The organism is Streptomyces sp. NPDC049813 (genome assembly GCF_044465085.1).
Lineage (GTDB): Bacteria > Actinomycetota > Actinomycetes > Streptomycetales > Streptomycetaceae > Streptomyces.
In genome coordinates this window covers 696,409-751,455 of the sequence record NZ_JBITLI010000002.1, presented here as the reverse complement: position 1 = coordinate 751,455, position 55,047 = coordinate 696,409, and the positions used below count along the sequence as shown (strand labels likewise).

Sequence of the window (55,047 nt, the reverse complement as noted above, 5' to 3'; positions counted from 1 at the left end):
ACCGGCACGGTCCGGGAGACGTAGGTCTGCCCGGCTGCGGCGTCGCCGTGCTCGTCGAGGCCGACCTTGGCCAGGAAGTCCTTCGAGTACGCCTGGTCGAACTGTTCCTGAAGGCCGCTGACTTTGTCGGCGACGAACAGCTGCCGCAGGATGTCGGGCCGGCGGTCGGGCTTGAGGATGTCAGCGGAGACCAGCTGGACCGCGTAATTGGCGGCAGCCGACTGCGCTCCCTGTTCGTCGTGGGCGAAGCCCGAACTCACCGGCTTCGTGCCGGTCGGGGCCGTCGGGGAGGAGCGCGGGCCCGCGTCGGGCCGGTCACCCCCGCCGGAGGCGCTGTCGTCGCCGCGGTTGGCGAAGGCGATCGCAGCGATCAGCAGGACCACGACGCCGACCACCGTGACCAGGGACCGGGACGGGGACCGTCCCGGTCTGCGGGCGCCGCCGTACCCGTACCCGTCGCCGCCCTCACCCTCGGGGAGCCGCGTGCGGGTCTGGCCGGTGCCTCCGTAGCCGTCGTCGTGCCCGTTGTCGAGACTCATCGCGTGCACGTCCCCTCAACCTCGTGCTGAATCGCCGGATCCGCCGCATACGACGGTAGCCGTGCGCAATGCCGCGCGGGCGCGGAGTGGTGACTCGACATCAGGGAGACGCAACCTCAGCCGGTGGGCACGACGGGACAGGTGGTGTAGGGGACTGTTCGGAGTAACCGGAGGGGAACCGGAGGGGACCGCAAGGGAGCTGACGGGGTGTGGGCCGCGGGACGGCGGCGTGGGGCCCCGGGCGCGGGCTAGACGGCCATGCCGTACACGATCGTGAAGAGGGTGCCGAGGGAGCCGATGATGAAGACCCCGGTCAGGCCCGCGATGATCAGGCCCTTGCCCTGCTCGGCGCTGAAGGTGTCGCGCAGGGCCGTGGCCCCGATCCGTTGCTTGGCGGCGCCCCAGATCGCGATGCCGAGACAGAGCAGGATGGCGACCGCCATCACCACCTCGATCATCACGCGTGCCTCGTTGCCCAGGGTCCCGAACGGGCCCCAGTCGGGGGCGATCCCGCCGATGATGGTCGTGATGTCGCCTTTTTCGGCTGCCAGCAGCATGTGTAACTCACCGCCCCAAGTGGGTAGTTCTGTCGCCCCCGCCGCAGCGCAGAGGTCAGGCCCATTCTGGCCCAGATCGGCGCCGATGCCTGCACACTTGGCGCCATTCCTTGGCCGAGTTCCTACGCTCCGGAGGCGTCGGGGCCGCCTCGCGGGGCGGTTCCGTATGCGAAGGAACGTATGGTCACTCTGTGTATCACGCCTGGTCACGCCGGGCAATGAGGGTCTGTGGTGTCCGCCGTCGGCGTTCCGCCGGTGAACTGCCGGTCAGCGGGCCGGGGCGGCCCTAGACTGAAGGGTCGGTGGACTCCCGTGCGGCGAGAGGCGGTTGACGGTGCGTAAGGCGTGGATCGTCGCGGGGTCGGCCGTCGCCGGGGGCACGGGCTTCGTGACCCTGCTCGTCCTCGGCACGTACATGGCGGCCGGGAGCCTGACGAACGGGGTGGGGCAGGGCGCCGTCGGGCTCGCCAAGGGCGCCGTGCCCGTCGCCTACCAGCCGCTGGTGCAGAAGTGGGGCAATCTCTGCCCGGCCATCAATCCGGCGCTGCTCGCCGCGCAGCTCTACCAGGAGAGCGGGTTCAACCCGAAGGCCACGTCGCCGGCGAAGGCGTACGGGATCGCGCAGTTCATCAGCGGGACCTGGGCGGCGCACGGCGTGGACGGGGACGGGGACGGGGACCGCGACATCTGGGACCCGAACGACGCGATCCCCTCGGCCGCCTCGTACGACTGCAAGCTCGCCTCGTACGTGAAGGACGCGCCCGGCGACGCGACGAAGAACATGCTGGCCGCGTACAACGCGGGGGCGTACGCCGTCATCAAGTACCACGGCGTGCCGCCGTACCGCGAGACGCAGAACTACGTGAAGACCATCACGACCCTGGAGAAGAGCTTCGCGCGGCCCGTCGGGCGGGTGCAGCCCTCGCAGCAGGCCGCGGCGGCCATCTACTACGCGCAGAAGAAGCTGGGCACCCCGTACCTGTGGGGCGGGAACGGGACCGCGGACCAAGGCGGCCGCTTCGACTGCTCCGGGCTGACCAAGGCCGCGTACGAGACGGTGGGGGTGCAGCTGCCGCGCGTCGCCAACGACCAGTACAACGCTGGGCCGCATCCCAAGCGGGACGAGCTGCTCCCGGGTGACCTGGTGTTCTTCTCGGACGATCTGAGCAACAGCCGGGCCATCCGGCACGTGGGGATCTACGTCGGCGGCGGCTACATGATCGACGCGCCGCGGCCCGGCGCGGTCATCCGCTTCGACCCGGTGGACACGCCGGACTACTTCGGGGCGACCCGGGTCACCGAGGACGGCGCCGAGGCGCTGCCCAGCAAGTCGCCCGAAGTGTGACGTGGCTGGAACTCTCCGTTAACGCCTGGCCCTGAGCTGCGGGTTTCCATCTCTCTTCGGTAACGTCTGCGTGATCGTTCGGTGGAGTGTGGAACGTAGGGAGTGGGAGCATGCGTTCCTTTTCCTGGAGCGGTAAAAGACCACGGGGGTGGCTGAAGACGAAGGGGCCGTTGAACCATGGCTGGACTCGAGGCACTCGAGAGTTCCGGGTCGAACCCCGACGTCTCCCTGCTCTACGACATCAACGGGCTGACGGACGCCACTCCGGGCTGGCTCGACCGGGCCCTGGAGTTCGTCGGTGAGTACGGGATCCTGCTGGGCCTCGTGCTCGTGGTGGTGTGGTCCTGGTGGGGAGCGCGGAAGCGGGGCGCCCTGGACGACGCCGCCTCGTCCGTCGCCGCCGTGGTGTGGGCGCCGCTCGCCGCCGCGGTCGCGGTCCTGGTGAACGTGCCGATCAGGTCGTTCGTGGAGCGGCCGCGGCCGTTCAAGGACCATGACGGGCTGACCGTCCTGGTGGACGGCAAGAACGACTTCTCCTTCGTCAGCGACCACGCCACGCTGGCGATGGCCATGGGCGCGGCGCTCTTCGTCGCCAACCGCAGGCTCGGTCTCGCCGGGCTCGCCCTCGCCGTGGTCGAGGGGTTCTGCCGGGTCTTCATGGGCGTGCACTACCCGACCGACGTCATCGGCGGGTTCGCGCTGGGCACGGCCGTGGCGCTGCTGCTCTCGCCGCTCGCGTCGGCGCTGCTCACGCCGGTGGCCAGGGCAGTCGGCCGGTCCCGGGTGGGGTGGCTGGTCTGGGCGCCTAGGACTGTGGTGCCGGCTCCGGGCGCGGTGGAGCTTCCTGAGGCCCGGGGGTCGGCCGGCTCCGCCGAGGAGCGGGACCTGGCGGCGTAGCGCTGCCGGCGCCGCCGCGGAGCAGCGAGAGACCGCCGGCGCCCGCCGCCACGGCGACCGAGGCGGAGAGCACCGCGAGGGGGCCCGCCGCGGGGTGGGCCGAGCCGTCGTCGAGGACGGCGGCCGTGGTGGCGCCCAGGGCCAGGGCGGCGGCGGTGGCGGCCGAGGCCGCGGCTATGCGCGAAGTGTTCATGACCTCAGCGCACCCCCGCGCGGTGGAGCGGGCCACCTGGGGGCGTGTCGTGTGCTCCATTCGGGGCGGCGCGGCCCGCAGGGGGCTTACAGCGCTTGCGGGAAGCTGAAGAGGCCAAAGGGGTCGTACTGGCGCTTCACCTTCGTCAGGCGGCCGGCCGCGGCGCCGTAGTAGGCCTGCTTCCAGTCCGGCAGGGTCGCGTCGGTGTAGTTCTGGTACGCGGCCCCCGAGGCGTGGGGGCGCATCGCCGCGTGGGCCTTTTTCAGCCAGTCGCGGGCCGTCGTCCCGGCGGTGCCCGCCTGCCAGGACACGATGTACTGCGCGAGCATCCGCGAGCGGCGGTGGACGAACGCCGTGGCGGTCGGGTCGACCCGGTTGACCGCGCCGCCGAGCGCGGTGAGCGCGACGGAGCCGGCGCCCGCCGCCACCGTCTCCAGCTGCCGCAGCAGGGTCCGCACCCCGGTGTCCGAGAGCGAGCGGTCGAAGAAGTCCGAGTGCGCCGCGTACGTCTCGCGCCGCAGGGCGCCCCGGGGGGAGCGGCCGGGGGTGGCGCCGGGCAGGTGGCACTGGGCGTCGGCGGAGAACGCGGAGCAGCCCGCGTAGACCTCCATCGACTCCTCGTACGAGCGGCGCTTGAGCGAGACCGAGGTGGCCGGGCCGGGGCCGCCGGGGCCGTCGGCGAGGCGGTCGACCGCGTCCTGCAGCTCGGTGTAGGTGCCGAGCGAGAAGACCGAGACGGAGACGGTGGGCCGGCCGCCCGCGGCGTTGGCGAGGTGCAGCGAGGACCAGATCTCGTCGGGCTGGCCGGGGCCCCACTTCTGCCAGGCCCTGAGCACCGTCGCCGCCTTCGACCAGGGCCACGTCAGGTACGCGGAGACGCCCTGCGGCGCGGGGTGGGTCTTGAAGCGCAGCTCGGTCACCACGCCGAACTGTCCGTTCCCCGCGCCCCGCAGGGCCCAGAACAGCTCCTTGTTCGTCGTGGCGTCGGCGGTCAGCTCCCTGCCGTCGGCGGTGATCAGCGTCGCCCCCGTGAGGCTGTCGCAGGTCAGGCCGTAGGCGCGGGAGACCACGCCGTGGCCGCCGCCGAGGGTGAGGCCGGATATGCCGACGGTGGGGCAGGAGCCCGCGGGGATCGTGACGCCCTTGGCGGCCAGCGCGCGGTAGACGTCGATGAGTTTGGCGCCCGCGCCGACCACGGCCTCGCCGCCGGAGGCGCGGACCGTCTTCATGCGGGACACGTCGAGGATCAGGCGTCCGTCGCCGGAGGACCAGCCCGCGTACGAGTGGCCGCCGTTGCGGACGGCGACCGGGACCTTGCGGGCGTGGGCGAAGGCGAGGGCCGTGCGCAGGTCGTCGGGGCCCGCGACGTAGGCGACCGCGCTCGGTTTCAGGCTGTCGTAGCGGGTGTTGTAGAGCTGGTGGGCCGCGGGCCACGCGGACTGGCCGGGGCGGACCAGGGAGCCGTCCAGGTCCTGGGCGAGGGCGGTGAGGTTCGCCGCGGCGCGGACCGTCGAGGTGGCGCTCGCGCTCGTGGAGCGGACCGGGGCGGAGGAGGCGGGCGGGGCCGGGGATGCGGCCTTCTCGCCCGTGGTGCAGGCGGAGAGAGTGCCGGCGGTGAGTGCGGCCGCCGATGCCGATATGAACGTGCGCCGCTGCATGTCTCGTCTCCCCTGGATCGCCGGATGTCTCCCGGGTCGCGTCGCTGCCTACGGAGACTCGCTCCCCGCACAGACGAGACGTGATCCGGGAGCGGCGGGTTCCCGGGGCCGGGTGTTGTGACCCGCCGGGCCGTCGACGCGGCCGATCGGTGGGTGGCCGCCGAGCGCGGTGTGGCGGTTCTCGGTCCACATGAACCCCGCAACGAGCCTGGCCGACGGTCACAGTAGACGCCGCTGCCGTACTACGGAGTGGGCTGAACGCTGTCGTCAACGATGTCGTCGCTCGGTGAGGCCACGTCCGGCGGGCCCTGGCGCTCGTTGGTGACGGCCTGACTCCAGTGCTCATCCACGGACTCCTGCTCCGTGGCGGAGGCGCCGGTGTGCTTCGCAGTGGCCTGGAGCCCTGCCTCCGGCCGGACACCGGTCGCGCCGCCGTACGGCTCGTACCGCTGACTCTCGGCGTCGTAGTGGCCCGCGAACACGTACCGCTTGTCCGGCACCATCAACACCCCGCCCTCACCGGGCCACGTCGTCCCGTCGGCGCGCTTGTATGCCACGGTGTTGACGACGACCGTTCCCGAGGCCGCGCCCTTGAACGCCTTCTGGACGGACACCTCCCACTGCTGTTCCAGCTCGCCGGACTGATCGCCCGTGTTCTCGCCGACCTTCTTCACGACCTGGCCGTAGAAGATGTCGCTGGAGGCGTAAGAGACGTATTCATCCTTGGACATGTCCGTGGCCATCAGGTTCTCCTGCTCCGACGTGCTGTCGGAGTCATCGCGCACCGTCTGGAACACGGTGAAAGTCGCTGCCCCGACGACAGCTATGGCGGAGACCGAAAGAGCGACGACGCGTACCGTCTTTTTCACACTGATCATCCCCAGAGCTTGTGGTAATCGCCGCGGTCACGTGAGGTCGGCTTGATGGATGGGATGTCGCCGGCGCTTTTCACCATGATCGACGACCCATAGGCGGCGCTCTTGTGGCACAAGCCGAGTGCGTGGCCCAGCTCATGAGCGGCCGCGGCTCGCCTATAGAACGGTGTGTCCCACGTGCCGGGCCGTCCCTGGTGGAGGTAGTAGTCGTTCATCTCGATGGTGTCAGTCGCACCGCTACCACCATGGCGAGTCCACGTGGCCAGCGCACCATCCTTCTTGTTCTTTTCCTTCCAGTCCAGGTCATTGCTCGTATTCCAGGCATCACCCTTGAGCTTGATCTGGCTGAGACCGCTACTTGTCCAACCCGCATGGGCGTGGCTCTGGGCGTCGTCGTACTTGGTCGAATTGGTGAACCGGATCTCCCGCCCGTCGACAGACGATCTGCCGGTGTCGTCGCGGAGTCCGTCCAGGCAGGACGAGCCCGTCTTCATGGGTTGCACGATGCCGTCGTCCGTGGCCGCGTTGGCCTGCGCAGGAGCCAATGCGGCAGCGGCAGCCAGGGCGGTGACGAAGGCGAGCTGGGGTATCCAGCCGGTACGTCTGTGCTTGATGGTGTCGATCATGCAACGCATCGTCAGCGAATCCGACCCGCGGAGGAAAACACTCCTCCGGGACGCATTGGCCTGAATTGTTTGGCGGAACAGCTTGTTTCGGCATTCGCCTACGACGACGCGGGCCCATACGTGGTCGTCTGCAGTGCGCGGACGATGTGGCGTCCACCGGGATAGCCCGGCGCGAGGCCGCCGCACATCCCGGCGCGGGGCGGACGGGAACGGTACGACAGGCCCTAGGCGGCGCGGGCGTGCTCGTCGGCGTCCGAGCGGGCCTTGCTGCGGGCCCGCCGCGCCGGGCCGCGCCAGCCGCACGTGCACCGGGCCAGGCAGAACCGGCCCGCTTCCATGACCGTCGTCGCGTGCTCATGCTGCTGTGCCACCGGGCCACGGTAACGGGTGGAGGTGAACCCCCCGTTCGCGTGACGGTCGACCCTACTTGTCGTTAACCGGGCAGAGCGGGGCCGCATACGCACGGACGGGCTTGGGGGTAGACAAGCGATGGTGGTGCACCACAGGCGCCCGGCAGGACGAGCGGCGGGACGGGCGGCGGTAGCCGTGGCCGTGGCGGGCATCGTGGCCTGTTGCGCCGGCTGCGGCGGCGGGGCCGAGGCGGGCGGCCGGGACGCCGACGCGGCCCGCGTCGTGCGCGAGGCCGCCGACCGGCTGGTCCGCGAGGGCAGTTCACAGGCGAGCACGTCGATGGAGATGGCCAGCGGCGGCACCCGGGTCACCATCCGGGGCACCGGCGTCTACGACTACCGCAAGGGCGTCGGACGCCTGAAGGTGCGGCTGCCGCAGGACGCGGCCGGCGCGCAGGAGCACCGCCCCATCACCGAACTCCTCGCCCCCGGCGCCCTCTTCATGAAGAACCGGGGCGCGGGCGTGCCCGCCGACAAGTGGGTGCGGGTGGAGACCGCCTCGCTCACGGACGGCAACCTCGTCACCGGCGGCGCCACCGACCCGCTCGCCGCGGCCGAGCTGCTGCGCGGGGCCCGCGGGGTGTCGTACGCGGGCGAGAGCGACCTCGCCGGGGTGCGGACCCGGCACTTCACCGGGACGGTCGACGTCGCCGCCGCGGCGAAGGCGGCCTCCGCGGGGAACCGGAAGGCGCTCACCGCGGCGGCGAAAGGGTTCGCCAGCGCGCCGGTGCCGTTCGACGTGTACCTCGACGACGAGGGGCTGATCCGCAAGATCCGCCACCGGTTCAGCTTCGCCAACGCGCAGGAGAAGAAGGACATCGCGGTGGCGTCGACCACACTGCTGTACGGGTTCGGGGAGCCGGCCGGGGTCCGGCTGCCGCGCGAGAAGGACATCTTCGCGGGCGAGGTCGCCGAGGAGGGACTGCCGCAGGGGTCCTGACGGAGCCGGAAATGGTTCTTCCGTGCCATGCGCGGTCCGTAGGGCGCTCCCTACCCTGGGAAGTCGACCGACGATGGCTGGAAGAGGTGATGAGCGTGGCGCCCGTAGGTACGGCGGTCCAGGACCACGTCGCCCTCGCCGAGATCGAGTTGTGCGGTGAATTGATCATCGCGGCGTCCGCCGTCCCCGAGGGACGGCTCAGCGCGGACCGGATCGACGAGGTACTGCGCGTCGCCGAGACGCTCCCCGGCGGCTCGAACGGCGAGGACCGGAGCTAGGGCCTGGCGGAAGGACCCCGGGCCCGGCCCCCGCCCGAGGAGCCTTCAGGTGCGCAGCAGCCGTGCGATCGCCTTCGTGGCCTCTTCGACCTTCGCGTCGATCTCGTCGCCGCCCTTGAGCGCGGCATCGGCCACGCAGTGCCGCAGGTGCTCCTCCAGGAGCTGGAGCGCGAAGGACTGCAGGGCCTTCGTGGAGGCCGACACCTGCGTCAGTATGTCGATGCAGTAGACGTCCTCCTCGACCATCCGCTGCAGACCGCGGATCTGGCCCTCGATCCGGCGCAGCCGCTTGAGGTGCTCGTCCTTCTGGTGGTGGTAGCCGTGGATGCCGCGGTCGTGGTCGGTCACGATCCCGGGGTCCTCGGGCAGGGGCGTCGGTGCGGCGCCGGCGGCCGCCGGCGTCCGGCTCGCGTCCGTGGTCATCGTCTCCGACCTCCCGTAGAGGATCCCGTGGTGTCCTTGCCCCGGTTCTGTATACCCCCGGTGGGTATAGAATACCGGACTTCGCGGGGGTCCGGCCGGTTCGCGGGACCCCGTGCTGATCACTGTGCCTGATGGGCGACACTGGGGGAACGCCGGTTAGCCGTGGCCGGATGATGCGCCTAGCATCAGCCTGACCCATATCCAGAGCACCCCGAGGACCCCACGTGCGTTTTCGTCTGACCCCCAGGGAGACGAGCTTCTACGACATGTTCGCCGCGTCCGCGGACAACATCGTCACGGGCTCGAAGCTCCTGATGGAACTGCTCGGGGCGGATTCCTCCGCCCGGGCCGAGATCGCGGAGCGGATGCGGGCAGCCGAACACGCCGGTGACGACGCCACCCACGCGATCTTCCACCAGCTGAACTCCTCGTTCATCACGCCGTTCGACCGCGAGGACATCTACAACCTCGCCTCGTCCCTCGACGACATCATGGACTTCATGGAGGAGGCCGTCGACCTGGTCGTCCTCTACCAGGTCGAGGAGCTCCCGAAGGGCGTGGAGCAGCAGATCGAGGTGCTCGCGCGGGCCGCCGAGCTGACCGCCGAGGCCATGCCGAACCTGCGCACGATGGCCAACCTCACCGAGTACTGGATCGAGGTCAACCGGCTGGAGAACCAGGCCGACCAGATCCACCGCAAGCTGCTCGCCCAGCTCTTCAACGGCAAGTACGACGCCATGGAAGTCCTGAAGCTGAAGCAGATCGTCGATGTGCTGGAAGAGGCGGCCGACGCCTTCGAGCACGTGGCCAACACGGTGGAGACCATCGCCGTGAAGGAGTCCTGAGGCCGGCTCATGGACACCTTCACCCTGATCGTGACGATCGGCGTCGCGCTCGGATTCACGTACACCAACGGCTTCCACGACTCCGCGAACGCCATCGCCACCTCCGTCTCCACCCGCGCGCTGACGCCGCGCGCGGCGCTCGCCATGGCCGCGGTGATGAACCTCGCCGGCGCCTTCCTCGGCAGCGGCGTCGCCAAGACGGTCAGTGAGGGCATCATCGCGACGCCCGAGGGACAGAAGGGGATGGGCATCCTCTTCGCGGCGCTGGCCGGCGCGATCGTGTGGAACCTCATCACCTGGTACTTCGGGCTGCCCTCGTCCTCCTCGCACGCCCTGTTCGGCGGCATGGTCGGCGCGGCGCTCGCCGGGGGCACGACCGTGTACTGGTCCGGCGTGCTCGACAAGATCGTCATCCCGATGTTCACGTCGCCGGTGATCGGTCTCGTCGTCGGCTACCTGGTGATGACGCTCATCATGTGGCTGTTCCGGCGCTCCAACCCGCACAAGGCCAAGCGCGGCTTCCGGATCGCGCAGACCGTCTCGGCGGCCGGCATGGCGCTCGGCCACGGCCTCCAGGACGCGCAGAAGACCATGGGCATCGTGGTCATGGCCCTCGTCATCGGCGGCCACGAGAGCTACCAGGACCCGATCCCGGTCTGGGTCAAGATCGTCTGCGCCGTGATGCTGTCGCTGGGCACGTACGCGGGCGGCTGGCGCATCATGCGGACCCTGGGCCGCAAGATCATCGAGCTGGACCCGCCGCAGGGGTTCGCCGCGGAGACGACCGGCGCCTCGATCATGTTCGGCTCGGCGTTCCTGTTCCACGCGCCGATCTCGACGACGCACGTCATCACCTCCGCGATCATGGGTGTCGGCGCGACCAAGCGGGTCAACGCCGTCCGCTGGGGGGTCGCCAAGAACATCGTGGTCGGATGGTTCATCACGATGCCGGCCGCGGCGCTCGTCGCTGCCGCTAGTTACGGGATTGTGTGGCTGGCGTTCGGATAGGTGCCGCCAGGGGCGCGGGGAACTGCGCGCTCGGCCAGTCAAAGCCGCGGACGCGTCTGCTCGTGACATGAGCAGACGCGTCCGCGGCTTTCGTCGTGGCTGGTCGCGCAGTTCCCCGCGCCCCTGAGCGGCGTCCAGTCATCCCGGCGCTTCAAAGATGAGAGCCCGCCCCCCTACCGGGGGCGGGCTCTCGGGCCTCGTGGCGGCACCGCCATGCAGCGCCACGAGGAGTCCGGGCCGGGGGCGGTCAGCCCCTAGCCGAAGCGGCCGGAGATGTAGTCCTCCGTGGCCTGGACCGACGGGTTGGAGAAGATGCGCTCCGTCTCGTCGATCTCGATGAGCTTGCCGGGCTGGCCGACCGCCGCGAGGTTGAAGAAGGCGGTGCGGTCCGAGACGCGGGCCGCCTGCTGCATGTTGTGCGTCACGATGACGATCGTGAAGCGCTCCTTCAGCTCGCCGATCAGGTCCTCGATGGCGAGGGTCGAGATCGGGTCGAGGGCCGAGCAGGGCTCGTCCATCAGCAGCACGTCCGGCTCGACCGCGATGGCGCGGGCGATGCACAGCCGCTGCTGCTGACCGCCGGAGAGGCCCGAGCCCGGCTTGTTCAGGCGGTCCTTGACCTCGTTCCAGAGGTTGGCGCCCTTGAGCGACTTCTCCACGACGTCGCTCAGCTCGGACTTCTTGTACTGGCCGTTGAGCTTCAGGCCCGCCGCCACGTTGTCGAAGATCGACATCGTGGGGAAGGGGTTGGGGCGCTGGAAGACCATGCCGACCGTGCGCCGCACGGCGACCGGGTCGATGTGGCTGCCGTACAGGTCCTCGTCGTCCAGGAGCACCTTGCCCTCGACGCGGCCGCCGGGGGTCACCTCGTGCATGCGGTTGAGCGTGCGCAGGAAGGTCGACTTGCCGCAGCCGGAGGGGCCGATGAAGGCCGTCACCGAACGGGGCTCGACGGTCATCGAGATGTCGTCGATCGCCTTGTGGGAGCCGTAGTACGCGGTGAGACCGCTGACGTCGATTCGCTTGGCCATAACTAGTTCACTTCCGGATTCGAGTCGCTGATAGCCGCGTCAGCGGCTCGTCTTCGGGGCCTTCCAGCGGGCTACGCCGCGGGCCACGAGGTTGAGGATCATGATGAAGGCGATGAGGACCAGGGCCGCGGCCCAGGCACGGTCGTACGCCGCCTCGCTGCCGCCGCTGCTCGCGTACTGCTGGTAGATGTACAGCGGCAGCGAGGCCTGCGGGCCGTCGAACGGGTTGGTGTTGATCAGCGGGTTGCCGAAGACCAGCAGCAGCACCGGGGCCGTCTCGCCCGCGATACGGGCGACCGCCAGCATCACGCCGGTCATGATGCCGCCGATCGACGTCGGCAGCACGACCTTGAGGATGGTGCGCCACTTCGGGACGCCGAGCGCGAGGGAGGCCTCGCGCAGCTCGTTCGGAACGAGCTTGAGCATCTCCTCCGTGGAGCGGACCACGACCGGGATCATCAGGATGGACAGGGCCATCGAGCCGGCGAAGCCGGAGAAGCCGAAGCCGAGGATCAGGATCCAGAAGCTGAGGATGAACAGGCCCGCGACGATCGACGGGATGCCCGTCATGACGTCGACGAAGAAGGTGACGGCCTTGGCCAGCTTGCCGCGGCCGTACTCCACCAGGTAGATCGCGGTCAGCAGACCGATCGGGACCGAGATCAGGGTGGCGAGGCCGACCTGCTCCAGGGTGCCGAGGATCGCGTGGTAGATGCCGCCGCCCGGCTGGTAGGCGGTGACGAAGCCCATCGAGTGCGACAGGAAGTACGGGTCGAGGACCTTGACGCCGCGCCTGACCGTCTCGTAGACGAGCGAGGCCAGCGGCAGCACGGCCAGGATGAAGGCGACCCAGACGATGCTGGTCGCGGTCCGGTCCTTGGCCTGGCGCCGGCCCTCGACCTTGGTGGCGAGGGCGTAGGTGACCAGGACGAAGAGCAGGGCCGCGATCAGGCCCCACTGGATGCGGCTGCTCAGCCCGGCGCCGAGGCCGATCGCGCAGCCGGCGGTTATCGAACCGAGCGCGATGGCCCAGGGGGACCAGCTCGGCAGGCGGGCGGCGCTCAGCGAGGAGGGACGCTTGGCGGGTGCGGTCGCGTGGCTCATGCGTTGGCCCCCGAGTACTCCTTGCGGCGGGCGATGATCATGCGGGCCGCGCCGTTGACCAGCAACGTGATGACGAACAGGACGAGGCCGGAGGCGATGAGGGCGTCGCGGCCCTGGTCGTTGGCCTCGGAGAACTTCGCGGCGATGTTCTGCGCGAAGGTGCCGCCGCCCGGGTCGAGCAGGCTGGCGTGGATCAGGAAGTCGGGGGAGAGGACCGTCGCGACGGCCATCGTCTCGCCGAGCGCGCGGCCGAGGCCGAGCATCGAAGCGGAGATCACACCGGAGCGGCCGAAGGGGATCACCGACATGCGGATGACCTCCCAGCGGGTGGCGCCGAGGGCGAGGGCCGCCTCCTGGTGCATCAGGGGGGCCTGCCGGAAGACCTCGCGGGAGACGTTGGTGATGATCGGCAGGATCATGATCGCCAGCAGGATGCCGACGGTCAGCAGGGTGCGCGGGGCGCCGCCCTGCCAGGAGAAGATCCCGGTCCAGCCGAAGTAGTCGTCGAGCCAGCTGAACACGCCGGTCATGTGCGGCACCAGGAAGAGGGCGCCCCACAGGCCGTACACGATGGACGGCACGGCGGCCAGCAGGTCGATGACGTAGGCGATGGTGCCGCTCAGCTTCTTCGGCGCGTAGTGCGTGATGAAGAGCGCGATGCCGACGGCGACCGGGACCGCGATCAGCATGGCGATGATCGACGTGACGATCGTGCCGAAGGCGAGGACGGCGATGCCGAAGACGGGCGGGTCCGCGGTCGCGTTCCACTCGAAGGTGGTGAGGAAGTTGCCCTCGTTCTTCGAGAGGACCAGCGAGGCGCGGTAGGTCAGGAAGACCGCGATCGCGGCCATGATCACCAGGAGCAGGATGCCCGAGCCGCGCGAGAGACCGAGGAAGATCCGGTCACCGGGGCGGGTGGCGCCGCGCGCGGCGGCCTTCTGCTGGGCTGGGGTGGGGCGGTCGGCGGGCGCGTGTGGCGCGGGTGGTTGCGTGGTGAGGTCCATGGAGTTCTCCGGTCTGCGAAGTCCCTTGCCGCTCACTGCGGTCGCGTACGGGACTTCTGGCGGCGGTGCACCGGACGGTGCGGGCCAGCCGGTCCTGGAGCGGTCCGGGTGGCCCGCACGCGGGTCAGCTGATGCTGGCGACGGTCTCGCGGACCTTGGCGTTGATCTCCGTGGGGATCGGGGCGTAGCCCAGGTCGGCGAGGGCGGCCTGGCCCTCTTCGGAGGCCGTGTAGGTCAGGAAGGACTTGGTGGCGGCCAGGGTGTCCGCCTTGTTGCCCTTGTCGCAGACGATCTCGTACGTGACCAGGGTGATCGGGTAGGCGCCGTCGGCCTTGGTCGCGTAGTTCAGCTCCAGGGCGAGGTCCTTGCCGCTGCCGATGACCTTGGCGTCGGCGATCGCCTTGGAGGCGTTCTCGGTGGTGGCCTTCACCGGGGCGGAGGCGCCCGTGTCGATGTCGACCGTCTTCACGCCGTCCTTGGCGTAGGACAGTTCGAAGTAGGAGATGGCGCCGTCGGTCTGCTTGACCTGCTGGGCCAGACCGGAGGAGCCCTGCGCCGACTGGCCGCCCTTGGCCTGCCAGGCCTTGCCGCCCTCGTACTTCCAGTCGCTCGCGGCGGCGGCCTTCAGGTACTTGGTGAAGTTGTCCGTGGTGCCGGACTCGTCCGAGCGGTGGTACGCCTGGATCTTGGTGGACGGCAGCTTCGCGTCGGGGTTGAGCTTGGCGATCGCCGGGTCGTTCCACTTGGTGATCTTCGAGTCGAAGATCTTGGCGAGGGTCGGCGCGTCCAGGACGAGGTTGTCGACGCCCGAGACGTTGTACGCGACGGCGATCGGGCCGCCGACCATCGGCAGGTCGATGCCCTGGCCGCCGGAGCAGACCTTCTTCGAGGCGGTGACCTCTTCGGGCTTGAGCGCCGAGTCGGAGCCGGCGAAGGCGACCTGGCCCTGGTTGAACGCCGTGACACCGGCGCCCGATCCGTCGGGCTTGTAGTTGATCTGCACGCCGGAGCAGGCCTGCGCGTAGGCCTGGCGCCAGGCGTCGATCGCGTTGGCCTGGGCCGAGGAGCCGATGCCCAGGAGCTGGCCCTTGGCGTCGTCGCACTTGATGTTGCCGGCCTTGGCCGAGGAGCTGGCGCCGCCACCACCGGTGCTGTTGGTGTCGTCCGAGCCGCACGCCGTGAGGGCCAGGGCGCCGGAGACGGCGAGAGCGCCGAGGGAGAGGGCGCGGAGCCGGTTCTTGCGCTGAAGCTTCACCTTCGGATGTTCCTTCCAGGAGCCGCCGGCCTCTGAATCGTCTGTGGCGGCGTGCGAAGTCTGCGGATGTCTCAGTGAACGGTCGGACGGTCCCGTGTCGCGGGGACCCGCCGTCTACGGCTGAAATTAGGCAGATCAGGTGAAGTGGCCGATGGCCGTGAGTGAACGGAGGGTGAACCTAAGCGGGCGGTGTGGTTAGGTCACGGAGCGATTACGTCAGGTTGGTGTGAAGGGCGGCCAAAAGGGCGTCGACGAGCGAGCGGTCGCGGGGCTGGGTCAGCCGGTCGCGAGCCGCCGCCGGCGGCAGCCACAGGACCCGGTCGACCTCGTCGTTCGGCGTGAACGTGCCCGACGTCGCCTCCGCCGCCCAGTACGCGACCGTCTTGGGGCGGTCGTGCACGACGTAACGGGAGGTGGGCAGGGTGGCTCCCGGGACGCACTCCTGGCCGGTTTCCTCCCGCACCTCGCGCAGCGCGGCCGCCAGCTCGGTCTCTCCGCGCTTCAGCTTTCCTTTGGGATGCGACCAGTCGTCGTACTTGGGCCGGTGGACCAGGCAGATCTCCAGGCCGTCGGTGGTCGTGGAGCGGCGCCACAGGACGCAGCCTGCTGCCTGGATGGGGGGTGGGGCTTCGGGGGGCACGGTCATGGGGTGCCCACCGTTTCGCGGTGCCATGCCTGGCGGAACGCGGTCCGGGCCGCCTCCACCTGGTGGCGCTGGTCGGCGTGGAGCACGCCGAGGGCGTACGCCGTGGCCGGGGCGATGCGCGGGGTGCGGGCCGCCTGGGCGGCCGCGGCGGCGGCCTCGGCGGCGTCGCGGTGCGCGTTCAGGGCGTGTGCCGCCTCGCTCTCCTTCATGCGTGCGCCGGTGGCGGGCTCCTCGGCCATGACCTCCTGGGCGTAGCGGTGCAGGCGCAGCAGGAGGCGTACGTGGTGCCAGGGGGCGTCGGCGTCCGGGTTGTAGGGGTGGCCGTGGTGGCGCAGGGCGGCGATCGCCTCGGTGAGCCGGATCTCGGCGGCGGTGGCGGGCTTCGTCAGCTCCGGGCCCGCGCCGTGCAGCGGCACCTCGCTGGCGAGCACGGCGACGCTGTCCGCGACCGCGTGGAAGCGCGACGAGCCGAGGGCGCTCAGGGCGGTGCTGTGGGCCCGCGTCTTGGCGAGGGTCAGCTGCCGTTCGAGCAGGGCGGAGGCCTTGGCGGCGCCGAGCGTGAGCGTCTCGCGCGCGGGGGGTCCCGCCTGCTCGTCCCGGGGGGCGGGCGGCCGGGTGCCGTTCCCCGCGGAGCGGTGGTGCACGGCCGTGAGCCGGTGCAGCGCCTCGTTCAGCCGGTGCAGCCGGTCGGCGTACGCGTGCTCCAGGGCCAGCGTGCCGGAGAGCCAGGCCAGTTCGGGGCGGAGCCCGTCGGACCAGTCGGCGTCCAGGAGCGGGCGGAACGTGTGCAGCGTGCCGCTGATGCGGCGGGCGGCGCGGCGCAGGGCGCGGGCGGCGCCGGCCGTCTCCTCGGCCGCGCCGCTCTCCGCGTGCTGGCGCAGCGCGCGCAGGAACTCGGTCGCCTGGGCCCGCAGGTAGCACGCGAGGACGGAGTCCGCGGTGTGGGCCGGGCCGGAATCAAGGTGTTGCGGTGCCACGCCGGCGCCTCCGGGCGTCTATGAGCATCTCCTGTACGTTGCGCAAGGGGCGGCCGTCCGCGTCGAACGCGTGGCGGGTCCACTCGCCGTCCGGGCCCAGGTGCCAGGACGCGGTGGTGTCGGACATCCCCGTCTCGAGCAGCCGGCTGAGGGCCGCGCGGTGGGCCGGGTCCTCGACGCGGACCAGGGCCTCTATGCGGCGGTCGAGGTTGCGGTGCATCATGTCGGCGCTGCCGATCCACACCTCGGGCTCGCCGCCGTTGCCGAAGGCGAAGACCCGGGAGTGCTCCAGGAAGCGGCCGAGGACCGAGCGGACCCGGATGTTCTCGGACAGGCCCGCGACGCCGGGCCGGACCGCGCAGATGCCGCGCACCCACACGTCGACGGGGACGCCGGCCTGCGACGCCCGGTACAGGGCGTCGATGACGGCTTCGTCGACCATCGAGTTGACCTTGATGCGGACGTGGGCCGGGCGGCCCGCGCGGTGGTGCTGGGCCTCCTTCTCTATCCGCGTGACCAGGCCCGTACGCAGGGACTTGGGGGCGACGAGGAGGCGGCGGTAGGTCTCGCGGCGGGAGTAGCCGGAGAGCCGGTTGAAGAGGTCGGAGAGGTCGGCTCCCACCTCCTGGTTGGCGGTGAGCAGCCCCAGGTCCTCGTAGAGACGGGCGGTCTTGGGGTGGTAGTTGCCGGTGCCGACGTGCGAGTAGCGGACGAGCTGGTCGCCTTCCTGGCGCACGACGAGCGACAGCTTGCAGTGCGTCTTCAGGCCGACGAGGCCGTAGACGACGTGGCAGCCGGCCTCCTCCAGCTTGCGGGCCCACTTGATGTTGGCCTGCTCGTCGAAGCGGGCCTTGATCTCGACCAGGACGAGGACCTGCTTGCCGGACTCTGCCGCGTCTATGAGGGCGTCCACGATCGGGGAGTCACCGGAGGTGCGGTACAGCGTCTGCTTGATGGCGAGCACGTCCGGGTCGTTGGCCGCCTGCTCCAGGAAGGCTTGCACGGAGGTGGAGAAGCTGTCGTAGGGGTGGTGCAGCAGGACGTCGTGGCTGCGTACGGCGGCGAAGACGTCGGGGGCCGAGGACGACTCGACCTCGGCGAGGTCGCGGTGGGTGCCGGCGACGAACTTGGGGTACTTCAGCTCGGGCCGGTCCAGGCCCGCCAGGGCGAACAGGCCGGTGAGGTCGAGGGGGCCGGGCAGCGGGTACACCTCGGCCTCGCTGATCTTCAACTCCCGTACGAGCAGGCTCAGTACCTCGGAGTCGATGGTCTCCTCCACCTCCAGGCGCACCGGCGGGCCGAAGCGGCGCCGCATCAGCTCCTTCTCCAGGGCCTGGAGCAGGTTCTCGGTGTCGTCCTCCTCCACCTCCAGGTCCTCGTTGCGGGTGAGGCGGAACATGTGGTGTTCCTCGACCGTCATGCCGGGGAACAGCTCGCCGAGGTGGCGGGGGGCGGAGATGACGTCCTCGATGGGGACGTAGCGCTGCGGGGAGGCCTCCAGGAAACGGGAGAGCAGCGGGGGGACCTTGACGCGGGCGAAGTGGCGGTGGCCGGAGACCGGGTTGCTGACGACGACCGCGAGGTTGAGCGAGAGCCCCGAGATGTAGGGGAAGGGGTGGGCGGGGTCGACGGCGAGCGGGGTGAGGACCGGGAAGATCTGCTGCATGAACAGCGTGTAGAGCCGGGCCTGTTCCTTCTCGGTCAGCTCGGGCCAGCGCACGACGTGGATGCCCTCGTCGGCCAGGGCCGGGGAGACGTCGTCCTGGTAGCAGGCGGCGTGGCGGGCCATGAGTTCGCGGGACCGGTTCCAGATCAGCTCCAGGACCTCGCGGGGCTGCAGGCCCGAGGCGGAGCGGGTGGCGACGCCGGTCGCGATCCGGCGCTTGAGTCCTGCCACCCGGACCATGAAGAACTCGTCGAGGTTCGAGGCGAAGATCGCCAGGAAGTTCGCGCGCTCCAGGAGCGGGGTGTCCGGGTCCTCGGCCAGCTCCAGGACCCGCTCGTTGAACGCCAGCCAGCTGCGCTCGCGGTCCAGGAACCGGCCCTGCGGCAGCTCGGCGCCCGCCTGCGCCGCGTACTCGTCCTCGTAGTCGTCGGGATCCGCGTCGATGTCGGCGACGATCCCGGCGAGCTTGGCCGCGGACCGCTCGAAGTCCTTGCCCGCGACGGGCTGGGGGCGGTGTGCGGCCAGGGAGCCCACGGACGGCTGGGGCTGTGTGTGGGCCTGGGCCTGGGCCTGGGCAGGGGCGTGGGCCTTGGCCCGCTGTGCCGTCGGCGCGGGTACGGACGGGTCCTGTGCGGCGTTCGGCTGACTCATGGCCCCATTCTTCCGCCTGCGGGGCGTCTTGGGCGCGCTGGGCAGGTCGGAGAGCGCGGGGGCGAGGTGGAGCCGGCGGTCTTCTTTTGCGGCGGGGTCTTGGGGGGTGGCGGCTTGGGGGCCGGGGTTCTGCGTGGCGGGGTCTTGTGGGGCGGCCTCTTGTGGGGCGGGGTACTGGGGGGCCGGCTCCCGGTGGGTGGCTGCCCGCTGGGTGGACTCCCGCTGGGTGGTGGCCCGCCGGGCTGTCTCCTGCCGGGCGGTCTCCTGCGGGGCCTTCGCGGGGTCGGGTGCGGGCGGCTGCATTCTGTGAGCGTTGCAAGCCGTTCTGAATCGCTGGTTACGGTGACATGACGTCCCGGGGTGCGGCGGGGTGCGGCGGGGTTTGGTTGGGGGGTTCGGGCTTGCGGCGGGGCGGGGTGTTTGGTGTGCGGCTCCTGCCGGGGAGGGGCCGGTGAGCGCCGTGGGTGGGCTCCCGTCGGTGGGGGTTGCTCGCGCAGTTCCCCGCGCCCCTGGCGGGGCGCCGTTCCCGGCGCCCGTGTGCCCCGCGCCCCTGGCGGGGCGCCGTTCCCGGCGCCCGTGTGCCCCGCGCCCCTGGCGGGGCGGGGGCGGGAGGGATGCTTTATGCGGCTGTTCTGTGGCGCAGAATGCGGAACGTCGCGTACGTGACCGCCGCGGCCAGGGCCAGTACCACGGTCGTCTCCATCAGTTGGAGGGGCCAGAAGTGGTTCGTGGGGTGGAAGGTGCTGTAGTAGCCCGTCACGTCGTGGGCGGCCAGGCACTGTTTGTCGTCGATGCAGATCGGGTCCGCGATGTGCGCGCCGGTGGACGTGACGGCTCCCTCGGAGACGCTCTCGCCGGTGTAGCCGCGGTAGCCCTGGGCGAGCGTGCCGACCACGGTGCGGGTGGGCCACAGGTGCGGGTGGAGGAACTGCACGCACAGCGCGAGCGTCAGCGTGAGGACCGCGCCGAGCGCCGCCGCGGGCAGCAGCTTGCGCTGGAGGAGGGCCGCGAGCGCGCCGCAGGCCAGGGCCAGCAGGGGCAGGGCCACCGCGGTCGGGCCGAGGATGTCGTAGGCGCCGGAGAACCATTCGTTCTCGCTCAGGCCGCGGGCCCGCGCCGCCACCGCGTGGCGCAGCGTCACCAGCAGGGCCATGCCGACGGTGAGGAGCAGCGCGGGCACGGTCAGCTTGGTGCGCAGCCAGTGGGCGGGGGAGACCGACTGGGTCCAGGCGAGCTGGGCGGTGCCGCGCTCCAGCTCGCGGCCGATGAGCACGCCTCCCGTGAACACCGCCACGAGCAGCGGCACGCCGGACATACCGGCGTCGACGACGCTCAGCGCCTTGTAGTAGGTGGCCGCGGTCGCTCCTTCGGAGACGCAGCCGGTGACCGAGCCCGTCGCACAGCGGCCGCTGAGGTCCAGGCCGTCCGTCCCGGGTCCCCACAGCCACAGCAGCGTGCCCGCGGTCAGGGCGACGTAGGCGGTCCACAGCCACAGGGCGACGCGGTGCAGCCGCAGCACCGTCCAGGTGAGGCCCTTGGGGCGGGTGAGGGCGAGGCTCATGTGGTGGACCCCTTCGTGACGGGTGCGGGCTTCGTGGGCGCGATGCGGCGCGGCTGGTGGCGGCGCAGGACGAGGAACGCGGCGGCGACGGCGAGCACGGTCAGGCCGAGCAGGATGCCCGTCTCGGTGAGCTGGCGGGGCCAGTAGTCGGGGGAGGGCAGGTACGTGCGGACGAAGCCGGTGATGTGGTGCTGGTCGAGGCACTTCTGGTCCAGGTAGCAGCCGGGGTCGCGGACCTCGGCGCCGCCGGTGGTGACGGCCTTGCTGTGGACGGGGAGCTCGGGCTGCTGGTACCGGCCCTGGAAGGGCCAGGAGTTGCCGCGCAGGGCACCGACGAGGTACTGGCCGACCCCGGCGATCGCGAGCGCCGGCAGGGTGCGGCGCACGAGGAGCGCGACGAGTACGCCGAGCGCGAGGCCGAACAGCGCGTTCGCCACCGTGGCCACGCCGAGCGAGAAGGCGGCGTCGCGCGGGCCGATCCCGGCGACGAGGAGGTGGCCGCGGGCGTCCCACACCAGCCGGTACAGGACGACGATCACGGCGGTGCCGACGGTGATGAGGACCGCGGGCACGGCCAGCTTCGCGGCGAGCCAGCGGGCCGGGGAGACGGACTGCGTCCACGCCAGCTGGGCGGTGCCGCGCTCCAGCTCGCGGGCGATGAGCGGGCCCGCGGCGAACAGGGCGACGGCGACCGCGGCGATCCGGATCAGGCTCAGCGGTTCGTAGAAGACGGCGTCGAACGAGCCGGTGAAGGGCAGGGCGCTGGACAGGCCGCGAAAGGCGGTGTCCTGCGCTCCGGTGTAGCCGAACGCGTCGAACGCCTTGCGTGCCTCCGACGAGCCGGGGCCCCACAGGTAGAGCAGGGTGGCGACGCTGATCGCGACGTAGGCGAGCCAGGTCCACAGGGCTGTGCGGTGCAGCCGCAGCACGGTCCACACCAGGCCGTCCGGGCCGGGCAGGGTGCGCCGCACCGGGGCCGTCCGCTGCCGCTCGGTGGTGGGGGCGCTCATGCGGTCACCGCCGCTCCGGCCGTGCGGGCGGTGGTGCCCGGGGTGATCAGGGCGGGCGCGTCGGGCGAGCGCAGGTGGGCCAGGAGCAGCTCCTCCAGGGAGGGTTCCTGCACCTGCCAGTCGGCGCCGAGCGGTCCGTCGCGGCGGATCAGGGCGGTGTGGCCGCGGCCCGAGGCGCGGGACTCCACGACGGTGTGGCCGCCGAGGTCGCCGCGGCCGGTGACCAGGCTGTGCGCGCGGAGCAGGTCGTCGATGCCGCCGCCGAGCCGGATCCGGCCGCCGCCCAGGAGCAGCAGGTGGTCGCAGGCGTCGGCCAGCTCGGCGACGATGTGCGAGGACATCAGCACGGTGGTGCCGTGCTCGGCGGCGTCCGCCATGAGCGTGCCCATCAGCTCGTGCCGGGCGAGCGGGTCCAGGTCGGCCATCGGCTCGTCCAGGAGCATCAGCTCGGGCCGCTTGCCGAGGGCCAGGGCGAGGGCGACGCGGGTGCGCTGGCCGCCGGAGAGGGAGCGGATCCGGGCGGCGCGGTCGAGGCCGCCCTGTTCGACGATCTTCGTCGCGTAGCCGGCGTCCCAGCGGCCGGGGTTGAGCTCGGCGCCCATGCGCAGCGTGTCGGCGACGGACAGCTGGGGGTGCAGGGGCTTGTCCTGCGAGAGGTAGGCGACCTTGGCGCGGTGCTCGCCGGGTGCGCCGCCCAGCACGTCGAGCCGCCCGGAGGTCTGGCGCAGCAGGCCCGCGGCGATCGCCAGCAGGGTGGACTTGCCCGCTCCGTTGGGCCCGACGAGCGCGCTGATCCGGCCGGCGGGCAGCCGGAACGAGCAGTTGTCCAGGGCGGCGCCGCCACCGCGTCCGTACCGCTTGACGAGGCCGGTCGCCTCGATGGCCGTGCTCATGGGGTCCCCTTGTCGGTGGTGCTGAAATGCGCTGCCAGCGCGCTGCTGAACAGGGCCGCGACGTCCTCGCGGTCGAGCCCGGCCTCCTTCGCCCGTCCCGTCCAGTCGTCCAGCTCCGCCCGGAGCGGCGAGTCGGCGGGTGCGGAGCCGAGCGATCTGCGCACGAAGGTGCCCAGGCCCCGGCGGGCCTCGACGAGCCCCGCGCGCTCCAGCTCGCGGTAGGCCTTGAGCACCGTGTTCGGATTGATGGCCGTCGCCTCGACCACCTCGCGGGCGGTGGGCAGCTTGTCGCCCGGTTCGAGCATGCCCATCCGCAGGGCCTGCTCGGTCTGGTGGACGATCTGCAGGTAGGTGGCGACGCCGCTGTGGCGGTCGATCCGGAACTCGATCACGTACTCCCGCTCGCCCACTGGCCTCCCCCCTTTCACTAATCAAGTAGTGAAAGGGTGATGCAAGAGAGGGGGCGGCGTCAAGCGACACCGCCCCCTCGGTCTCGGCCCCGGGTCCGTGGCGCGCACGAACCCGCAGGTCAGGACTCCGTGCGGTACATCAGATCCGTCTCGTGCGTGGTGAAGCCGAGCCGCTCGTACACGCGGACCGCCGCCGTGTTGTCGGCGTCGACGTAGAGCATCGCCGTCGGCAGCCCGGCCGCGGCGAGGTGGCGCAGGCCCGTCGCGGTGAGCGCCTTGCCGAGGCCGCCGCCCTGGTTGCCGGGGGCGACCCCCACCACGTACACCTCGCCGAGCCCCTCCTCGGCGTGCACCTTCGTCCAGTGGAAGCCGACCAGCTCGTCGTTCTTGAAGGCGAGGAAGAACCCCGCCGGGTCGAACCACGGCTCCGCCTTGCGGTCGTCCAGGTCGCGCTGGGTGAGGGAGCCCTGCTCGGGGTGGTGCGCGAACGCCGCCGCGTTCACCGCCAGCCAGCCCGCGTCGTCCTGGCCGGGGACGAAGGTGCGGATGCGGACCCCGGCAGGCAGCACCGGCTCGGGCAGCTCAAGACCGGTCAGCGGCCGCCGCATCTGGCGCAGCTCCCGGAACAGGGACAGGCCGAGCACCTGCGCGAGGTGGCGCGCCGCCCCGTGCCCGCCGTGCGCCCACACCCGCAGCCGCTTCCCGGAGGCGGCCAGCAGCGCCGAACCGAGCGCCCGTCCGTGCCCGCGGCCCCGGTGCGAGGGGTGCACCACCAGCTCGGCGGCGGGCGCCTCGACCGGGTCGGTGTCCTCCAGCTGCGCGTACCCGAGCAGCTCCCCGCCGACCGTCAGCAGCAAGTGGTGCACGCCCTCGCGCTCCCCGCCGCGCAGCTGGAGCCGCCCCTGCTCCGACACGGCCTGCTGCCCGTCGGACCTGGCGGCCTCGGTCAGCAGCGCGAGCACGGCGGCGGACTGCGTGTCGGTCAGGGTCGAGAGGGTGTCGATCCGGCGTCCCGAGAGGGTCGGATCGCTGGTGGGTGCGGGGTCCGTGGTCATGCAGACGAGGGTACGGCGCACCCGGGGCCGCCCGGCGGCAACCAGCTCGTAACCGGCAACCCCCTGTTGCGCTACGCGCGTTGACCCTAGGCTTCCGGCTGTCATCGCAGCAGCCATCTTCCGCTTTCGGGGGGACGTACGTATGCCCGTCACGCCACAGGGACGCAGACCAGGACCTCGGCCGCTCCGCCGCCGCGCCAAGGCCGCGCTCGGCGCCGTCGCCACCCTCGCCACCGCCGGAGCGCTGATGGCCGCGCTCCCCGCGGGCGCCGCCCACGGCAGCCACGGTCACGGCGGCCACGGCCACGGCGGCCACGGTGGCGGCCACCACGGACAGAGCCGCTACCAGGACGTGCAGTTGCTGTCCTTCAACGACCTGCACGGGAACCTGGAGCCGCCGGCCGGTTCGTCCGGGCAGGTCAGCGAGGTGCAGGCGGACGGCACCACGAAGCAGGTCGACGCGGGCGGCGTGGAGTACCTGGCCACCTCCTTGCGCACCGCCCGCAAGGGGCACCCCTACAGCGTCACGGCCGCGGCCGGTGACCTGATCGGGGCGAGCCCGCTGCTGTCGGGCCTCTTCCATGACGAGCCGACCGTCGAGGCGATGAACAAGCTCGACCTGGACGTCACCGGGGTCGGCAACCACGAGTTCGACGAGGGTGCCACCGAACTGGCCCGCATACAGAACGGCGGCTGCCACCCCAAGGACGGCTGCTACGAGGACGGCCGCACCTTCAAGGGCGCCGACTACCCCTACCTGGCCGCCAACGTGACGGACGAGAAGACCGGCAAGCCGATCCTCGCGCCCTACTGGGTGTGGAAGCACGACGGCGTGAAGGTCGGCTTCATCGGCGTCACCCTGGAGGGCACGCCGAACATCGTGTCGGCCGAGGGCGTCAAGGGCCTGAAGTTCCACGACGAGATCGAGACCGTCAACAAGTACGCGAAGATCCTCGACAAGCAGGGCGTGAAGTCGATCGTCGCCCTCATCCACGAGGGCGGAGTGCCCGCCTCGTCCGCGTACAACTACGACTGCGACGCCGCGGGCGCGGGCTCCGGGGTCTCCGGCCCGATCGTCGACATCGCCAAGGGCATCACCCCTAAGGTCGACGCGCTCGTCACCGGCCACACGCACAACGCCTACGTGTGCACCATCCCGGACCCCTCCGGCACCCCGCGCATGGTCACGTCCGCGTCCTCCTACGGCAAGCTCTACACGGACACCACGCTGACCTACGACCGCCGGACCAAGGACATCGTCCGCACGGCCGTGAAGCCGGGCGCCTCGCACAAGGGCGGCCCGAAGGCGCCCGTCTCGGCCAACCACGTCGTCGCGCGCACCCAGCCCAAGGCCGCCGACATGACCGCGCTGATCAGCCGGTGGAACAAGCTGGCCGCGCCCGTCTCGAACCAGGCCGTCGGCTACATCTCCGGCGACATCCCGGGCCGCGGCGCCGGTACGCCGGAGGAGCCGCTCGGCGACCTCATCGCGGACGCCCAGCTCGCCCACGCCAAGACCCTGGACCCCAAGGCGAGCGTGGCCCTGATGAACCCGGGCGGGGTCCGCTCCGACCTCGTGTTCAAGGCGAGCGGTGCCGAGGGCGACGGGGTCGTGACGTACGGCGAGGCGTTCACCGTGCAGCCGTTCAGCAACACGGTCAACCTCGTCGACCTGACCGGCGCGCAGCTCGTCCAGGCCCTGCAGCAGCAGGTCAGCGGCGCCAACGAGGCCTCGCCGAAGATCCTCCAGCCGTCGGCCGGGCTGACGTACACGCTCGACATGACCAAGGCGGGCGCGGCGCGCGTGGTCACCGGCACGATCCGGCTGAACGGCGCGGCGATCGACCCGGCCGCCACCTACCGGGTCGCGATGAACTCCTTCCTGGCGGGCGGCGGCGACGGCTTCACGGCCCTCGGGCAGGGCAAGAACCCGCTGGTCGGCGCGGACGACCTGAAGGCGTTCAACGACTACCTGACCGCCAACTCCTCGGCCGCCGAGCCGATCGCACCCCCGAAGGCCGACCGGATCACGCTCGTGAAGTGACCATGAACCGGGGATGACGCGGACCCCGAACGGAAGGAACGCGCGGGTGGCCTACGGTGGACCGTGGGCCACCCGCCGTCCGTCACCCCGGTGTCATCGGCAGCGGTGAAGGTTGTTTGCCCGCGGGGTGGGGGTGTGTGGTGGAATCACCCGATGCGTACCCCCCACCGCATGGCCAACGCCCGCAATCCGTATGAGGAGTTGGCCGCGCTCGCGGACAACCCGCTCGACGACGTGCTGCACGAGGACCCACCCGTCGCGGACGATCCCGACGACGACTGGCTGCCGCCCGACCACGGGCGGAGCAGGCGCCGCCGCAACCGTTTCGCCGGGCTCCCGCTGCTGGTCAAGGGGGTCGTCGCGGTCCTCGTCCTCACCGCGTTCCTCGCCCTCGCCGACCGCTGGGCCGTGCTGTACGCCGAGCACCGCGCCGCGCAGCAGCTCAAGAAGGAGCTGAAGCTGACCGCGGCGCCCGAGGTGGAGATCGGGGGCTTCCCCTTCCTCACCCAGCTCGCCGACCGCCGCGTGGACGAGATGAAGGTCACGGTCCCGGACGTCGCCGCCGACCGCGTCACCCTCGCGAAGGTCTCGGCGACCGCCCGCGACGTACGCATCGAGGGCTCGGGGCTCACGGACATCAGCGGCGCCCACGTCGACGCGATGCACGGCGAGGTCCTGCTCAGCTTCGCCGACCTGAACCGGGAGCTGGGCGCCTCCCAGGTCACCTTCACCGGCCACGGCCACGACCGGGTGCTGGCCCGCGGCACCCTGCCGGTCGCCGGGCACGAGGTGAAGGTGCGGGCCGACGCCACGATCCGCCGGCTCGGCGCGTCCGGCATATCCACCGACATCGACGGCATGCGCCTGGACATCGGCGACCTCGCCACCTACCGGCCGGGCACCCGGGCCGACGAGGGCCTGCACCTGACGGCCCGCTCGGTGCGGCGGATCACCGAGGAGAGCGACAAGGCGAAGCGGCTGCTGGCGATCCCCGCGCTCGTGCACCGCGCCGGCGTCCCGCCGACGGCCGTCCGCGCCGCCCTGCGCGGGGACGCGAAGGTGAGCGAGGTGACCGGCTCGCCCCGCTTCGTGCGAGGCCTCATGCGGACGAACCTGATCGACATCGCGCTCGACCACCCCTGGCTCCTGGAGAAGCTCGGCCTGGACCCGGCCCTGCTCAACGGCCTCACCGAGCTGACCCGCCCGGAACTCGCCGACCGCCTCTCCCTCGCCTTCCGGCTGCCGAAGCTGCCGGGCGACGACGGCTACGTGCGGCTGCGCGACGTGCGCGTGGAGAAGGACGGGATACGGGTGGACCTGTCGGGGGCGGGGCTGTCGGTGGGCGGCTGAGGGCCGGGCCGGGGCGCGGGCTCCGGGGCCGGGTCACGGGATCAACCGGCGGTCCGCTACGGGTCAGGGAATGTCCGGCGGCGGGGTGGGCGCCCCGGGCAGCCGCATGGTGGCGACCGTGCCGCCGCCGTCCGCCGCGGCCAGCGCCACCTCGCCGCCGCTCGCCTCCACGGTCCGGGCCACGATGGACAGGCCGAGCCCCGAACCGGGCAGCGCGCGAGCGGTCGGCGACCGCCAGAACCGGTCGAAGACGTACGGGAGTTCGTCGGCCGGGATGCCGGGGCCGTGGTCCCGCACGGTCAGCGTCCCGCGCATCAGCCGCACCTCGACCGTGCCCCTGGGCGGGCTGAACTTCACCGCGTTGTCCAGCAGGTTCACGATCGCCCGCTCCAGCGCCGCCGGCTCCGCGCGGACGTACCAGGGGGCCAGTTCGGCGTCGATGTTCAGTTCGGGGCCGCGCAGCCGGGCCCGGTCGATGGCCGTGCGGACGGTCTCGTGCAGCGACACGACCTTGAGCGGGCCCTCGCTCCCGGCCAGCCCGGTGCGCGACAGCTCCTGGAGGTCGCCGATGAGCGCGGCCAGCTCGATCATCTGCGCCTTCACCGACGCCATCAGCGCCTTGCGGTCGTCCGGGGGGATCGCGCGGCCCGTCTCCTCGCTGCGGGTGAGCAGTTCGATGTTGGTCCGCATCGAGGTCAGCGGCGTCCGCAGCTCGTGGCCCGCGTCGGCGATGAGCTGCTGCTGCAGTTCGCGGGAGGAGGCGAGGGAGGCCGTCATCGAGTTGAACGACGCGGAGAGCCGGGCGATCTCGTCGTCGCCCTCGACCGGGATGCGGACGGTCAGGTCCTCCGTCCTGGCCACGTGCTCGACGGTGTCGGTGAGCTGGTCGACGGGGCGCAGCCCGGTCCGGGCGATCCAGAGGCCGGCGGCGGTGGCACCGAGGACACCGATGCCGCCGACCAGGAGCAGGACCCAGGCCAGGGTGGTGAGGGGCTCGGTGACCTCGGCCAGCGGGCTGGCGATGGACACCGCGGTGTTCTCGTACCGGATGCCGGGCTCGCGGTAGAGCTGGACGGTGAACACCCGCATGGCCTTGCCGTCCGCGTCGTCCGTGGTGTGCAGCGCCGATTCCCGGGTGCCATGGGCCACTTCCCGGTCCGCTGCCTGCACCGGGATCGCGGTGTCGCCCGGGGACGTGCACACCTGACCTTCGGCGGTGATGACCTGGATCGTCGGGCCGGGCAGGGCGTGCTCACCGGCCGGTCCGCCGCTCTGGCAGTTGCTCGCGATGGACAGCACCTGGCTCGGCTTCACCGAACTGACCTGCTGCTTCAGGTCACCGTTCAGCTGCGTCATCAACTGCGCCCGCGTCAGGAACCAGCACGTCACCGCCACCGCCGCCACCGCCGCCGCCACCGCGACAGCCACCAGCAGCGCCAGCCGTGACCGCAGGGGCAGCCCGCGCAGCCTGCGCAGCACCCGGTTCACTCGGCCCCGCCGGAACGCAGCGCGTACCCCACGCCCCGCACCGTGTGCACGAGCCGCGGCTCGCCCCCGGCCTCCGTCTTGCGCCGCAGGTACATCACGTACACGTCCAGCGAGTTGGACGACGGCTCGAAGTCGAAGCCCCAGACCGCCTTGAGGATCTGCTCGCGGGTGAGGACCTGGCGCGGATGGGCCAGGAACATCTCCAGGAGCGTGAACTCGGTACGGGTCAGCTCGACCGTGCGCGTGCCCCGCGTGACCTCCCGGGTCGCCAGGTCCATGCGCAGGTCGGCGAAGGACAGCACGTCGGAACCGTCGATCTCGGCGACCGCCGCGGAGGCGTACCCGCTGCGCCGCAGCAGCGCGCGGACCCGGGCGAACAGCTCGTCCAGCTCGAACGGCTTGACCAGGTAGTCGTCGGCGCCCGCGTCGAGGCCGGTGACCCGGTCGCCGACGGTGTCCCGCGCGGTGAGCATCAGGATCGGGGTGGTCGAGCCGGTGGCGCGCAGCCGCCGGGCCGCGGTCAGGCCGTCCATGCGCGGCATCTGGACGTCCAGGACGACCAGGTCCGGACGGTGGGCGGCCGCCTTCTCCAGCGCGTCGGCGCCGTCGACGGCGACCTCGGTGCCGTAGCCCTCGAAGGCGAGGGAGCGCTGGAGTGCCTCCCGCACCGCGGGCTCGTCGTCGACGATGAGGATGCGGTGCGGGTCGCGGTCGCCTTCGGCGGGGCTCATGGGCTGCGCTTCCTTCACGATGGGTGCGGGCGGGGCCGGCTCTCAGCCTCGCACGGCGGCAAGGCGGCCGCGTACGGCGCGGCGTGCCGCCGCGGGCGCCACCTCGGGGGCGCGGGTGGCGGGCCGGTGCAGCGCGGCGGCGACCGCGCGGGCCAGGCCGAGGTCGGCGGGGCCCGCGGGGGTCCCGGCGGGGTGGCGGACGGACCGGACGGACCGGACGGGCTGGTCGGACCGGTCGGATCGAACGGGCTGGTCGGACCGGTCGGATCGAACGGGCTGGTCGGACCGGTCGGATCGGACGGGCTGGTCGGACCGGGCGGATCGGGCGGGCTGGTCAGATCGGTCAGATCGGTCAGACCGGTCGGCGTGCGCGGTAGGGGTCATGGTGGGTCCTCCCGGGTGGGGGCCGTGGTCAGCTGTCGGCGCCTCCGGCGCGCAGCGTGGCGAGGTCGGCCTTGACGGTGTTGACGGGGATGGCGAAGCCGAGACCGACGCTGCCGGCGCTCGACGAGGAGGACGAGGAGTCCGAAGCGGCCGAGTACATCGCCGAGTTGATGCCGATGATGTTGCCGTTCATGTCGATGAGGGCGCCGCCGGAGTTGCCCGGGTTGAGGGACGCGTCGGTCTGGAGCGCCTTGTAGGTCGTGGTGGACGAGCCGGTGTCGCCGTTGAACTCCTGGCCGCCGAACTCGAACGGCCACTGGCCGCCGCCGCCCCGCTGCTGTTGCTGCTGCTGGCCCTCGTCGGTGGAGACGGTGACGTCCCGGTCGAGCGCCGAGACGATCCCGCTGGTGACGGTGCCGGTCAGGCCCTCGGGCGAGCCGATGGCGACGACCTGGTCGCCGACCTTGACGCCGTCGGAGTCGCCGAGCGTGGCGGCCTTGAGGCCGGAGGCGTTCCGCAGCTTGATGAGCGCGAGGTCCTTCTTGGCGTCGGTGCCGACGACCTCGGCGGTGTACGACTTGCCGTCGCTCGTGCGCACCTTGACGGAGGAGGCGCCCGAGACGACGTGATTGTTGGTGACGATCTCGCCGTCGCCGGTGACGATGACGCCCGAGCCGGTGGAGGAGCCGGACGACAGCGTCGCGTTCACCTCGACGATCGAGGGGCTGACGGCCTTGGCGACGCCGGAGACGGTGCCCTTCTGGCTGCTGGGCACGACGTTCGTGCTGGTGGCGCTGGAGGCGGTGGTGTCCGGGCCGCTCAGCTCCTGGAAGGCGTAGGCGGTGCCGCCGCCGACGGCCGCCGCCGCGACCGCCACGGCCGCGAGCAGCCCGACCGGTCCGCGCAGCCGCTTGCGCCGCTTCGGCGCGGAGGGCTGCCCGGGCCCGGGAGCCGCGAACGAGGCGGTGTACCCCTCGCCGTGACCGCCGTGACCGCCGTGACCGCCGTGACCGCCCTGGCCGCCCTGGCCGCCCTGGCCGTTATGCGTGCCGTGCCCGCCCAGCCCGTCCGCCGCCCACACCGGCTGTCCCGGCGCGACCCCCGCGGGCTCGTACGACGGCGGGGCCGGGTACGCGCTCCCGGCGTACGGCGGGTGCTGCGGTGCGGGCCCGTGGGCGCCGGCGGGGCCTTCGGTGGACTGGGGATACTCGCCGCTGCGGCGGAAGCTCTCGGTCATGGGACAAGCGTGTGGCGCGTACATGAGAGTCGGCTGAGCGTGCCCTGAGAGTCACGGCAGAACCCTGTTTGCCCGAAATAAAGACGGCCCGGGGCGGGGCCCGGCGAACGGCGGGTTACCTGCGGATGAGTTCCAGGAAGGCGCCCGGCCAATACTCCGCCGACCGCCAGGAACCCCGTGTCCCAGGGGGCGCGCGGGGCCTACGATCCCCGCGCGCCCCCCACCTCGCGCTCCCCCCGCACCGAGCAACGCCACCTCATCAGGAGCCTTGAGTGATACGTGCCCTTCGCGGCCGTCGCAGACGCACTGCCACCGCCACCGCCACCGCCTCGGCCGGCCTCGCCCTGGCGCTCAGCTGCGCCGGCGTCCTCGCCGCCCAGCCCGCCGGCGCGGCCGGCGCCCCTCCCGGACTGCCCGACGCGAACGTCGCGGCCCGGTCCGCGAACCCGGCCCCGGCCGCCTCCGACCAGGAGCTGCGCCACCGGGCCGTCGAGGCCGCCAGGAGCCAGGCGACCCCGCGGAACAAGCCCAAGGCGACGCCGTTCATCATCGGCGGCACGCAGACGCCGATCTCGTCCGCGCCCTGGATGGTCCAGCTCTCCTACTACGACAGCGCCACCGACGAGGGCTACTTCTGCGGCGGCACCCTGGTCGCCCCGAACAAGGTCCTCACCGCGGCCCACTGCGTCGCCGGCCTGGACTGGACGGCGAACGGCGCGATCGTCGCCGGAGCCTCCGGACTGCTCGACGACACCAGCGGCACCGTCGCAGGCGTCTGGCGCCAGTGGACCCACCCGGGGTTCGACGCCGACACCGCCCACAGCGACATCGCGGTGCTCACCCTGGACCGCCCGCTGCGACAGCAGTGGGAGCGGCTCACCCAGAGCAACGACACGGCCTCGTACAAGGCCGGCACCTCCGCCACCGTCTACGGCTGGGGCCTGACCTCCGGCGCCGACGGCTCCGACCTGTCGGCGACGCTGCGCAAGGCGACGCTGCCGATGGTCGCCGACTCCACCTGCGACAGCGCGATGCGCACGGTGCTCGGCGAGGACGACTTCCTCGAAGGCTCGATGTTCTGCGCCGGCACCCCGGCGAGCGGCACCGACGAGGGCACCCAGAGCCCCTGCAACGGTGACTCGGGCGGCCCGGTGATCGTGGGCGGCCGCGTCGTCGGCATCGTCTCGTGGGGCGTCGCGGGCTGCACCGCCAAGGGCGCCTACCCGGTCTTCACCAAGGTGGCCCCGTACGTCTGGGCGGCCCAGCCCCGCATCGACGACACGGACCTGTCCTACGACGGCAAGGCCGACCTGCTCGGCCGCACCCCCTCCGGCGGCCTGTTCGAGCAGGACAGCAAGGGCACCTCGCTGACCACCCGCTCCTACCTCGGCAGCGGCTGGGAGACCTCCAGCTGGGCGCTCCAGGCCGACCTCGACCGGGACTTCTACCAGGACCTGATCGTCCGTGACTCCGTCGACGGCAAGCTGTACCGGGACGCCTACGACGCGGCCGCCGGCGAGTTCGCGTGGAAGCAGATCACCTCGGTGTGGGGCGGCTACAAGTCCTACGCGGTCCCCGGTGACATGACCGGCGACGCCCGCCCGGACCTCGTCGCGGTCGACGCGGACGGCTCGACCTACCTCTACCCGGGCAAGGGCGACGGCGAGTTCTACGGCAAGGTCAAGGTCGTCGACAAGTCCTGGAAGGGCGTCAAGCTCTTCGGCCACGGCGACCTGACCGGCGACGGCAAGGCCGACCTGCTCGTGCGCAACAGCTCCGGCGTGCTGTACCTGTACCGCGGCACGCAGGTCGAGCACACCCCGTGGGCGGCCCGCATCCAGGCCCGTACCGGCTGGAACTTCTCCTCGTACGTGGCCAACGGCGACGTGACCGGGGACGGCGTCGCCGACGTCATGGCCCGCGACTCGGGCGGCACGCTGTGGCTCTACCCGGGCACCAACAAGGCCTCCAGCGACCTGTTCGGCGCGCGCAAGAGCCTGGGCACCGGGTTCAACCAGTACAACCTGCTGTTCTGAGCGGGGCCCGCGGGGGTCAGGCGCAGCCGCAGGACTGACGCACGACCAGACGCGACGGGAACAGCTTCAGGCGTTCCCGTCGCGATCCCGCCACGCGCAGCCCGTCGTCGAGGACCAGGTCGACGGCGGCCCGCGCCATCGCCGAGCGGTCCGAGGCGACGGTGGTCAGCGGCGGATCGGTGAGCCCCGCCTCCTTGACGTCGTCGAACCCGGCCACGGCCAGCTCGCCCGGCACCTCGATGCGCAGCTCGCGCGCCGCCCGCAGCACCCCGATGGCCTGGTCGTCGGTGGAGCAGAAGATGGCCGGCGGCCGGTCGGGCCCGGCCAGCAGACCCAGCGCCACCTGGTACGCGTCGTAGCGGTTGTACGGCGCCTCGAAGAGCCGGCCCTCCGTGGAGTGGCCGGCCTCCTGCATCGCGCGGCGCCAGCCCTCGACGTGGTCGGAGACCGGGTCGCCGACGGAGGGGGTCTCCGCGGTGCCGCCCAGGCACGCCACGTACGCGTTCCCGTGCTCCAGCAGGTGACGGGTGGCGAGCTGGGCGCCGCCGATGTCGTCGGTGACGACGGCGACGTCGTCGATCGATTCGGGCCGCTCGTGCAGCAGGACGACGCGCGCGTCCCACGCCTCGATCTCGGCCGCCGCCTGGTCGTCGAAGCCGTGGCTGACGAGGATCAGGCCGGAGACCCGCATGCCGAGGAAGGCGCGCAGATAGTGCACCTCGCGGTCGCCGACGTAGTCGGAGTTGCCGACGAGGACCATCTTTCCGCGCTCGGACGCCGCCTGCTCCACCGCGTGCGCCATCTCCGCGAAGAACGGCTGGCGCGCGTCCGGCACGATCATGCCTATGAGGTCGGTGCGGCGCGACGCCATCGCCTGGGCGACCCGGTCGGGCCGGTACCCCAGCTCCTTGATGGCGGCCTGCACGCGCTCGCGCGTGGCCGGGGCGACCGGCCGGGGTCCGTTGTTGATCACGTAGGACACGACGGCGGTCGAAGTACCCGCCAGTCGCGCCACGTCGTCCCGAGTCACCTTGGCCACGCGCGGAGTCTACGCGGATGGAACCCGCCCTGGGCAGGGCGTGCGAGGCGTTCCTACCGCTCGGCGGCGGCGGCCTGGGCCCGCACGGCGCCCGGACTGTCCGTTTCGCCCGTTGCGGCGGTCGTCTCGTCCTTGGCGGCCGTGCCCGAGGCCCTCTGCTCGGCGGTCTTGTCGGCGGTCTTCTCCGGCTTCTCCGGTGTGACGAAGCGGTAGCCCACGTTGCGCACGGTGCCGATGAGCGACTCGTGCTCGGGGCCGAGCTTGGCGCGCAGCCGCCGGACGTGGACGTCCACGGTCCGGGTGCCGCCGAAGTAGTCGTACCCCCACACCTCCTGGAGCAGCTGGGCGCGGGTGAACACCCGGCCCGGGTGCTGGGCCAGGTACTTCAGGAGCTCGAACTCCTTGAAGGTCAGGTCCAGGACCCGGCCCTTGAGCTTCGCGCTGTACGTCGCCTCGTCCACGGAGAGGTCGCCGTTGCGGATCTCCATGGGGGAGTCGTCGGCGACGATCTGCTGGCGGCCCATGGCCAGGCGCAGCCGCGCCTCGACCTCGGCCGGTCCCGCGGTGTCGAGCAGCACGTCGTCGATGCCCCAGTCGGCGGTGACGGCGGCGAGGCCGCCCTCCGTCACGACGAGGACCAGCGGGCAGCCGGGCCCGGTGGAGCGCAGCAGCTGACAGAGGCTGCGCACCTGCGGGAGGTCGCGGCGGCCGTCGATGAGGATGACGTCGGCACCGGGGGTGTCGACGAGAGCGGGTCCCTCGGCGGGAGCCACCCGTACGGAGTGCAGCAGCAGGCCGAGGGCGGGGAGCACCTCCGTCGACGGCTGGAGGGCGTTGGTCAGGAGCAGCAAGGAACTCATCGCGCCCCACCTGCCCGGGTCGTCCTGTGTTCGTGCACGGTTCGCTCGCCCATAACGTCTGGTTCCTCCTCGGTCCCTGCGAGGACGTTTGCGGCACTGCTTCGTGATGCTGGTGGAGCTGTGTGGTGCTCGGGTGGTGCTCTGCTCTTGAAAGCACAAAAGGACCCGGGGGCTGCTTTGCCCGAGTCCTCTGCCCAGCACAATAGCCCACATGACTTGGGGTCGGGCAGGTGAAAAGAGCGGATCTTCTGTGCGGCCGATCACTGAACGACCACGGCGCGTGATGCTCCGTACACAGGACGGTATCGCCATCGACGCCGCGTACGCGCCGGGTCCGGTGCCCGGCGAGGGCCCGGTGATCGTGCTCGCGCACGGGTTCACCGGGGATCTGGAGCGGCCGCACGTACGGCGCGCCGCGGGCGTGTTCGCGCAGCGTGCGGCCGTGGTCACGTTCTCGTTCCGGGGCCACGGGCGCTCCGGCGGGCGCTCCACGGTCGGCGACCGCGAGGTGCTCGATCTGGCGGCGGCCGTCGCGTGGGCGCGCAGCCTCGGCCACGCGCGCGTGGTGACGGTCGGGTTCTCGATGGGCGGTTCGGTGGTGCTGCGGCACGCCGCCTCGCACGGGGGGCGCACGGAAGCGCGGACGGACGCGGTCGTCGCGGTCAGCGCCCCGGCGCGGTGGTTCTACCGGGGGACGGCGCCGATGCGGCGGCTGCACTGGGTGGTGACGCGACCGACGGGCCGGATGGTGGGCCGTCTCGGGCTGCGCACCCGCATCCAGCCCTGGTCCGGCGGGGTCTGGGACCCGGTCCCGCTGTCGCCGGTCGAGTCGGTCCCGCTGATCGCGCCGACGCCGCTGCTCGTGGTGCACGGCGACCGCGACCCGTACTTCCCCGTCGACCACCCCCGGATGCTGGCCGCGGCGGCGGCGGACGGCGGCGCCGAGCTGTGGCTGGAGCCGGGGATGGGGCACGCGGAGAACGCGGCGAGCGACGCGCTGCTCCACCGGATCGCGGCGTGGGCCGTCCCGGCGGGTGCCGCACAATAGGACGCCGACCGCACACGAGGAGAGGAGTCGCCGACATGGCTCAGGGCACGATCCGCTACTGGGCGGCGGCCAAGGCGGCCGCCGGCGTCGCGGAGGAACCGTACGACGCGGAGACCCTGGCCGCGGCTCTGACGGCGGTCCGCGAGCGGCACCCCGGCGATCTCGTCCGGGTGCTCCAGCGTTCCTCGTTCCTGATCGACGGGGACCCCGTGGGCACGCGCGGGCATGAGACGGTACGGCTTGCCGAGGGCGGCACGGTCGAGGTGCTCCCGCCGTTCGCAGGAGGGTGACCCCGATGAGCAACGACCAGCAGTACCCGCATCCGCGGCGACAGCCGCCGTACGGGCAGCAGCACGAGCAGTACGACCAGTTCGGGCGGCCGTACGGGCAGGAGTCGTACGGCGGTCAGCCCTACGACGGTCAGTCGTACGGTCAGTCCTACGACGGGCAGGCTTACGGGCAGGCCGGTCAGGGCGGGCCGGAGTCGTACGGCGGGCAGTCCTACGACGGTCAGGCTTATGGGCAGGCCGGCCAGGGCGGGTCGGACTCCCACGGCGGTCAGTCCTACGACGGTCAGTCCTACGGGCAGGCTCAGCAGGGCGGGCAGCAGGCATACGGGCAGCAGGCATACGGGCAGCAGTCGTACGCCGGGCAGCAGCAGTACGGCGCGCAGCAGTACGAGGAGCCGCAGACGCAGCAGTGGCAGGCGCAGACCTGGGACACCCAGGTGCAGCCCGCCCAGGCGCCCGCGTCCGCGCCCGCCCCGCAGCCGTATCTGCCGCCGCAGGGGTACGCCCCCGAGCGCGCGGCCGAGGGTGCGCCGCAGCAGGGCCGGCAGCAGGACCGGCAGCAGGAGTGGGGACAGTCCGACCCGGCACCCGCCCCCGCGCAGGTCGCGCAGGTCGCGCAGGCCGCGTCCGGACCGGCCGACGGGCCCGCCTACGGCGCCGCCACCACCACCGGCAACACCCGCGTCACCGACGCCCAGCGCGCCCGGGCCGAGGGCCGTTCGCCGATCATCGAGCCGGGCATCCGGCCCGCCGCGCTGACGGCCGTGCTCGGCCTGCTGCTGGCGGGCGGCGCGGCCGTCGGCCCGTACGGGCTGCTCGTGCCGCTGGTGCTGTTGCAGGCGGTCACGGCCGCGGGCTGGTTCCGGCTCAACGGCATGTGGCCCGCCCGCCAGGGCATCGCCCTCGCGTTCCTGGGCGGCGTCGTCGCCGACGTCGCGCTGCTCGCCGCCGGGCGGGAGAACGGGCCCGCGGCGATCCTCGGCACGCTCGGTGTCTGGGTGCTGCTCACGCTCGTCCTCCAGCTGCGCTCGCACGCGTCGCCGGACGAGCGGATGTACGGGCTGATGGCGACCGTCACCTCGGCGGCGCTCGCCATCGTGGCCTCGGGGCACCTCGCGGCGGAGCCGGACGCGGTAGCGGTCGGCGGGGTCGCCGTGGCCGTCGCGGTCGTGGCGCGGGCGTTGCCGCTGCCCGCGGTGGCCTCCGTGGTGGTGTCGCTGCTGGCGGCCGCGGGGGCGGGGGTCGCGGTCGGCGGGGTCAGCGGGTTCGGGGCGGGTGGGGCGTTGCTCGGGGTGGGGGCGGGGGTCTGTGCGCTTGTCGGGCACCGGGTCGCTTCGTACGACTATCCGTCGCGGTTCGTGCACATGACGGCGGGGGTGGCGCTTCCGCTGGCCGCGGCGGCTCCGGCGGTGTATCTGCTCGGCCGAGCATTGAGCTAGCCGCTCGTTCACAGATCCTCGGGCGCGGCCCGGTGGGGGCTGATCGCGCAGTTCCCCGCGCCCCTGGGTGGTTCTTCGGCTGCGGGCCGGTGGGGGTTGGTTGCGCAGTTCCCCGCGCCCCTGGGTGGTTCTTCGGCTGCGGGCCGGTGGGGGTTGGTTGCGCAGTTCCCCGCGCCCCCGGGTGGTTTTTCGGGTGCGGGCCGGTGGGGGTTGGTTGCGCAGTTCCCCGCGCCCCCGGGTGGTTTTTCGGGTGCGGGCCGGTGGGGGTTCTCGCGCCGTTCCCCGCGCCCCTGGAGGCTTGCGGCTTCGCCGCTGCCTCAGGGGCGCGATGAGATGGCGCACGCAGTGCGCATCTCGGGGGCGCGGGGAACGGCGCGATCAGCCCCCACCGGGCGGGCAGACAAACGGGGCGCACGGAGTGTGCCGTTTAGGGGCGCGGGGAACTGCGCGATCAGCCCCCACCGGGCGGGCAGACAAACGGGGGCGCACGGAGTGTGCCGTTTAGGGGCGCGGGGAACTGCGCGATCAGCCCCCACCGGGCGGGCAGACAAACGGGGCGCACGCAGTGCGCCTTCAGGGGCGCGGGGAACTGCGCGATCAGCCCCCACCGGGCGGGCAGACAAACAGGGGGCGCACGCAGTGCGCCTTTAGGGGCGCGGGGAACTGCGCGAGAAGCCCCGGCGGCCCGGACGGTGGCAGGGGCCTGATCGACAAGTTGGGTACAAGCGGGACCACCCCCGCCACCCCGCGGCAGCGGCGACGTACGCTCGCCGCATGATTCACCCCGGCGGGGGGACACGGAGCGCCGGGGACACACAGACGTGGGGGAGCCCCAAGGCCATGCGCGCACTGCGAATACTGCTGATCTTCGTCGTCATCGTCGGCGGCCTCTTCGTGATCGCCGACCGCGTCGCGGTCAACTTCGCCGAGAACAAGGCCGCGGACAAGCTGCGCACGAGCGAGGGCCTCACCGACACCCCCGACGTGAGCATCGAGGGCTTCCCGTTCCTGACCCAGGTCGCGGCCGGCAGCCTGGACGACGTCCGGATCGGCATCAAGGACTACGACGCGAAGAGCGGCGGCGAGAGCATCCGCATCGCCGACCTGGACGCCGAGATGCACGGCGTGAAGTTCGACAGCAGCTACAGCTCGGCGACGGCCGAGACGGCCACCGGTACCGCCCGGATCTCCTACGCCGAGCTGCTGAAGGCCGTGAAGAAGCAGGACGCGGCCCAGGTCGCCCCGGGCGTGACCGCGCGGATCGACGGCCTCTCGTACGGCGGCGGCGACAAGGTCAAGGTGGCGGTCACCGTGAACACGCCGGTGGGCACCCTGCACCCGACCGTGCTGAGCAGCATCAAGGTCACCGACGGCAAGGTCTCGGCCCGCGCGGACAGCCTGCCCAAGGCCGGCGCCCTCGAACTGGCCGAGAGCCGGATCCGGGCCGTCACCGACTTCCAGCAGGCGATCGACGACCTTCCGGCCGGCATCGAGCTGGACAAGGTCGCCCCGGTCACGGACGGCGTCGAGATCACGGTGAAGGGTTCGAACCTCGACCTGGTCGGGTAGGGACGCACGCGGGGAGCGCGCACGGCAGCGAGCGCCCACGTCCGCACTTCGAGACGGCGTCGTCCACCCTGTAGGTGCCGGCGCCGCCCCCGCCGCCCCGCGCCGCCGCGAGGGCCGCTCCGGACGCGGCCTGGTCTCGCCATTCGGATGAATACGTCTCAGGATTCGACACGGCGGTGACACGGCCGCCGATGCGTCCCTACGATCGGACGCATGAAGCGACAGGCGGACCTCACGAAGCGGCGGGCAGTAGACCTGTGCCGCGTCGCCGCCATGCTCTGTCGCACTGTCTGAGCGGGACACCCAGCCATTCGGCCGGCACCCGCCTTCTCCCGGACCCCCTGAGCCGATCACGCCGATCGATGCCACTCGGGGTCGCCCGCGCCCACCCCGCGCACCGAAATCCCGCATGCCCCGCCGCAACTGCCCCGGAGGAAGACAGCATGAGCCGCAGCGACGTCCTGGTCGATGCCGACTGGGTCGAGGCCAACCTCGACAACGAGAACGTGGCGATCGTCGAGGTCGACGAGGACACGTCGGCGTACGACAAGAACCACATCAAGAACGCGATCCGCATCGACTGGACCAAGGACCTCCAGGACCCGGTCCGGCGTGACTTCATCGACCAGGCCGGCTTCGAGGAGCTGCTGTCGAAGAAGGGCATCGCCAACGACACGACCGTCGTCCTCTACGGCGGCAACAACAACTGGTTCGCCTCGTACGCGTACTGGTACTTCAAGCTCTACGGCCACCAGGACGTGAAGCTCCTCGACGGCGGCCGCAAGAAGTGGGAGCTGGACTCCCGCGACCTGGTCGACGGCGCGCAGGTGCCCGACCGCCCGGCCACCCAGTACAAGGCCAAGCCGCAGGACGCCTCGATCCGCGCCTTCCGCGACGACGTGGTGAACGCGATCGGCAACCAGAACCTGGTCGACGTGCGCTCGCCCGACGAGTTCTCCGGCAAGCTGCTCGCCCCGGCCCACCTCCCGCAGGAGCAGTCGCAGCGCCCGGGCCACGTCCCGTCCGCGCGCAACATCCCGTGGTCGAAGAACGCCAACGACGACGGCACGTTCAAGTCGGACGACGAGCTCAAGGCCCTGTACGAGGACGAGCAGGTCGACCTCGCCAAGGACACCGTCGCGTACTGCCGCATCGGTGAGCGTTCCGCGCTGACCTGGTTCGTGCTGCACGAGCTGCTCGGCGTCGAGAACGTCAAGAACTACGACGGCTCGTGGACCGAGTACGGCTCCCTCGTCGGCGTGCCGATCGAGCTCGGCGCCAACAAGTAACAGCCCTCTCTCTTCTAGGAGTTCAGCATGTGTGGAGCGAAGGCCGGCGGCCCCGACGCCTCGACGATCAAGCCCGGTGAGACCACGATCCAGGGCCAGGTGACCCGCGACGGCGAGCCGGTGACGGGCTACGTCCGGCTCCTGGACTCGACCGGCGAGTTCACCGCCGAGGTCCCCACCTCGGCCACGGGCCAGTTCCGCTTCTACGCGGCCGAGGGCACGTGGACGCTGCGCGCGCTGGTCCCGGGCGGCACGGCGGACCGTACGGTCGTCGCGCGGACCGGCGGGCTCGCGGAGGTCGCGATCGCCGTGTGACGGCGGCGCCGCGGCGCGCACCGAACGGCTGAAGGGCCGCACCCCCGGGGGTTGGACGCCACTGGATCGGGGTGCGGTCCTTCGGCTTGCCCGCGGCCGTCGCGCCGGGCTTACGCTGAGGACATGTACGCGCGGCGGAAGCATCTGTACTTCGCCATGATGGGGCTGTGCGTCGGCCTCTTCGTGCTGGCCTGGGCCGTCGTGCGGCTCTGGTCGGTGCCCGCGGCCGTCGCCATGTGCGTCGTCGCCATGGTCATCCCGCCGGTCGCCGCCATCGTCGCCAACCGCCGCGGCCCCGAGGACCGCTGGTGGGACGACCCCTCGGGCGACGCCCGCTCCGACGAGTGGTGGGACGAACTCGACGGCAAGAAACGCCCGCCCCGCCCCTGAACCGCGGGTGAGGCCCTTTCGTTATCCATTTCCGTGCAACCTGCACGGGTCCCCACGGGTCTCCTGTGCGCGCGGATACGGAATCCGTGCCTCGCGTTCCGTGGGGGGAACCCGTTGGATGACGTACAGACTCCGCACCCGGTGCTCCCGGCACCACCCGCGGAACCGCCGCGGCCGCCAGGGCCGCCGCACCGCCGCCGCGGCCGCACCACGGCGCTGATCGCCTGCGCCGTGGCGCTTGGAGCGGTGGCCGGGGTGTGCACCGGGTACATCGTGCAGGCCGACCGCGCCCCGGACCGGCTCGCGGCCCTGTCGCAGCCCTCCGTCGCGCAGGCCGAGGGCGTCGCACCGCCGCCGTCCGCCGCGCACGACCGCGCCGTGCGCACAGAGGGGGACCTGCGGCGCCTGCTGCTGAGCCCGCCGCGGGGCGCTCGTGACCGCTCCGGCGGCACAGGCGACGACGCCTGGATGGACGCCGCGCAGGTCGCCGAGACGTACGACCGCCCCGAGTGGGCCTTCTCCGCGCTGCTGAAGAACGGCTTCCGGCGCGCGGCGAGCGTGAAGTGGACCGAGGGCGCCCTGGACGTCGAGATCCGGCTCACGCAGTACCGCGACCTGGAGGACACCTCCGCGGGCGACGCCGTGCTCACGCAGCAGTCGTCGATGGGGCTGCGCTTCGAGAAGGACAGCCCCGATGACCTCCCGGGCTCCGGCACCGGCCTGGTCTACGTCAGCAGCCGGACCGATCCCGAGACCGGCCGGTACGAGGCGGAGGCCGTCGCGGGCCGCGGGGATCTGATGATGGACCTGTGGATCAGCAGTGACCGGCCCATCGGCAAGAAGCGGGCCATGCAGCTCGCACGCGCGCAGTGGGGGCGGATGTGAGCGAGCACCAGCCGCAGAACGAGGCCGGAGAGAACAGGCCACGGCCCCGGCGCCGCCGGCTCGTCGTGGGCCTGGTCGTGACCGCGCTGGTCCTGGGCGCGGCCGGCACCGGGATCGGGGTCACGGTCTCCCGGGTGGCGACCGCGGACCGGCAGCCGGGGCCGCCCCGCTGGCGGTTCCCCTCCGGCGGCCACGACGCGCCCGCCGGCACCGGCCACCGGGGCGTCGGGGTCTCGCTCCTGCCCTACCCGGACGGGTACGAGGCCGGACCGGACCTGGATGAGTTCGGCAGCGACAAGGAGTTCTCCGAGCGGGAGGCCACGGCGCTGCGCAAGAAGTCGCTGCGCGTGCTGCCGCTCTCCCGGCGCCGGAGCCTGGAACGCGAGATCGACCGGCAGAAGGTGACCAGCATGGCCGTGCGCTCGTACGCGTCGGGGGACAAGGCCGCGGGCGGCATCGTCGCCACGGTCTCCCTGTACCGGATGAGGACGAGCGGCGTCGCGCGGAGCCTCGCCCGCTCCCAGGCGGCGGCGTTCGACGCGATCGGGGTCCCCAACGGACCCACGGTCCACGGCAACGGGGAAGCGCGCTGCTACCTCATGCCCAGCGACACCGACGAGAAGCTGGAGAAGATCTTCTGCTCCGCCCACCGGGGCGATGTCCTGGTCACCCTCGCGGCGTCCGGCACGAAGAAGAACCCGGTCGACGGCGCTCGCGGAAACGGGCTCGTGGGTTCGGGCGAGCCCGTGAAGCTGCTCCGCGCGCAGCTGGACCGGCTCGGCAACGTAGGGGAGGCGATATGAGCGACAACCAACTCACCAGCCCGTCGCCCGGGACACCCGAGGCGCAGGAGACCTCCGAGGCCACACCGCCGGCCGTGCCGGTGTTCGCCCCGGTGACCCCGGTGACCCCGGTGACCCCGGTGCCCCCGGCGCCCCCGACTCGGCGGGTGCTGCGGGCCGTGCTGCGGTGGAGCGCCGCCGTCGTCGTGTTCGCCGTCGTGGCGGGTGGCACGGCTTATGGGATCACTCAGCAGAAGCGGTCCGACCTGCCCGGTCTGGCCACCGAGTCGGACGGCCGCTGGGAGTATCCGGTCCTGACCCGCCCCGCCCTGCCGAAGGGCGCCCCACGCCCGTTCGACGAGCGCAACCGGGCCGAGGCCCACTATGCGGACCCGCGCGACCTCGTCCTGCCCGGGCCCGCCGGGGCCCGCCCCGATCCGGGGCTGCGCACCGACCACGGCTGGGTGGAGACCAAGGCCTTCCTCGCCCAGTTCGAGCCCGGGGAGCGCGACGGGCTGACGCTCGACCTGGCCGACGCGGGGCTGCGGCACATCACGGGACGCGGCTGGCTGATGCCGGACGGCACTCGCACCCGGATCTTCCTGCTGCATTTCAACACGGGCGCGGAGGCCACCGCGGTCGCCGACGGCATGGCGGGCGGCGGGACGCCGCAGCACTACCTGACCGGGGCGCAGGGCGCGGAGCTGGACCTGGAGTACCCCGAGAAAGCGCACGGCGCGGACGTCACCCTGTACCCGTACGACGAGCCGAGCCCTCGGGGCGCGGCCCACGTGCGGCAGGCGTACCTGGTGGCCGGGGACATGGTGGCCCTGGTGACGCAGCAGCGGAAGGGGACGGCCCCGGCCGTGCCGTTCCAGCAGACCGTCGCGCTCCAGAGCGAGCTCCTCGGCTGAGCCCCCGCCCGCCCATGCGGCCGACCTCGCCGAGAGGTCCGGGCCCCACCCGACTACAGTGGGGCCCGGCTCTGTATGTATCCCGCTCACCGAGGAGCACCCCGTGCTTGAGGCCTTCTTCTCCGCTCTCCTTGTCCTGGTCTGCGTCGGCGTCCTCGCCTTCGCCGGTCTGACCGTGAAGAAGCTGTACCAGGGCCAGCGCTGACCCCCGTACGTCCCGTACGTCCCGTACGACAGTCCACCGAGAGACTTCTGAACCGCTCATGATCCAGATCCCGTCCGACCTGCACCCCGACCTGCTCCCGCTCGCGTTCCTGCTGGGCGACTGGGCGGGCGCGGGCGTCACCGACTTCCCCGGCGCCGAGAAGGCCAACTTCGGTCAGGAGGTCTCCTTCACCCACGACGGGCGGGACTTCCTGGAGTACCACTCGCACAGCTGGATCCTCGACGCGGAGGGGAACAAGGTCCGGGCCCTGGAGTCCGAGGCCGGTTTCTGGCGCATCGACAAGGACCGCAAGGTCGAGGTCGTCATGGTCCGCGACGACGGCGTCGTCGAGGTCTGGTACGGCGAGCTGGCCGACAAGAAGCCGCAGATCGACCTGGCCACCGACGCCGTCGCGCGCACCGCGGCCTCCGGGCCGTACACCGGCGGCAAGCGGCTCTACGGCTACGTGAAGAGCGACCTCATGTGGGTCGGCGAGAAGCAGACCCCCGAGGTCCCGCTGCGCCCCTACATGTCGGCCCAACTCAAGAAGGTCGTCACGCCGGAGGAGGTCGCCGAGATGGCGCGCAACCTCCCGGACATGCCCGACGACGGCATCGCCTTTTTCAAGTAGTCCTAGACTCGACGGTGTGGTGAGCACCGAGGGAATCGACTGGAAGAGCGATCTGCGGCAGCGCGGCTACCGGCTGACGCCGCAGCGTCAGCTGGTCCTGGAGGCCGTGGACACCCTGGAGCACGCGACGCCCGACGACATCCTGTGCGAAGTGCGCAGGACCGCGTCGGGCGTCAACATCTCCACGGTGTACCGGACGCTGGAGCTCCTGGAGGAGCTCGGGCTCGTCTCGCACGCGCACCTCGGCCACGGAGCGCCCACCTACCACCTGGCCGACCGGCACCACCACATCCACCTGGTCTGCCGGGACTGCACGGACGTGATCGAGGCCGACGTGGGCGTCGCCGCCGAGTTCACCGCGAAGCTGCGCGAGCAGTTCGGCTTCGACACCGACCTGAAGCACTTCGCGATCTTCGGCCGCTGCCGGGACTGCGCGAAGGCCCACGAGGCCGCGCAGGAATAAGCCGGTCCGGCCGCTCGTCGTAATGTGGGTGACCATGCAGCGACTTTCAACGAGCAGCCCCCTGCTGACCCTGCCCGGTGCCGTCCCCGGCGAAGGCGTGGACGAAGGGGTCGCCGCGCACTACGGCGATCTGTTCCGCGAGCAGCGCGCCCTCGCCGACGGCACGGGCGTCGTCGACCTCTCGCACCGCGGTGTCCTCACCGTCACCGGCGAGGACCGGCTGAGCTGGCTCCACCTGCTGCTGACCCAGCACGTCGCCGACCTCCCCCCGGGCCGGGCGACCGAGGCGCTGGTCCTGTCCGCCAACGGCCACATCGAGCACGCCCTGTACCTCGTCGACGACGGCACGACGACGTGGGCGCACGTGGAGCCGGGCACCCAGGAGGCGCTCCTCGCGTACCTGGAGTCGATGAAGTTCTTCTACCGGGTCGAGGTCGCCGACCGCACCGCCGCGTTCGCCGTCGTGCACCTGCCCGCCGGCTCCCTCGCGCCGGTGCCGGACGGGGCGGCGGTGCGCGAGACCCCGTACGGGCGGGACGTCTTCCTGCCCCGCGGCGACCTGGAGGCGTACGCGCGCGAGCACGGCCCGGCCGTCGGGCTGCTCGCGTACGAGGCGCTCCGTGTCGAGCAGCACCGGCCCCGCCTCGGCTTCGAGACCGACCACCGCACCATCCCGCACGAGCTGGGCTGGCTGGGCACCGCGGTCCACCTCCAGAAGGGGTGCTACCGCGGGCAGGAGACCGTCGCGCGCGTGCAGAACCTGGGCAAGCCGCCGCGCCGCCTGGTCTTCCTCCACCTCGACGGCAGCGAGGTGCACCTGCCGCCGCACGGCGCGGAGGTGCGGCTCGCCGCGGAGGGCCCGGAGGGCCGCAAGATCGGCTTCGTGACGACGTCCGTACGCCACCACGAGCTCGGCCCGATCGCGCTCGCGCTGGTGAAGCGGAACGTGCCGGTGGACGCGGAGCTGATGGCGGAGACGACGGCCGCGGCGCAGGAGGTCGTCGTCCAGCCGTAGGGCCAGTTCAGAAAAGTCCCGCCCGCCGCTACATCTCCAGCAGCACCGTGAACGGGCCGTCGTTGGTCAGGGACACCCGCATCCGCGCCCCGAACCGGCCCGTCGCCACGGTCGCGCCGAGCGCCCGCAGCTGGGACACGACCTCCTCCACCAGCGGCTCGGCGACCTCGCCCGGGGCCGCCGCGTTCCAGGTGGGGCGGCGGCCCTTGCGGGCGTCACCGTAAAGCGTGAACTGGCTGATCACGAGGAGCGGCGCGTCGATGTCGCTGCACGACTTCTCGTCGGTGAGCATCCGAACGCTCCATAGTTTCCGGGCCAGTTGGGCCGCCTTCTCCTTCGTGTCCTCGTGCGTGACGCCGACCAGGACGCACAGGCCCTCGCCCTCGATCGCGCCGACGGTCCGCTGCCCGCCGTCCTCGTCCACGACGACGCTCGCGCCGTCCACTCGCTGTACCACTGCTCGCATGAGGCCATCATGCCGTGCGGCGAACCCCCCATCCGGGGCCGATATGGGGTACTCGCGCACAGAGCGGGCATCGGGAGTGGCACCATGCACACACGTGGTGCGCCGGTGGCGCACGGCGTCGGTCCGGTCGAGGGGACGGTACACACCATGGATGCCCACGCCATGAGCCACACACCGAGTTCGAACCCGCCCGGGGGGCCGGTCTCCCTGACGCACGGCGGCCGGGTCGCCCCGCTGGTCCGGCCGCCGGTGCAGCGCCTCGCCGGTCCCGAGCTGCCCGCCGCCCCCCGGCACGACCTGGCCGGGCTGCGCCTGCCCGAACTGCGCCGGGTGCGCCGCGAGTCGCAGCAGGACGAGGCGGACCTCAGCTACGTGCGCCGGCTGCTCCAGGGCCGCATCGACATCCTCCGCGCCGAGCTGGGCCGGCGCCGCGACCCGGAGGCGCCCGTCGTGGACCGGCTCCCGGAGATCCTGCGCGACCAGCCGACGCGGACGCGCTCCTCGGCCCGGCACGTCACCGTCGGCACCCCGCACAGCGAGGAGTTCCGGCGGCTGGCCGCCGAGATGCTCTCCGAGGTCGAGCTCTCCGACCTCGCGGCCCGTACGGACGGCGAGCTGCACGCGGCGATGGGCCGCCTCGTCCACTACGAGCAGCAGGTCTCGCGGCGCCGCCAGCATCTGCAGCGCACCGCGGACGACTGCAGCGCGGAGATCGCCCGCCGCTACCGCGAGGGCGAGGCGCAGGTCGAGGACCTGCTGGTGGGCGGCTGACACCCGGCGCGGGGGCGCGGTGGCCGCCGACAATTCGCGCGACGCCCCGCCCGGCCCGTCCTACCGTGGTCGGCATGATCCCCAGCGCCGCCGAAGACATCGACGTACGGCCCATCACCGAGGACGAGCTGCCGGCCTGGAGCCGGGCGCTCAACAGCGGGTTCCTGCGCCCGCCGACCGCGTCGCCGCAGACCGTGGCCCGGCGCCTCGCCCACTTCGACCTCGCCCGCACCCGGGCCGCCTTCGCCCCCGCGGGCGGCGGGGACGGCACGCGGCAGGTCGCGACCTTCCGCTCCTTCGCGCAGGAGCTGACCGTCCCCGGCGGGGCGAGGGTCCCCACCGACGCGATCACGAACGTCACGGTCACCGCCACCCACCGCCGCCGCGGCCTGCTCAGCCGCATGATGGCCGCCGACCTCGCCGAGGCGAAGGAGCGCGGCGACGTGGCCGCGACGCTGATCGCCGCCGAGTACCGGATCTACGGGCGGTACGGGTTCGGGCCCGCGGCCACCACCACGCAGTGGGAGATCGACGTGGCCCGGGCCGGGCTCGACCCGCGCCGGCCGGGCCCCATGGACGGCGGCCGGATCGATCCGGCCGACGCCGAGGAGGTGCGCGCGATCGGGCCCGCGCTGCACGAGCGGCTGGGCGCCCGGGTCGCGGGCGTGGTCAGCCGGGACGCCTACTGGTGGCAGTACGAGACGGGCCTGTGGCCGGCGCCCGAGGACCCCTGGACCGAGCCCTTCCACGCGGTGTACCGCAACGCGCGCGGTGAGGTGGAGGGGCTGGTCGCGTACCGGAGTGACGGCCACTGGAGCACCGCCAAGGTGCCGGCGAACACGCTGACCGTCGTGCGCCTCGCCGGGGTCACCCCGGCCGCCGAGCGGGCGCTGTGGCACCACCTCTGCTCGGTCGACTGGGCCACCACCGTTCGCACCGACGGCCGGGCCCCCGACGACCTGGTGCCGGAGCTGCTGCCCGATCCGCGCGCGGCCCGCGTGGTGACCCAGGCCGACTTGCTGTGGGTGCGGATCCTGGACGTCGTCCGGGCCCTGGAGGCGCGCTCCTACCAGGCCTCGGGGGAGCTGGTCCTGGAGGTGCACGACCGGGCCGGGCTCGCCGCGGGCCGGTTCCGGCTGGCGGTGACGCCCGACGGCGCGGTCTGCGAGCCGACCACCGCGGCGCCCCGGATCAGCCTGGACATCGGCGAGCTGGGCGCGCTGTGGCTGGGCGACGCATCCGCGGTACGGCTGGCGGCCCTGGGCCGGCTCGTGGAGGAGGAGGCGGGCGCCGCGGCTGCCGCCGACGCCCTGCTGCGTACGCCGCGGCGACCGTGGTGCCCCGATGTGTTCTGACGTGCCTGGCACCGCCTGAGGTCTGGCACCGGCTGAGGTGCCTGGTGTGTCCGAGATGCCTGACGCCGGCCGACGTGCCTGGCGTCGGCTGAGGTGCCTGGTGTGTGCGGAGGTGCCTGGCGTGTGCCGAGGTGCCTGGCGTGTGCTGAGGTCCGGCCCGTGGTCGGGTGCGGGCCGGGCCCCGTCTCCGGTGGCGGTGATGGACCGACCGGGCTCCCGGCTCCCCTCCGGAAGGGAGCCCGGTCAGCCGCTCTGGGCCAGCAGCAGGACGAGGATCGCCGCGCCGATGCCGCTGAGGGTGGTGTTCTTGGCCTTGAGGCCGACGGACAGCACGATGAAGGCGATGATGCCCATCGGGCCGTACTTCCACTGGATGAGCTGTTCGAATCCGATGGCGAGGGCGGCGATGAGGATGGCGAAGACCGGCATGGGACTTACCTCCTTCAGGTCCGAGTGGTGACCAACTCGCGCTCCACGGCGCTGGCGTAGACCAACCCCCACGGTCGACGCCAACCCCCGTTGTTGTCTGACCATGTCGCCTAAGTTGGTCACCAACTCACTGGTACTTATCTCCGTTGGACCGCGACTCATAACCACCTTCTCCTCAACTCCCCAAAGATGGCGGGAAGTTGTAGGGTTCGGGTGTGAGTGGGGAGCCTGCCGCCGCGGGCGGACGGACCCGGCCGCCGCGGGAGCAGTGGACGTACCGCGAGGTGGCCGACGAGCTGCGTGCCCGGATCCGCGCCGGGCAGCTCCGTCCCGGCCAGCGCATGCCCACACAGGCGCGGCTCGCGGACGACTTCGGGGTGGAGCGGTCCGTCGTCCGGCACGCGCTGCGCGTCCTGCACTCCGAGCAGCTGCTGGCCAACGTCTCGAAAGGGAGCCCGGCCACCGTCGCGGAGACCGTCCCGGCCCCGCCCGGCGGCCCCGGGGCGTCCCCGCAGCCGACGATGGTCACGCTCTCCCAGAAGGTCGCGGCGGCGTTCCGGCGGCCGGAGGTGGAGATCGACGCCCTGTGCCTGACCTCGGTCTCGCTGACCCTCGCGATGGGCGAGCCGCTGCGCCAGATCCACGCGGGCCGCATAAAACCGGCCAGGGTGCGGGTGCGGGTCCTGCTGCCGAGCCGCGACATCGACCTCGCCTTCCCGGCCCCGGCCGACGCGGCCGTCGGCGCGGACGGCGTGACGGGCGACCGGCTCCAGCACTACTGGCTCCAGCAGCGCAACGCGCAGGGGCAGGTACTACGGCACAACCTGCTGGCCCTGCGCGCCTCGCACGGCGTCGACGTCCAGGTCGCCTTCCGCGCGCTGCCGTTCACGCCGCCGGTCAAGCTGTACCTGCTCAACAACGCCGAGGCGCTCTTCGCGTACTACACGCTGAGCCGGCGCGGCGAGCTGATCGACCAGGAGCGGGTGGACGTCTACGACGCGCAGGGCGTGCGGCAGATGCTGTTCGCGTTCGAACAGGGGGCGGGGCTGCGCGACACGACCTTCGTCGAGCAGTCCCACCTGTGGTTCAACAGCCTGTGGAACACGATCAGCACGGAGCTGCGCTTCGGTTCCTGAGCCGGGCTGTCAGTGCAGGGCGGGTCCTGCCACCATGATCGCGAGCAGCGCGCCGCCGACCGAACTGCACGTGGCGTTCCTGGTCTTCGCGCCGATGGTCAGCAGCAGCAGGCCGGCGATGCCGGCCGGCCCGTAGTGCCACTGGACGAGCTGCTCGATGGTGATCACGAACACCGCGGAGAGGAGGCTCAGAACAGCCATGACGGTTCCCTCCTGCTTCTCATTGTTGGCCCAAGTTGGCTACCAACTCCATTAGGGTTGTGCCCACTTGGCGGCCAGGGGTAAACAAGTCCTCAACAACTCCCGCCAAATGGAAGTGAGTTGTACCATTTGGTCGTGACCCGGGAGCGTGGCAGACATGGCTGACATGGCAGACGCGACACTGAACGGAAACGGGAGACTCTCCCCGCAGGCGATCGCGGACGACCTGCGCGAGCGGATCCGGGCGGGCCGGCTCAAGCCGGGCGACCGGCTCCCCACGCAGGCCACGCTCGCCGACGAGTTCGGTGTGGAGCGCGGCACGGTCCGCCAGGCCCTCCACCTCCTCCAGACCGACGGCCTCCTGAGCAACATCAGCAAGGGCAGCCCGCCGCGCATCGCCCCCACGGCTCCCGGCCGCGACGCGCCGCGGCCCACCATGGTCGCGCTCGCGCCCCGCCTGGTGGAGGCGTTCGCCCGGCCCCAGGTGCGGATCGACGCCGTCTGCATGACCTCCGAGACCCTGATGCTGGCCCTGGGCGAGCCGCTGCGCCTGATCCACGAGGGCCGGATGCGCCCGGAGTCCATCGACGCCCGCATCCTGCTGCCCAGCCGGGACATCGAGCTGGCCTTCCCGGTCCCGGTCCCGGACGGCCCGGACGGCACCGACCGGGCCGACGACGAGGCCGTGCACGAGCGCTGGCTCGCCACCCGCAACGCCCAGGGGCAGGTCCTGCGGCACAACCTGCGCTCCCTGCGCTCCTCCCACGGCATCGACGTCCAGGTCACCTTCCGCGCCCTGCCGTTCACCCCGCCGGTCAAGCTCTACCTGCTCAACGACGAGGAGGCGCTGCTCTCGTACTACATGGTCACGCGCCGCGAGGAGGAGATCGACAGCGGTACGAAGCTGGAGATGTACGCCGCCACCGGCTCCCAGGCCCTGCTGTTCTCCTTCGAGAAGCGGGCGGGCCACCGGGACCGGTCGTTCGTGGAGGAGTCGCAGAAGTGGTTCACCGCCCTCTGGGAAACCATCACGTCCGACCTGACACTCTCCTAGTGACTTCAGACGCGACGAAGCAGAATGTCCCGGTGGCCGAAGAGGCGGACGAGGCGGGGAAGTTGGCTGCGCAGGAGCGGCGTGGAGAGCTGGCCCGACTGGCCGAGCTGGTCGGGGGTGCCCGTCACGTCCTCTTCGACTTCGACGGGCCGATCTGCCGCCTGTTCGCCGGGCGGCCGGCGCCGCTGATCGCGCGGGAGCAGGTCCGCTGGCTGGACGCGCAGGGGCTGGGCGAGGCTCTGACGCACGACGAGCGCGTCGACGCGGACCCGCACAGCGCGCTGCGCAGCCTCGGGCTGCAGCGGCCGGACAGCGACCTGGTCATCGAGATGGAGCGCCGGCTCACCGTCCAGGAGCTGCGCGCCGTCGGCTCGGCGTGGCCCACCGCGCACGCCGATCCGCTGATCCGCACCTGGACCGCGGTCGGCGCCCGGCTGGCCGTCACCACCAACAACTCGGCGGAGGCCGCCCGCCGCTATCTGGAGAGCCGGCGTCTGTCCGCCTGTTTCGAGCCGCACATCTACGGCCGCACCCAGGATCTGCGGCTCCTCAAGCCGCACCCCTACTGCCTCGTCCGCGCGCTGAGCGCCATGGGCGCGGCCCCGGCCACCGCGCTGATGATCGGCGACGCCCCCACGGACCTCCTCGCCGCCCGGGCCGCCGGTGTCGCCTTCCTGGGCTACGCGCACAACGAGCGCAAGGCGGCGCTGCTGCGGGAGGCCGGGGCGCGGCACGTGGTCGGGTCCCTGGAGACGATCCTGTCCCTCCTGCGATCGGCCTGACCCGCGCATTCCGTTTTCTTGGTGCACAACGGGTGGAGTTGGCAGCCAACTGCCGTAGGGTTGTCGGGACTTGGCGGCGCGGGAGGGGAGTGGCGCGGTGAACGACGAGAACGGCCCCGGCCCCAGGACCACCCCCGACGTCATCGCCGGCGTCCTGCGGGAGCGCATCAAGCAGGGCACGCTGCGGGCGGGCGACCGGATGCCGACGCAGGCCGCGCTCGCCGAGGAGTTCGGCGTGGAGCGCGGCGCGGTCCGCCAGGCCTTGCAGCGCCTCCAGGCGGACGGCCTGCTGACCAACGTGAGCAAGGGCAGCCCGCCCCAGGTGGCGGCGTCCACACAGGGTTCGCGCGCGGCGCGCAGCATCCTGGGCCCGCGGCTCGTGGCGGCCTTCGGGGAGCCGCGGGTGCGCATCGATGTGGCGTGCCTGACGGCGGAGACGCTGATGACGGCACTGGGTGAGCCGCTGCGCCGCGTCTACGAGGGCGCCGACCGCCCCGACTCGGTCCATCTGCGGGTCCTGCTGCCCCTCCTCGACCAGGACCTCGACTACCCCTCGCCGGACAAGGGCTGGGGCCACGACGAGAAGCTCGACGCGGCCGTCAAACAGCGCAGCCGCGCCCAGCGGGCGGCCCAGCACACCGTCCTGACGAACACCATCGGGGGCCTGCGCCGCAGCGGCATCGACGCGCACGTCGACTTCCGCTACACCCTGGGCACGCCGACCCGGAAGGCCTACCTGCTCAACCGGCGGGTGGCCCTGGTCGGCCACTACATCCCCGGCCGTTTCCTCCGCGAGATCGAGGACTACGAGGGAGCGAACCCGGTGCCCCTGTGCGACGTGGAGGGCTTCGACACCCCGATGTTCGCCTTCGACGCCGGCGGGGACGAGGGGCCCTTCGTACGGGCCGAACAGACGATGTTCGACGGGATCTGGGAGCACGTGGCCCGGGGTCAGGCCTGAGCGGCCGGACCGGCCGAAACCGCTGTGCTGTCGGCGCGAGAGAGCTACGTTCCGCCTGTGACGAACGGCCGGAGCGGGGCCGACGGCGGCGAAAGGGTCTTCCGTGTCGTCGAGGACCTGCGTACGCGGATGGCCGGCGGGGACTTCCCGCCCGGCGCGCTCCTGCCCGCCCAGCGGCAGCTCGCCGAGGACTACGCCGTCTCGCGCGACACCGTGCAGAAGGCTCTGGGGCAGCTGCGCCAGGAAGGCCGGGTCGTGTCGCGGCAGGGCAGCGGTACACGCGTGGTCAAGGCCCGGCAGGTCCAGCCGGACACGGCTCGGGCCGCGGTGGAGGGCCGGCAGACCGCCCGGCTGCAGAAGGAGCTCCTCGGGACCACCCACCGGCACAGCAGCTCGCTGCGTGCAGGGCCTGCGTGCCGTGGATCAGGTACGGCTTGAAGGCGGGGGCGATGTCCACGTGGCGCAGCTCCGGCGCGGCGGATTACACCAGGCCCTCGGCCTCCAGCGGGCGCAGCTGTGTCTGGAGAATCGGTCGTCCCGTCCGAACACGTCCCCCCGGAAGGGTGCCTCCGGGCGGTAGGTCGGCGGCACTCTCGGACTCCGGTCGTGCGGCCTGCTGTGCGGCACTACTCTGTGGGCCTGTTACGGCCCGATGCATGAGTATCCAGGAGCGGCCCGTGGGCGCAGATCCCGCCCGGAGTCCCCAAGCGCCCGACGAGGTCTGCGATGTGCGGAGCCGCCGGTCGTGGGACGAGGTCGTCGAAGGCGCGCGGTGCCACGGCGAAAAGCTGAGCGGGCACCACAACCTCAACCGGGTGGTGCAGCTCTCCGCCGGGCAGGCCGCCGCGCTCGCGCTCCCGCCGGACTCCCGCGTCATGGTCAGGCGCCGCCTGAAGAACGCGCCGCCCGTGGTGATCAGGACCTGGACGGACGAGCCGGCCGTCCTCGACGCGATCGGCGGCAGGCTCAGCCACGTACCGCAGTGTCTGGCGCGACGCGAGGACGTCGCGGTCCACAGCTACATAGAGGGCACCCCCCTGGCTGTCGTCTGCCGGGACGGGAAACCGGTGGACTCGCTGCTGATCGACGCCTTCGCCGGGCTGCTCGCGGACATGACGCGCGTCCCCGAGGAGTACCTGCCGCCGCGGCCGGCACCCTGGCCACGCGACGGGGACAGCCGAGGCTTCCTGCGCAGGCTGGCGCTCGCGGCGGACGAACAGATCCGGCAGCCCAACTGGGCTGCTTTCGGCGGGCTGTTCGTGGCGTTGGGCGTCCCGGAGAGCGGGCTCAGGATGTCCGCCGACTGGACGCCGAAGCTGACTCCCCGCCCGTTCAGCCTGCTCCACGGCGACCTCCACCGGGCCAACGTCATCGTCACCTACGACGGCGAACCCCCGCTGATGTGCGTGGACTGGGAGCTGGCGACGTACGGCGACCCGCTGCACGACCTCGCCGTCCACCTCGTCCGCATGCGCTACCCCGAGGAGCAGTGGGCGGAGGTCGTCGAGCGGTGGCGCGAGGCGATGTGCCGGGTGCGCCCCGCCGCGGTGGCGGGGCTCGACGAGGACCTGCGCCACTACGTCGACTTCGAGCACGCGCAGTCCGTCTTCCCGGACGTGATCCGGGCGGTC

At 72.0% G+C, this 55,047-nt stretch carries 58 protein-coding genes (2 of these 58 cut by a window edge); 31 read left to right on the top strand and 27 right to left on the bottom strand.

All coding sequences use genetic code 11. The features are described from left to right. On the bottom strand, positions 1-539 hold the 5' portion of the coding sequence (locus ACIBW6_RS07550; RefSeq protein WP_399057629.1) for a hypothetical protein. 277 nt of this gene lie to the left of the window's left edge; only the first 539 of its 816 coding nucleotides appear in the window; it begins with the start codon at positions 537-539; its stop codon lies off the left edge, out of view. A 248-nt stretch (positions 540-787) separates the two neighbouring features. Next, a complete protein-coding gene (locus ACIBW6_RS07545) occupies positions 788-1,096 on the bottom strand; it encodes a hypothetical protein (protein ID WP_188337772.1) in 309 nt (102 codons plus the stop codon). Between the two features lie 334 nt (positions 1,097-1,430). On the opposite strand from ACIBW6_RS07545, the gene ACIBW6_RS07540 reads away from it, so the two are divergent. Then, on the top strand, positions 1,431-2,441 hold the full coding sequence (locus ACIBW6_RS07540) for an NlpC/P60 family protein (protein ID WP_399057627.1): 1,011 nt from the start codon (positions 1,431-1,433) through the stop codon (positions 2,439-2,441). Between the two features lie 177 nt (positions 2,442-2,618). Beyond that, entirely contained in the window at positions 2,619-3,338 is a 720-nt protein-coding gene (locus ACIBW6_RS07535; protein ID WP_399057625.1) for a phosphatase PAP2 family protein, read from the top strand. 279 nt (positions 3,339-3,617) lie between these two features. Here the strand turns inward: ACIBW6_RS07535 and ACIBW6_RS07530 are convergent, their stop codons facing one another. The 4 genes from ACIBW6_RS07530 to ACIBW6_RS07515 all read right to left on the bottom strand — a co-directional run bounded on the left by ACIBW6_RS07530 (position 3,618) and on the right by ACIBW6_RS07515 (position 7,061). Further along, on the bottom strand, positions 3,618-5,189 hold the full coding sequence (locus tag ACIBW6_RS07530; RefSeq protein ID WP_399057623.1) for an FAD-binding oxidoreductase: 1,572 nt from the start codon (positions 5,187-5,189) through the stop codon (positions 3,618-3,620). Positions 5,190-5,431: 242 nt separating this feature from the next. Further along, positions 5,432-6,067, bottom strand: coding sequence for a hypothetical protein (locus ACIBW6_RS07525; protein WP_399057621.1), 636 nt, complete (start codon positions 6,065-6,067; stop codon positions 5,432-5,434). Beyond that, positions 6,064-6,690 carry a hypothetical protein gene (locus tag ACIBW6_RS07520; RefSeq protein ID WP_399057619.1) on the bottom strand — a complete coding sequence of 209 codons (627 nt, stop codon included), beginning with the start codon at positions 6,688-6,690 and terminating at the stop codon, positions 6,064-6,066. The genes ACIBW6_RS07525 and ACIBW6_RS07520 overlap by 4 nt, the downstream gene beginning before the upstream one ends. A 224-nt stretch (positions 6,691-6,914) precedes the next feature. Continuing rightward, positions 6,915-7,061, bottom strand: a complete 147-nt coding sequence (locus ACIBW6_RS07515) for a hypothetical protein (RefSeq protein ID WP_399057744.1) — start codon at positions 7,059-7,061, stop codon at positions 6,915-6,917. Positions 7,062-7,179: 118 nt separating this feature from the next. Here ACIBW6_RS07515 and ACIBW6_RS07510 point away from each other — a divergent pair, with 118 nt between their 5' ends. Further along, entirely contained in the window at positions 7,180-8,040 is an 861-nt protein-coding gene (locus tag ACIBW6_RS07510; protein ID WP_399057617.1) for a hypothetical protein, read from the top strand. 89 nt (positions 8,041-8,129) lie between these two features. Further along, positions 8,130-8,318 carry a hypothetical protein gene (locus ACIBW6_RS07505; protein WP_399057615.1) on the top strand — a complete coding sequence of 63 codons (189 nt, stop codon included), beginning with the start codon at positions 8,130-8,132 and terminating at the stop codon, positions 8,316-8,318. Between the two features lie 45 nt (positions 8,319-8,363). Here ACIBW6_RS07505 and ACIBW6_RS07500 read toward each other — a convergent pair whose 3' ends face one another. Then, on the bottom strand, positions 8,364-8,741 hold the full coding sequence (locus ACIBW6_RS07500; RefSeq protein WP_399057614.1) for a metal-sensitive transcriptional regulator: 378 nt from the start codon (positions 8,739-8,741) through the stop codon (positions 8,364-8,366). A 224-nt stretch (positions 8,742-8,965) separates the two neighbouring features. Here ACIBW6_RS07500 and ACIBW6_RS07495 point away from each other — a divergent pair, with 224 nt between their 5' ends. Both ACIBW6_RS07495 and ACIBW6_RS07490 read left to right on the top strand, forming a co-directional pair. Continuing rightward, complete coding sequence (locus ACIBW6_RS07495; RefSeq protein WP_268772062.1) at positions 8,966-9,586, top strand: DUF47 domain-containing protein; 621 nt, start codon at positions 8,966-8,968, stop codon at positions 9,584-9,586. 9 nt (positions 9,587-9,595) lie between these two features. Next, on the top strand, positions 9,596-10,594 hold the full coding sequence (locus ACIBW6_RS07490) for an anion permease (RefSeq protein ID WP_399057613.1): 999 nt from the start codon (positions 9,596-9,598) through the stop codon (positions 10,592-10,594). Positions 10,595-10,848: 254 nt separating this feature from the next. Here ACIBW6_RS07490 and pstB read toward each other — a convergent pair whose 3' ends face one another. From pstB to mshD, 12 genes are all read right to left on the bottom strand, one after another. Next, positions 10,849-11,625 (bottom strand): phosphate ABC transporter ATP-binding protein PstB, encoded by a 777-nt coding sequence (pstB, locus tag ACIBW6_RS07485; RefSeq protein ID WP_399057612.1) that lies wholly within the window; start codon positions 11,623-11,625, stop codon positions 10,849-10,851. 39 nt (positions 11,626-11,664) lie between these two features. Further along, entirely contained in the window at positions 11,665-12,729 is a 1,065-nt protein-coding gene (gene pstA / locus ACIBW6_RS07480) for a phosphate ABC transporter permease PstA (protein WP_399057610.1), read from the bottom strand. Continuing rightward, positions 12,726-13,733, bottom strand: coding sequence for a phosphate ABC transporter permease subunit PstC (gene pstC, locus ACIBW6_RS07475; RefSeq protein ID WP_399057608.1), 1,008 nt, complete (start codon positions 13,731-13,733; stop codon positions 12,726-12,728). Before pstC ends, pstA begins: the two co-directional genes overlap by 4 nt. Before the next feature lie 124 nt (positions 13,734-13,857). Beyond that, positions 13,858-14,988 (bottom strand): phosphate ABC transporter substrate-binding protein PstS, encoded by a 1,131-nt coding sequence (gene pstS, locus ACIBW6_RS07470; RefSeq protein ID WP_399057606.1) that lies wholly within the window; start codon positions 14,986-14,988, stop codon positions 13,858-13,860. A 211-nt stretch (positions 14,989-15,199) separates the two neighbouring features. Continuing rightward, positions 15,200-15,634, bottom strand: coding sequence for an NUDIX hydrolase (locus tag ACIBW6_RS07465; RefSeq protein WP_399057604.1), 435 nt, complete (start codon positions 15,632-15,634; stop codon positions 15,200-15,202). Then, a complete protein-coding gene (locus ACIBW6_RS07460; RefSeq protein WP_399057602.1) occupies positions 15,631-16,611 on the bottom strand; it encodes a CHAD domain-containing protein in 981 nt (326 codons plus the stop codon). Before ACIBW6_RS07460 ends, ACIBW6_RS07465 begins: the two co-directional genes overlap by 4 nt. Beyond that, entirely contained in the window at positions 16,592-18,928 is a 2,337-nt protein-coding gene (locus tag ACIBW6_RS07455) for an RNA degradosome polyphosphate kinase (RefSeq protein WP_399057600.1), read from the bottom strand. Before ACIBW6_RS07455 ends, ACIBW6_RS07460 begins: the two co-directional genes overlap by 20 nt. Before the next feature lie 619 nt (positions 18,929-19,547). Further along, positions 19,548-20,489, bottom strand: a complete 942-nt coding sequence (locus ACIBW6_RS07450; RefSeq protein ID WP_399057598.1) for an ABC transporter permease — start codon at positions 20,487-20,489, stop codon at positions 19,548-19,550. Continuing rightward, positions 20,486-21,499 carry a hypothetical protein gene (locus ACIBW6_RS07445; RefSeq protein ID WP_399057596.1) on the bottom strand — a complete coding sequence of 338 codons (1,014 nt, stop codon included), beginning with the start codon at positions 21,497-21,499 and terminating at the stop codon, positions 20,486-20,488. The genes ACIBW6_RS07450 and ACIBW6_RS07445 overlap by 4 nt, the downstream gene beginning before the upstream one ends. After that, positions 21,496-22,392 carry an ABC transporter ATP-binding protein gene (locus ACIBW6_RS07440; protein WP_399057594.1) on the bottom strand — a complete coding sequence of 299 codons (897 nt, stop codon included), beginning with the start codon at positions 22,390-22,392 and terminating at the stop codon, positions 21,496-21,498. Before ACIBW6_RS07440 ends, ACIBW6_RS07445 begins: the two co-directional genes overlap by 4 nt. Next, positions 22,389-22,784 carry a GntR family transcriptional regulator gene (locus tag ACIBW6_RS07435; RefSeq protein ID WP_399057739.1) on the bottom strand — a complete coding sequence of 132 codons (396 nt, stop codon included), beginning with the start codon at positions 22,782-22,784 and terminating at the stop codon, positions 22,389-22,391. The genes ACIBW6_RS07440 and ACIBW6_RS07435 overlap by 4 nt, the downstream gene beginning before the upstream one ends. Before the next feature lie 137 nt (positions 22,785-22,921). Continuing rightward, complete coding sequence (gene mshD, locus ACIBW6_RS07430; RefSeq protein WP_399057592.1) at positions 22,922-23,857, bottom strand: mycothiol synthase; 936 nt, start codon at positions 23,855-23,857, stop codon at positions 22,922-22,924. Between the two features lie 142 nt (positions 23,858-23,999). On the opposite strand from mshD, the gene ACIBW6_RS07425 reads away from it, so the two are divergent. Continuing rightward, positions 24,000-25,901: a bifunctional metallophosphatase/5'-nucleotidase gene (locus tag ACIBW6_RS07425; RefSeq protein WP_399057590.1), complete on the top strand. Its 1,902-nt coding sequence runs from the start codon at positions 24,000-24,002 to the stop codon at positions 25,899-25,901. Positions 25,902-26,054: 153 nt separating this feature from the next. Continuing rightward, positions 26,055-27,251: a DUF2993 domain-containing protein gene (locus tag ACIBW6_RS07420; protein ID WP_399057588.1), complete on the top strand. Its 1,197-nt coding sequence runs from the start codon at positions 26,055-26,057 to the stop codon at positions 27,249-27,251. 63 nt (positions 27,252-27,314) lie between these two features. On the opposite strand, the gene ACIBW6_RS07415 is transcribed toward ACIBW6_RS07420, so the two are convergent. From ACIBW6_RS07415 to ACIBW6_RS07405, 3 genes are all read right to left on the bottom strand, one after another. Next, positions 27,315-28,739 (bottom strand): sensor histidine kinase, encoded by a 1,425-nt coding sequence (locus ACIBW6_RS07415; protein ID WP_399057586.1) that lies wholly within the window; start codon positions 28,737-28,739, stop codon positions 27,315-27,317. Next, entirely contained in the window at positions 28,736-29,470 is a 735-nt protein-coding gene (locus ACIBW6_RS07410) for a response regulator transcription factor (RefSeq protein WP_399057584.1), read from the bottom strand. Before ACIBW6_RS07410 ends, ACIBW6_RS07415 begins: the two co-directional genes overlap by 4 nt. A gap of 412 nt (positions 29,471-29,882) precedes the next feature. Next, positions 29,883-31,091: a S1C family serine protease gene (locus ACIBW6_RS07405; RefSeq protein WP_399057582.1), complete on the bottom strand. Its 1,209-nt coding sequence runs from the start codon at positions 31,089-31,091 to the stop codon at positions 29,883-29,885. A 272-nt stretch (positions 31,092-31,363) separates the two neighbouring features. Between ACIBW6_RS07405 and ACIBW6_RS07400 the strand changes: the two genes are divergently transcribed. Beyond that, positions 31,364-33,127: a trypsin-like serine protease gene (locus tag ACIBW6_RS07400; RefSeq protein WP_399057580.1), complete on the top strand. Its 1,764-nt coding sequence runs from the start codon at positions 31,364-31,366 to the stop codon at positions 33,125-33,127. Positions 33,128-33,143: 16 nt separating this feature from the next. Here ACIBW6_RS07400 and ACIBW6_RS07395 read toward each other — a convergent pair whose 3' ends face one another. Further along, complete coding sequence (locus ACIBW6_RS07395; RefSeq protein ID WP_399057578.1) at positions 33,144-34,166, bottom strand: LacI family DNA-binding transcriptional regulator; 1,023 nt, start codon at positions 34,164-34,166, stop codon at positions 33,144-33,146. A gap of 53 nt (positions 34,167-34,219) precedes the next feature. Beyond that, positions 34,220-35,026 carry a response regulator transcription factor gene (locus ACIBW6_RS07390; RefSeq protein ID WP_399057576.1) on the bottom strand — a complete coding sequence of 269 codons (807 nt, stop codon included), beginning with the start codon at positions 35,024-35,026 and terminating at the stop codon, positions 34,220-34,222. A gap of 211 nt (positions 35,027-35,237) precedes the next feature. On the opposite strand from ACIBW6_RS07390, the gene ACIBW6_RS07385 reads away from it, so the two are divergent. The 14 genes from ACIBW6_RS07385 to ACIBW6_RS07320 all read left to right on the top strand — a co-directional run bounded on the left by ACIBW6_RS07385 (position 35,238) and on the right by ACIBW6_RS07320 (position 46,261). After that, positions 35,238-36,074, top strand: coding sequence for an alpha/beta hydrolase (locus ACIBW6_RS07385; RefSeq protein ID WP_399057574.1), 837 nt, complete (start codon positions 35,238-35,240; stop codon positions 36,072-36,074). Positions 36,075-36,109: 35 nt separating this feature from the next. Beyond that, positions 36,110-36,364, top strand: a complete 255-nt coding sequence (locus ACIBW6_RS07380; protein WP_356491679.1) for a MoaD/ThiS family protein — start codon at positions 36,110-36,112, stop codon at positions 36,362-36,364. 5 nt (positions 36,365-36,369) lie between these two features. Then, positions 36,370-37,803 (top strand): hypothetical protein, encoded by a 1,434-nt coding sequence (locus ACIBW6_RS07375; RefSeq protein ID WP_399057571.1) that lies wholly within the window; start codon positions 36,370-36,372, stop codon positions 37,801-37,803. Positions 37,804-38,643: 840 nt separating this feature from the next. Further along, on the top strand, positions 38,644-39,372 hold the full coding sequence (locus ACIBW6_RS07370) for a DUF2993 domain-containing protein (RefSeq protein ID WP_399057569.1): 729 nt from the start codon (positions 38,644-38,646) through the stop codon (positions 39,370-39,372). A 213-nt stretch (positions 39,373-39,585) separates the two neighbouring features. Continuing rightward, the gene (locus ACIBW6_RS07365) at positions 39,586-39,666 is read left to right on the top strand and encodes a putative leader peptide (protein ID WP_350203226.1); all 81 of its coding nucleotides are present in this window, start codon (positions 39,586-39,588) and stop codon (positions 39,664-39,666) included. Positions 39,667-39,815: 149 nt separating this feature from the next. Continuing rightward, complete coding sequence (locus ACIBW6_RS07360) at positions 39,816-40,661, top strand: sulfurtransferase (protein WP_399057568.1); 846 nt, start codon at positions 39,816-39,818, stop codon at positions 40,659-40,661. A gap of 27 nt (positions 40,662-40,688) precedes the next feature. Continuing rightward, positions 40,689-40,976 (top strand): DUF1416 domain-containing protein, encoded by a 288-nt coding sequence (locus ACIBW6_RS07355; protein ID WP_399057566.1) that lies wholly within the window; start codon positions 40,689-40,691, stop codon positions 40,974-40,976. A gap of 51 nt (positions 40,977-41,027) precedes the next feature. Continuing rightward, positions 41,028-41,366: a DUF3099 domain-containing protein gene (locus tag ACIBW6_RS07350; protein WP_399057564.1), complete on the top strand. Its 339-nt coding sequence runs from the start codon at positions 41,028-41,030 to the stop codon at positions 41,364-41,366. Positions 41,367-41,480: 114 nt separating this feature from the next. Continuing rightward, positions 41,481-42,251, top strand: coding sequence for a hypothetical protein (locus ACIBW6_RS07345; RefSeq protein ID WP_399057562.1), 771 nt, complete (start codon positions 41,481-41,483; stop codon positions 42,249-42,251). After that, complete coding sequence (locus ACIBW6_RS07340) at positions 42,248-43,054, top strand: hypothetical protein (protein WP_399057560.1); 807 nt, start codon at positions 42,248-42,250, stop codon at positions 43,052-43,054. Before ACIBW6_RS07345 ends, ACIBW6_RS07340 begins: the two co-directional genes overlap by 4 nt. Next, positions 43,051-43,947 carry a hypothetical protein gene (locus ACIBW6_RS07335; protein WP_399057558.1) on the top strand — a complete coding sequence of 299 codons (897 nt, stop codon included), beginning with the start codon at positions 43,051-43,053 and terminating at the stop codon, positions 43,945-43,947. The genes ACIBW6_RS07340 and ACIBW6_RS07335 overlap by 4 nt, the downstream gene beginning before the upstream one ends. Positions 43,948-44,210: 263 nt before the next feature. After that, positions 44,211-44,783: an FABP family protein gene (locus ACIBW6_RS07330; protein WP_399057556.1), complete on the top strand. Its 573-nt coding sequence runs from the start codon at positions 44,211-44,213 to the stop codon at positions 44,781-44,783. A 16-nt stretch (positions 44,784-44,799) separates the two neighbouring features. Then, entirely contained in the window at positions 44,800-45,246 is a 447-nt protein-coding gene (locus tag ACIBW6_RS07325; RefSeq protein WP_399057554.1) for a Fur family transcriptional regulator, read from the top strand. Between the two features lie 34 nt (positions 45,247-45,280). Continuing rightward, on the top strand, positions 45,281-46,261 hold the full coding sequence (locus ACIBW6_RS07320; RefSeq protein WP_399057552.1) for a YgfZ/GcvT domain-containing protein: 981 nt from the start codon (positions 45,281-45,283) through the stop codon (positions 46,259-46,261). Between the two features lie 28 nt (positions 46,262-46,289). On the opposite strand, the gene dtd is transcribed toward ACIBW6_RS07320, so the two are convergent. Then, the gene (gene dtd, locus ACIBW6_RS07315) at positions 46,290-46,727 is read right to left on the bottom strand and encodes a D-aminoacyl-tRNA deacylase (RefSeq protein WP_399057550.1); all 438 of its coding nucleotides are present in this window, start codon (positions 46,725-46,727) and stop codon (positions 46,290-46,292) included. A gap of 162 nt (positions 46,728-46,889) precedes the next feature. Here dtd and ACIBW6_RS07310 point away from each other — a divergent pair, with 162 nt between their 5' ends. Both ACIBW6_RS07310 and ACIBW6_RS07305 read left to right on the top strand, forming a co-directional pair. Then, positions 46,890-47,498 carry an ABC transporter substrate-binding protein gene (locus ACIBW6_RS07310; RefSeq protein ID WP_399057548.1) on the top strand — a complete coding sequence of 203 codons (609 nt, stop codon included), beginning with the start codon at positions 46,890-46,892 and terminating at the stop codon, positions 47,496-47,498. 74 nt (positions 47,499-47,572) lie between these two features. Next, positions 47,573-48,853 carry a GNAT family N-acetyltransferase gene (locus ACIBW6_RS07305; protein ID WP_399057546.1) on the top strand — a complete coding sequence of 427 codons (1,281 nt, stop codon included), beginning with the start codon at positions 47,573-47,575 and terminating at the stop codon, positions 48,851-48,853. 243 nt (positions 48,854-49,096) lie between these two features. Here the strand turns inward: ACIBW6_RS07305 and ACIBW6_RS07300 are convergent, their stop codons facing one another. Then, complete coding sequence (locus tag ACIBW6_RS07300; protein ID WP_399057544.1) at positions 49,097-49,282, bottom strand: hypothetical protein; 186 nt, start codon at positions 49,280-49,282, stop codon at positions 49,097-49,099. 215 nt (positions 49,283-49,497) lie between these two features. On the opposite strand from ACIBW6_RS07300, the gene ACIBW6_RS07295 reads away from it, so the two are divergent. Continuing rightward, positions 49,498-50,418, top strand: a complete 921-nt coding sequence (locus tag ACIBW6_RS07295) for a winged helix-turn-helix domain-containing protein (RefSeq protein ID WP_399057542.1) — start codon at positions 49,498-49,500, stop codon at positions 50,416-50,418. A 9-nt stretch (positions 50,419-50,427) separates the two neighbouring features. Here ACIBW6_RS07295 and ACIBW6_RS07290 read toward each other — a convergent pair whose 3' ends face one another. Then, positions 50,428-50,619: a hypothetical protein gene (locus ACIBW6_RS07290; RefSeq protein WP_399057540.1), complete on the bottom strand. Its 192-nt coding sequence runs from the start codon at positions 50,617-50,619 to the stop codon at positions 50,428-50,430. Positions 50,620-50,776: 157 nt separating this feature from the next. Here ACIBW6_RS07290 and ACIBW6_RS07285 point away from each other — a divergent pair, with 157 nt between their 5' ends. The 5 genes from ACIBW6_RS07285 to ACIBW6_RS07265 all read left to right on the top strand — a co-directional run. After that, on the top strand, positions 50,777-51,673 hold the full coding sequence (locus tag ACIBW6_RS07285; protein WP_399057538.1) for a winged helix-turn-helix domain-containing protein: 897 nt from the start codon (positions 50,777-50,779) through the stop codon (positions 51,671-51,673). Further along, positions 51,622-52,455: an HAD family hydrolase gene (locus tag ACIBW6_RS07280; protein ID WP_399057534.1), complete on the top strand. Its 834-nt coding sequence runs from the start codon at positions 51,622-51,624 to the stop codon at positions 52,453-52,455. Before ACIBW6_RS07285 ends, ACIBW6_RS07280 begins: the two co-directional genes overlap by 52 nt. 97 nt (positions 52,456-52,552) lie before the next feature. After that, the gene (locus tag ACIBW6_RS07275) at positions 52,553-53,416 is read left to right on the top strand and encodes a winged helix-turn-helix domain-containing protein (protein ID WP_399057532.1); all 864 of its coding nucleotides are present in this window, start codon (positions 52,553-52,555) and stop codon (positions 53,414-53,416) included. Positions 53,417-53,473: 57 nt separating this feature from the next. Further along, entirely contained in the window at positions 53,474-53,854 is a 381-nt protein-coding gene (locus ACIBW6_RS07270; RefSeq protein ID WP_399057530.1) for a GntR family transcriptional regulator, read from the top strand. A gap of 239 nt (positions 53,855-54,093) precedes the next feature. Then, a protein-coding gene (locus ACIBW6_RS07265) for a phosphotransferase family protein (RefSeq protein ID WP_399057528.1) crosses the window boundary here: on the top strand, positions 54,094-55,047 show its start. It continues 1,290 nt past the right edge of the window; the window shows 954 of its 2,244 coding nt (coding positions 1-954); the start codon lies at positions 54,094-54,096; its stop codon lies off the right edge, out of view.

Bases quoted from the DNA above. Each gene is read 5' to 3' on its own strand.
- ACIBW6_RS07545 (WP_188337772.1), bottom strand. From the start codon at position 1,096: ATGCTGCTGGCAGCCGAAAAAGGCGACATCACGACCATCATCGGCGGG.
- ACIBW6_RS07535 (WP_399057625.1), top strand. From the start codon at position 2,619: ATGGCTGGACTCGAGGCACTCGAGAGTTCCGGGTCGAACCCCGACGTC.
- ACIBW6_RS07530 (WP_399057623.1), bottom strand. From the start codon at position 5,189: ATGCAGCGGCGCACGTTCATATCGGCATCGGCGGCCGCACTCACCGCC.
- ACIBW6_RS07525 (WP_399057621.1), bottom strand. From the start codon at position 6,067: ATGATCAGTGTGAAAAAGACGGTACGCGTCGTCGCTCTTTCGGTCTCC.
- ACIBW6_RS07520 (WP_399057619.1), bottom strand. From the start codon at position 6,690: ATGATCGACACCATCAAGCACAGACGTACCGGCTGGATACCCCAGCTC.
- ACIBW6_RS07510 (WP_399057617.1), top strand. From the start codon at position 7,180: ATGGTGGTGCACCACAGGCGCCCGGCAGGACGAGCGGCGGGACGGGCG.
- ACIBW6_RS07505 (WP_399057615.1), top strand. From the start codon at position 8,130: ATGAGCGTGGCGCCCGTAGGTACGGCGGTCCAGGACCACGTCGCCCTC.
- ACIBW6_RS07500 (WP_399057614.1), bottom strand. From the start codon at position 8,741: ATGACCACGGACGCGAGCCGGACGCCGGCGGCCGCCGGCGCCGCACCG.
- ACIBW6_RS07490 (WP_399057613.1), top strand. From the start codon at position 9,596: ATGGACACCTTCACCCTGATCGTGACGATCGGCGTCGCGCTCGGATTC.
- pstB (WP_399057612.1), bottom strand. From the start codon at position 11,625: ATGGCCAAGCGAATCGACGTCAGCGGTCTCACCGCGTACTACGGCTCC.
- pstA (WP_399057610.1), bottom strand. From the start codon at position 12,729: ATGAGCCACGCGACCGCACCCGCCAAGCGTCCCTCCTCGCTGAGCGCC.
- pstC (WP_399057608.1), bottom strand. From the start codon at position 13,733: ATGGACCTCACCACGCAACCACCCGCGCCACACGCGCCCGCCGACCGC.
- ACIBW6_RS07465 (WP_399057604.1), bottom strand. From the start codon at position 15,634: ATGACCGTGCCCCCCGAAGCCCCACCCCCCATCCAGGCAGCAGGCTGC.
- ACIBW6_RS07455 (WP_399057600.1), bottom strand. From the start codon at position 18,928: ATGAGTCAGCCGAACGCCGCACAGGACCCGTCCGTACCCGCGCCGACG.
- ACIBW6_RS07450 (WP_399057598.1), bottom strand. From the start codon at position 20,489: ATGAGCCTCGCCCTCACCCGCCCCAAGGGCCTCACCTGGACGGTGCTG.
- ACIBW6_RS07445 (WP_399057596.1), bottom strand. From the start codon at position 21,499: ATGAGCGCCCCCACCACCGAGCGGCAGCGGACGGCCCCGGTGCGGCGC.
- ACIBW6_RS07440 (WP_399057594.1), bottom strand. From the start codon at position 22,392: ATGAGCACGGCCATCGAGGCGACCGGCCTCGTCAAGCGGTACGGACGC.
- mshD (WP_399057592.1), bottom strand. From the start codon at position 23,857: ATGACCACGGACCCCGCACCCACCAGCGATCCGACCCTCTCGGGACGC.
- ACIBW6_RS07425 (WP_399057590.1), top strand. From the start codon at position 24,000: ATGCCCGTCACGCCACAGGGACGCAGACCAGGACCTCGGCCGCTCCGC.
- ACIBW6_RS07420 (WP_399057588.1), top strand. From the start codon at position 26,055: ATGCGTACCCCCCACCGCATGGCCAACGCCCGCAATCCGTATGAGGAG.
- ACIBW6_RS07410 (WP_399057584.1), bottom strand. From the start codon at position 29,470: ATGAGCCCCGCCGAAGGCGACCGCGACCCGCACCGCATCCTCATCGTC.
- ACIBW6_RS07405 (WP_399057582.1), bottom strand. From the start codon at position 31,091: ATGACCGAGAGCTTCCGCCGCAGCGGCGAGTATCCCCAGTCCACCGAA.
- ACIBW6_RS07390 (WP_399057576.1), bottom strand. From the start codon at position 35,026: ATGAGTTCCTTGCTGCTCCTGACCAACGCCCTCCAGCCGTCGACGGAG.
- ACIBW6_RS07385 (WP_399057574.1), top strand. From the start codon at position 35,238: ATGACTTGGGGTCGGGCAGGTGAAAAGAGCGGATCTTCTGTGCGGCCG.
- ACIBW6_RS07380 (WP_356491679.1), top strand. From the start codon at position 36,110: ATGGCTCAGGGCACGATCCGCTACTGGGCGGCGGCCAAGGCGGCCGCC.
- ACIBW6_RS07375 (WP_399057571.1), top strand. From the start codon at position 36,370: ATGAGCAACGACCAGCAGTACCCGCATCCGCGGCGACAGCCGCCGTAC.
- ACIBW6_RS07370 (WP_399057569.1), top strand. From the start codon at position 38,644: ATGCGCGCACTGCGAATACTGCTGATCTTCGTCGTCATCGTCGGCGGC.
- ACIBW6_RS07365 (WP_350203226.1), top strand. From the start codon at position 39,586: ATGAAGCGACAGGCGGACCTCACGAAGCGGCGGGCAGTAGACCTGTGC.
- ACIBW6_RS07360 (WP_399057568.1), top strand. From the start codon at position 39,816: ATGAGCCGCAGCGACGTCCTGGTCGATGCCGACTGGGTCGAGGCCAAC.
- ACIBW6_RS07355 (WP_399057566.1), top strand. From the start codon at position 40,689: ATGTGTGGAGCGAAGGCCGGCGGCCCCGACGCCTCGACGATCAAGCCC.
- ACIBW6_RS07335 (WP_399057558.1), top strand. From the start codon at position 43,051: ATGAGCGACAACCAACTCACCAGCCCGTCGCCCGGGACACCCGAGGCG.
- ACIBW6_RS07330 (WP_399057556.1), top strand. From the start codon at position 44,211: ATGATCCAGATCCCGTCCGACCTGCACCCCGACCTGCTCCCGCTCGCG.
- ACIBW6_RS07320 (WP_399057552.1), top strand. From the start codon at position 45,281: ATGCAGCGACTTTCAACGAGCAGCCCCCTGCTGACCCTGCCCGGTGCC.
- dtd (WP_399057550.1), bottom strand. From the start codon at position 46,727: ATGCGAGCAGTGGTACAGCGAGTGGACGGCGCGAGCGTCGTCGTGGAC.
- ACIBW6_RS07310 (WP_399057548.1), top strand. From the start codon at position 46,890: ATGAGCCACACACCGAGTTCGAACCCGCCCGGGGGGCCGGTCTCCCTG.
- ACIBW6_RS07305 (WP_399057546.1), top strand. From the start codon at position 47,573: ATGATCCCCAGCGCCGCCGAAGACATCGACGTACGGCCCATCACCGAG.
- ACIBW6_RS07300 (WP_399057544.1), bottom strand. From the start codon at position 49,282: ATGCCGGTCTTCGCCATCCTCATCGCCGCCCTCGCCATCGGATTCGAA.
- ACIBW6_RS07290 (WP_399057540.1), bottom strand. From the start codon at position 50,619: ATGGCTGTTCTGAGCCTCCTCTCCGCGGTGTTCGTGATCACCATCGAG.
- ACIBW6_RS07285 (WP_399057538.1), top strand. From the start codon at position 50,777: ATGGCTGACATGGCAGACGCGACACTGAACGGAAACGGGAGACTCTCC.